The organism is Pseudomonas sp. TSRC2-2 (assembly GCF_049897785.1).
Classification (GTDB): Bacteria; Pseudomonadota; Gammaproteobacteria; order Pseudomonadales; family Pseudomonadaceae; genus Aquipseudomonas.
The window spans coordinates 171,925-229,352 of record NZ_JAFCWZ010000013.1; the positions used below are offsets into that span (position 1 = coordinate 171,925).

The following is a 57,428-nucleotide window of genomic DNA, read 5'->3' on the forward strand; positions in this document are numbered from 1 at the left end:
TGGATCTCAGCGATCTGCGCCTGCCAAGCCTGCCGGATCTAGACGCCGACTTCAGCCATGTCGGCTCGCTCAAACTGAGGAACATGAACCTGAGCACTTCGCCGGAAGGCTTCCTGGCGCGCTTTCGTCACATACGCTGGCTGGACTTGTCGCGTAATCGACTGCGCGAATTGCCACCCGCCGTAGGCGAAATGAACGGACTGACGCGTCTGTCCCTGGAAAGAAACTTCATCTCCCTGACCGCCGACACTGCCCGTGTTCTGGCGGGGCGCACGACCTTGCGTGCATTGGAGCTGCAGGAAAACCCGCAACTGGGTATCGTCCCGGATCTTAGCGGGATCGTCGACCTGCGCTCGATCAGTCTGGCCTATACGGGCATCGACACCTTCCCCACCGGTCTCATCCATCAGCCGCTGCTCGACACTATCAATCTCAACGACAATCGAATCGCGGAAATTCCCGACGCCGTCATCGCACCGCCGAATGATCAATTGGCGAACAGCGTGCGCATCAACAACATCACCGATATTTCGAACAACCCATTGTCGGGCGCGACGGCCAACCGCCTGATTCACTACCGCAGTCGCCTGAGGGCAGCCGGCACACCGCTGACAGGCGCGAGAAACCTGCTCGAAACAGCGCGCATCAGGCGCCCACAGCCTTTTCGCCTGGCCACGGCCGACCCGATGGTGCGCTGGACCGCAGGCCTGACCGAGAATCAGGTGGCCAAACGCACGCGACAGTGGCAGACCCTGCGCGACCAGCCGCGCTCGGACGGTTTGTTCAACACCCTGGAACGTCTGCTGGATACGGCCAGCGGCCACCAGGAGCTACAGGGGCGAGTCTGGAGGCTGATCGACAGCATCACCGAAAACACGCCGCAGTCCGAACGCTTGCGCAATGAAGTGTTCGATCGTGCAGGCGACGCGGCCTGCTGTGATCGGGCGGCATTCACCTTCGCCAACCTCGAAGTCCTGTCAATGATGCACAGTGCGGTGGCCCGGGCCGGCGACAAGACGCAGGGGCCGGAGCTGTTCAAGCTGTCCCGGGTCTTGTTCCGCTTGCATGAAGTCGACAAGATCGCCTCGGCGGATATCGCCCGACGCGAGGCGAGCATAGTCGCCGGCAGAACCCCGCAAGAGGCTGCCACCCTGCCACCGCCGCATGTGCCGGAAGAAGTCGAAATCAGGCTGTTTTATCGTCACGGCCTGAAGGACCGTCTGCAGTTGCCCGGGCAACCGGAAAAAATGGGCTTCGCCCGCCTGGCCGGCGTATCCAAAGCGCAACTGGAAAGCGCTTATCAAACCGTGATCGCACGGGATAATTCAGCCGAAGAGTTTCAGGCGCTGGTGTCGCGGGAGTTCTGGCAAAAATACCTGACGCATAAATTTCAGGAAAACTTCGAAACCCAACGCCAGCCATTCCAGGACCGTCAGGCAGCCCTCGACGAGTCATTTTCGGCGAATGAGTTGTCGTTCGCCGATTACGATGCGCAATCAAAAGCCATGCAGGCGGAGTGGATGATCGAGGAAGCGGCCCTGATCGAAACACTGAGCCGCCAGGAGCTGGCGCAATACAAGGCCAGCGGCAGTGACGAGGAAGCCGCCGGCACAAGTGCGAGCTGAATGAGGCGAGTGCTGGCCGACAGGTTTCGGCCAGCCTTTTACTCGTCGTCGTCGAAGTTGTAGCTGCCCGGCGCAAGGTTTTCGAAACGGGTGTATTTGCCGATGAACGCCAGGCGGATAAAGCCGATCGGGCCGTTACGCTGCTTGCCGATGATGATTTCGGCGATGCCCTTGTGCTCGGTTTCCGGGTGATACACCTCGTCGCGGTAAACGAACATGATCACGTCGGCGTCCTGCTCGATTGCGCCCGATTCACGCAAGTCGGAGTTCACCGGGCGCTTGTTGGGGCGCTGTTCGAGGGAACGGTTGAGCTGCGACAGGGCGACCACCGGGCAGTTGAATTCCTTGGCCAGGGCTTTCAGGGACCGCGAGATCTCGGAAATTTCGTTGGTGCGGTTGTCACCGCTGGAACCGGGGATCTGCATCAGTTGCAGATAGTCGATCATGATCAGACCGACGTCGCCATGTTCACGCACCAGACGGCGGGTCCGCGCGCGCATTTCCGACGGGCTGATACCGGCGGTGTCATCGATGAACAGTTTGCGATCGTTAAGCAGATTGACCGCCGAAGTCAGGCGCGGCCAGTCATCGTCTTCGAGCTGGCCGGAACGCACCTTGGTCTGGTCGATACGGCCGAGCGAGGACAGCATACGCATGATGAGCGATTCGCCTGGCATCTCGAGGGAATACACCAGCACCGCTTTTTCGCTGCGCAACACGGCATTTTCCACCAGGTTCATCGCGAAGGTGGTTTTACCCATCGACGGACGGCCGGCGACGATGATCAGGTCGGACGGCTGCAAGCCGCTGGTCTTCTCGTCGAGATCGGTGTAACCGGTGGAGAGGCCGGTGATCGCGTCTGCAGTGTTGAACAGGGTATCGATACGGTCGATGGCCTTGGTCAGCAGGTCGTTGACACCGACCGGCCCACCGGTTTTTGGCCGCGCTTCGGCGATCTGGAAGATCTGCCGTTCGGCTTCATCGAGGATTTCTTCGGCGGTGCGGCCTTCAGGGTTGAAAGCGCTGTCGGCAATCTCGGTGCTGATGCCAATCAGTTGGCGCAAGGTCGCACGTTGGCGGACGATCTGCGCATACGCCTTGATGTTGGCGACCGACGGCGTGTTTTTCGCCAGTTCACCGAGATAGCCAAGGCCGCCCACCTGCGACGTCTGACCTTCCTTGTCCAGTTGCTCGGCAAGGGTCACGACGTCGATGGGCGAGTTCTGGTCGGCCAGTTTGGCGATCGCGCGGAAAATCAGGCGGTGGTCATGTCGATAAAAATCGCCGTCGGAGACTTGATCAAGCACGCGTTCCCAGGCGTTGTTGTCCAGCATCAGACCACCGAGTACAGCCTGTTCGGCCTCGATGGAATGCGGCGGCACCTTCAGGGCAGCGGTTTGCAGATCGTATTGCTCGGGAGCGGAGATATCGTTCATGGCCACTTGAGTATTAGTGAAAAGCAGGGAATTCAGAAAGACAAAGGGCACGACCTGTAAACAGGATCGTGCCCGATGTTAACCGTCTGACGGACAAGCCGCCAGCCGATCGATGTTGCTTAAGCTGCTACCACGACAACGCGTACGGTGGCTTCAACTTCGGCGTGCAGGTGCACAGCCACGTCGAATTCACCCACGTTGCGGATGGTGCCGTTCGGCAGACGAACTTCGCTCTTCTGCACTTCAACGCCGGAAGCGGTCAGTGCATCAGCGATGTCGTGAGTACCGATCGAACCGAACAGCTTGCCTTCGTCGCCAGCGGTGGCAGTGATGGTCACTTCCAGCTCGGCCAGTTGGGCAGCACGGCTTTCAGCCGATGCCTTACGGTCTGCAGCGGCTTTTTCCAGCTCGGCGCGACGCTCTTCGAACGCAGCCAGGTTGGCAGCGGTCGCAGCGGTAGCCTTGCCGAAAGGCAGCAGGTAGTTACGGCCGTAACCGGCCTTAACGTTTACTTTGTCGCCCAGGTTGCCCAGGTTGGCGATTTTTTCCAGAAGGATCAGTTGCATGTGAAAATCCTCTAACTTTTAACCTTCACCGTTCGCGCTGTCGGTGTCTTTCGACACATGACGACCGCGAAAATCAATCAGGCTGTCAACAATGGCCAGAACCACGAGCAACGGATAGATCAGCTGCATGAACAACAGCAGCGTGACGTACAACCCCACCAGCCAGAAACCGGCCAGTCGCTTCTGCCCGACCAGCCCGTGAATCAGGGCCAGCCCGGCGAACACCAGCGGTACACTGCACAACGGCGTCAACATGGCCATCTGTGCACCGAGATTCGGGCCCAGAAGCATCAACGCCAGCAGTAACATCGCCGGCCCCAGCGGAATGCGGATGGCGCGAAACTCGCGACCAAAACCACCCGGGTTGTACAACAACGCCTGCCAATGCCGCCCGACAATCAGGCTCAGCACGCTGACGATCTGCAACAAGGCCGCAATCAGTCCGGTCAGGACCGGTGCAATCAGGGACGCAAAACGCGCTTGCTCATCGACCGACAATTGCTTGTAGGTCTCACCGAGGAGTGCCGGCATGACCTTTATAAGGGCCTGTGCGAGCATCTCGATCTGGGCCGCAAACGCGACCCCGAGCACCACTGAAAACACCACTCCGATCACTACGCTGACCAGCAGCGTGCGGACCCAGGATTCGCTTGCGCGCAAAACCAACGCAAGCCCCGAAGACCCCAGCAGCACCAGAAGTGCCCGTGGGTCGTCGGCATACAGCCACCAGATCAAGGCCGGCAGCAGTCCCAGTGACAGAACGCCAAGGGCGTCCGTCAATCCGCGCCGCAGCAGCACAAGGCTCCCGGCGGCAGCACCCAACCAATACAACAACGGCAATGTTGCACATCCGGCCACCACGAGAGTGGCCTGCATTCGGCCTCGCATGATGAACTCAGCTAAGGCGCGCATGCATTCAATCCTTTGCTACTTGTCGACTGCCCGGTCTCAGCGGCCGTGGCTGTCGGTGTAGGCCAGCAGGGCCAGGAAGCGGGCGCGCTTGATAGCGGTGGCCAGCTGACGCTGATAACGAGCTTTGGTACCGGTGATGCGGCTTGGAACGATTTTGCCGGTCTCGGATACGTAAGCTTTCAGAGTGTTGAGATCTTTGTAATCGATCTCTTTCACGTCTTCAGCGGTGAAGCGGCAGAATTTACGACGACGGAAGAAACGTGCCATTTGATAGGCTCCTTAATAAGGTCCGTGGATTACTCGTCAGCGTTATCGCTGTTGTCGCTGTCATCACTGTCGGTGCCTTCGGCGCCTTCGTGCTCAGGACGGTCGCGACGCTCACGGCGCTCACTGCGGTTTTCTTCAGCCTTGAGCATCTCGGACTGGCCGGTAACGGCTTCGTCGCGACGGATGACCAGGTTACGGATCACTGCATCGTTGTAGCGGAAGTTGTCTTCCAGCTCGGCCAGGGCCTTGCCAGTGCACTCAACGTTCAGCATCACGTAGTGAGCCTTGTGAACATTGTTGATTGCGTAGGCCAGTTGACGACGGCCCCAATCTTCCAGACGGTGGATTTTGCCGCCGTCTTCTTCGATCAGCTTGGTGTAACGCTCAACCATGCCGCCGACTTGCTCGCTCTGATCCGGGTGGACCAGAAAGATGATTTCGTAATGACGCATGAATGCTCCTTACGGGTTGTAGCCTGCCGCTCAAAAACGGTCAGACAAGGAGTGAATGACACTTATGGACTTGCTGGCGCGGGGCACATGCGTGCCTGCCGTCACAGCAAGGGGCGCAATTGTAGAGAAGGGACTGCGGGGGCGCAAGGCAATTGGTGATTATTTGAACAACCATCGGGCGACTTGTGTAGGAGCTGCCGAAGGCTGCGATCTTTTGACTTTGATTTTTTCAAAGCAAGATCAAAAGATCGCAGCCTTCGGCAGCTCCTACAGGGGATTTGCAGCAGGTCAGGACTTCTTCGCAGTAGCCTTGGCTTTTGCGCCGCGCTGGCGCTGGGCTTCGAACAGGCACACGCCAGTGGCGACCGAGACGTTGAGGCTGCTGACGCTGCCAGCCATCGGCAGGTTCACCAGATAGTCGCAATGCTCGCGGGTCAGGCGACGCATGCCTTTGCCTTCGGCGCCCATGATCAGGATGGTCGGGCCGGTCAGGTCCTGGTCATAAATGCTGACCTCGGCTTCCCCAGCGGTGCCGACTACCCACAAACCGCGCTGCTGGAGTTTTTCCAGAGTGCGCGCCAGGTTGGTCACAGCCACCAGCGGAATCACTTCCGCGGCGCCACAAGCGACTTTACGTACAACCGGGGTCAGCGTGGCTGACTTGTCCTTCGGCACGATCACCGCCAGCGCACCAGCCGCATCGGCCGAACGCAGGCAGGCGCCGAGGTTGTGCGGATCGGTTACGCCGTCGAGCACCAGCAGCAACGGCGCGCCTTCGGTGCGATCGAGCAACTCGTCGAGCATTGCTTCGCCCCAGACCTGGCTCGGACTGACTTCCGCAACCACGCCCTGATGCACGCCTTCAACCCAGGCATCCATTTCGCGACGCTCGGCCTGACCGACCTGAACACGGTTTTCGTTGGCCAGCTCGACCAGCGTCTGCACACGCGGATCGTTGCGGCTTTCCGCCAGCCAGATCTGCTTGACGCGCTTGGGGTGGTGACGCAATAACGCTTCTACCGCGTGAACGCCGTAGATTTTTTCCAACTGACTCATGACTTCGCCTTCGGTTTACACGCCCCGCCACTCTTGGCTGGAGCGGAACCCGCTTTTGGCGGGCCCTTACGGTGTTTGCTCGGTTTGGCCGGCTTGCCGTCGGTCGCCCTGTCAGGCGCCGACCGCCCGGTCTTTCCCCCGGACGCCGCTTTACCACCGTTTTTCGCATCGGCCAGCAAGGCCTTCTTCAATTCACGGCTTTTGCGCAGCTCGGCGTTTTTCGCCACGGCATCGCTCGGGCGATAGGCTTCGGCAACCTTTTCTTTGGCCGGGCGACGGCTGGCGGTTTTCGCTGGTGCTTTTTCTTCTGCAACCCTGGCAGCAGGTGCTGCGGTTTCGGCGCCACGTTTCTTGCGGCCGATCGGCGCGCTGATGGTTTTCTCCGCCATTTCGAAGTCGATCTTGCGCTCGTCGAGGTCGACGCGCATGACCCGCACTTCAACCGTGTCGCCAAGACGGAAGCTGCGACCGGTGCGCTCGCCCGCCAAGCGGTGATGCACAGGATCGAAGTGGTAGTAATCGCCCGGCAGCGCGGTGACATGCACCAAGCCTTCGACGTAGATATCGGTCAGCTCGACGAACAGGCCGAAACCGGTCACGGCGGTAATCACGCCCGGGAACGACTCGCCGACGCGATCTTTCATGAACTCGCACTTGAGCCAATTGACTACGTCGCGGGTCGCTTCGTCGGCGCGGCGTTCGCTCATCGAGCATTGCTCGCCGAGTTGCTCCAGCGCCGCTTCGTCGTACGGATAGATGCGCGCTTTCGGAATGGTCATCGCACCGGCACGACGAACGTGCGGGGTGTCCAGTTTGGAATGGATCACGCTGCGGATCGCGCGGTGCGTGAGCAGGTCCGGGTAACGACGAATCGGCGAGGTGAAGTGGGTATAGGCTTCGTAATTCAGGCCGAAGTGACCGTCATTTTCAGCGCTGTACACCGCTTGGCTCAACGAACGCAGCATCACGGTCTGGATCAGGTGGAAGTCCGGACGATCCTTGATGCTGGCGAGCAAAGCCTGATAATCCTTCGGCGACGGACCGTCCTTGCCTTTGTGCAGGGACAGGCCGAGCTCACCCAGGAAAGCCCGCAGTTTTTCCAGACGCTCTGGCGGCGGACCGGCGTGAACGCGATACAGCGCAGGAATTTCGTGCTTCTTGAGGAATTCGGCAGTGGCCACGTTGGCCGCCAGCATGCATTCCTCGATCAGCTTGTGCGCATCGTTGCGTACGGTCGGGCGGATTTCGGCGATCTTGCGCTCGGAACCGAAGATAATCCGGGTTTCCTGGGTTTCGAAATCGATCGCGCCACGGACGTGACGGGCGGCCAGTAACACCTTGTACAACGCGTAGAGCTGCTTGAGGTGCGGCACGACGTCGGTGTACTCGCCGCGTAATTTGCGCGCTTCGGTAGCCTTCGGCGTTTCCAGCATCGCGCTGACCTTGTTGTAGGTCAGCCGCGCGTGGGAATGGATCACCGCCTCATAGAAGCAGTAGTCGGTCATTTCGCCGGACTTGGAGATGGTCATCTCGCAGACCATGGCCAGACGATCGACTTGCGGGTTCAGCGAGCACAGGCCGTTGGACAACTGCTCGGGCAGCATCGGGATCACGCGCTCGGGGAAGTACACCGAGTTGCCGCGAACCTGAGCTTCGGTGTCCAGCGCCGAGCCGATCTTCACGTAGCTGGAAACGTCGGCAATTGCCACGTACAACTTCCAGCCACCGGAGAACAGACGCAGCTTGCCCGGTTTGGCTTCGCAGTAGACCGCATCGTCGAAGTCGCGGGCATCTTCGCCGTCGATGGTGACGAACGGCAAATGGCGCAGGTCGATGCGCTTCTCTTTGTCCTTTTCTTCAACTTCCGGCTTGAGCTTGGCGGCTTCTTTCACAACCGCTTCAGGCCAGACGTGCGGAATGTCGTAGGTGCGCAGGGCAACATCGATTTCCATGCCCGGCGCCATGTAATTGCCGACCACTTCGACCACATCGCCTTGCGGCTGGAAGCGCGGCGTTGGCCAGTGGGTGATTTTCACTTCGACGAACTGACCGATCTGTGCGTTGGCGTTGCGGCCCGGCGTAACCAGTACTTCCTGCTGGATTTTCGGATTGTCGGCAACCACGAAACCGATTCCGCCTTCTTCGAAGTAGCGGCCAACAATGGTTTCGTGCGCGCGGGACACTACTTCGACGATCACGCCTTCGCGGCGACCACGACGATCGAGCCCGGAAACCCGAGCCAGCGCACGGTCACCATCGAATACCAGACGCATTTGCGCCGGGCTCATGAACAGGTCGTCGCTGCCATCGTCCGGCACCAGGAAGCCGAAACCGTCACGGTGACCACTGATGCGGCCGAGAATCAGGTCGAGCTTGTCCACCGGCGCATAAGTGCCACGGCGGGTGTAGATCAATTGAGCGTCGCGCTCCATGGCGCGCAAGCGGCGGCGCAGGGCCTCGATCTGGTCTTCAGTGGTCAGACCAAACTCTTCGACCAGTTGCTCGCGGGCAGCAGGCGAACCCCGATCGGCGAGGTGCGCCAGGATCAGTTCGCGGCTGGGAATAGGGTTTTCGTATTTTTCCGCTTCACGAGCGGCCTCGGGATCGAGGGACTGCCAATCGGCCATTAGAGAATTTTCACCTTGTCTATATGCGGGTTAGTTTGGCATAGGCGCCGGGAAACGGGAAATTTCCGCTTCTATAAGGCTTTGCAAGGCCCTGTATCGACGCTCCGATACCGTTTTGAACGCCGCTGGTAAAAAAATTCAGTTTTTTCTGCGGCAGGGGTTTACAGTTAAAAAGACGCTCCGTATAGTGCGCGCCATCGACGACGCACAAGCGCTTTCGATGATGCCCAGGTGGTGAAATTGGTAGACACGCCAGCTTCAGGTGCTGGTGACCTTACGGTCGTGGAAGTTCGAGTCTTCTCCTGGGCACCAATTTCGAGTTTGAGACTAGATCAGTTTCAAGACTCACACAAAACCCGCGAAAGCGGGTTTTGTGCATGTGCGGGAAAGCTTTTGTTCACGCTGATTTATTAAAACCAAATCAGGGGTTTACAGATCAAAAACGCCTCCGTATAGTGCGCCACATCAACAGCGGCAACGCTTGCGATGATTGCCCAGATGGTGAAATTGGTAGACACGCCAGCTTCAGGTGCTGGTGACCTTACGGTCGTGGAAGTTCGAGTCTTCTTCTGGGCACCAATTCAAATTCAAGGTTCAGGCCTTGGATTTCACAGAAACCCGCGAAAGCGGGTTTTTGCGTTTCTGGCTTCCTGAATTTCGCCATCCCTACAGGATCACCAGTCGCCCCACAAGGCGCACTTGAGAAACAATATCGTTTATCATTGTTGCAAGTTTTTGCAATGCGACAGTGAGGAACCCTGCGAATGACGTTTCGAAATACCCTGCGCCGAGGCCTGACCTTCACCCTCCTCGGCCTGGCGCTCGCCACGCCCCTCACCCAGGCTGCCGATGCGGTTTCCCTGACTCTCTACAACGGCCAGCACAAAGAAGTCGGCGATGCCATTGCCAAGGCTTTCGAAGCCAAGACCGGCATTCACGTCAACGTGCGCAAAGGCAGCAGCAACCAGCTCGCCAGCCAGATCGTCGAAGAAGGCGATCGCTCCCCCGCCGACGTGATCTACACCGAAGAATCGCCGCCACTGAACAACCTCGGCGAACAGGGCCTGTTGGCCAAGGCCGATGACGCCACACTGGCGGTTCTGCCGGAAAAATATGTCGCCGCCAACGGCACGTGGATAGGCGTAACCGCTCGCGTACGCGTGGTCGCGTTCAACCCGAAACTGATCGATGAAAAAGACCTGCCGAAATCGGTGATGGAATTCTCCGAGCCGCAGTGGCAAGGCAAGGTCGGCTTCGTCCCGACCAGTGGTGCCTTCCAGGAACAGGCCGTTGCGATCATCAAACTGCACGGTCGTGACGCGGCCGAAGAATGGCTGACCGGCCTGCGCGCATTCGGCAAAACCTACAGCAACAACATGGTCGCGCTCAAAGCCGTGGAAAATGGCGAAGTCGCCACCGTGCTGGTGAACAACTACTACTGGTTCGCCCTGCAGCGAGAGAAAGGCAAGCTCGATTCCAAGCTGCATTATTTCACCGGCGGCGACGCTGGCGGTCTGATCACTGTATCCAGCGCAGCCGTGCTGAAATCCAGTAAACACCCAAAAGAAGCCCAGCAATTCCTCGCCTTCATGGCCAGCGAAGAAGGACAGCGCGTGATCACTCAGACCACCGCCGAATATCCGCTGCACAAAGGCATGGAATCGGATCGCGGCCTCAAGCCGTTCAGCGAACTGGAAGCGCCGAACGTCACCCCGGCGGATCTGGGCAATGCTGAAGAAGCCTTGGAACTGGAACGCGAAGTTGGCCTGAACTGATGGCAGCATCGTTATCGGCCCACGCCGCGCGCGGGGGTTACGTACCAAGACGCAAACGGCCGTCGATCTGGCTGGTGCTGCCGGTATTGCTACTGGTGGTACTAAGTCTGTTGCCACTGGCCTACGTCGGGGTGAAAGCCTGGCAGGCGGGCTGGGCGGAGGCGCTGCATCTGTTGTGGCGCCCGTATGTGTTTGGCCTGTTGCGCAACACGCTGGCACTGATGGTCGGCGTGACTGTCACCTGCGCGGTGGTTGGCCTGTCGCTGGCATGGCTGCTGGAACGCAGCAATCTGCCGGGCCGTCGGTTATGGGGCGTGGTTCTGTGCCTGCCGTTTGCGGTGCCGGCGTTTGTCAGCAGCTTTACCTGGGTGTCGCTGAGTGCGCAGTTCGAAGGCCTCGGCGGGGCGATTCTGGTGATGAGCCTGTCGAAGTACCCACTGATTTTTCTGCCGGTCGCGGCAACCCTGCGCAATCTCGATCCCTCTCTCGAAGAGTCCGCGCGCACGCTGGGGCAGAATCGCTGGGGCGTGTTTTTCCGCGTCACCCTGCCACTGCTGTGGCCATCCCTGCTGGCCGGTTCACTGTTGATTGCGCTACACATGCTGGTGGAATTCGGCGCACTGTCGATCATCGGCCTGCAGACCTTTACCACGGCCATTTATCAGCAATTCGAGCTGGAATTCAGCAACGCCAACGCGGCAATGCTTTCGGCAGTATTGCTGGCGCTGTGTCTGCTGCTGTTGTGGCTGGAGTTGCGCGTGCGCGGCAAGGGCCGGCATGTGCGCACCGGCCAGGGCGCGGCGCGGCGAGCTGAGCAGGTCAAGCTTGGGCCGTGGGCAGCGCTCGGTCAGTTGTATTGCCTGGTGCTGGCGATTATCGGCAGCGGCGTTCCGCTGGGAATGCTGGCCTACTGGCTGGCGGTCGGCTCATCGGCGGCGTTCCCGGTAGCGGCGATCACCGAAGCGCTGCTGTCATCGCTGGCATTGTCGCTGGGTGGCGCGGCGTTGTGCCTGGTGCTGGCCGTGCCGGTCGGCCTGCTGGTGGTGCGCTATAAAGGGCAGTTGGCGATCTGGGCCGAACGTTTGCCGTATCTGCTGCACGCGCTGCCGGGGTTGGTGATTGCGCTGACGCTGGTGTATTTCGCCCTGCACTACGTGCCAGTGCTGTATCAGACCTCGGGACTGCTGCTGATCGCCTATGCGCTGCTGTTTCTGCCATTGGCGCAAGCGCCGATTCGTACGGCGCTGAACAAGGCTGCACCGCAGCTCGAAGAAGCGGCGCGGACGCTGGGCGCGTCGTCATTCACGGCATTTTGCCGGATAACCCTGCCGATTATTTTCCCGGCACTGGGCGCGGCGTTTGCGCTGGTGTTCCTTGATGCGATGAAAGAATTGACCGCGACATTGCTACTCAGCCCGACCGGACTGAATACGCTGGCGACTGAGGTCTGGGCGCATACGGCGAATGTCGAGTTTGCGGCGGCGGCGCCTTATGCGGCGTTGTTGATTCTGGTTTCCGGGTTGCCGGTGTATCTGTTGACGACGCGGATGTATCTGAGCCGCTAAAAGATCGCAGCCTGCGGCAGCCCCTACAGGATGATGCATTTCCCTGTAGGGGCTGCCGCAGGCTGCGATCTTCTGATCTTAAGCCCTGAACTGTCCCAAGCTCGCCTTGAGCTGCGCAGCCAGACCATCCAGCACCTTGCCACTGGCCGTCGTCTCCACCACTGCCTGCGCCGCTTTCTCGGCCTGCGCATGAATCGTCTCGACTCGCCCACGCACAGCCTGCGCCCCCTGCGCCTGATGCGCTGCCGCCTGCGTTGCCAGGCCGATCGCCGCGTGCACTTGCTCAACCGAGGCCTGTACCGATTGCTGCAGTCGTGCGCTGTCACGCAGCACCAGCAATCCTTCACTGGCCTGCCGTCCCGCCTGGCCAATCGCTTCGACCGCCTCCCGTGCACCCTGCTGCAACGCGACGATGTGCGCCTGAATATCGCCCGTCGAGCTTTGTGTCTTGCTCGCCAATGCACGCACTTCGTCGGCGACCACGGCGAACCCACGCCCGGTCTCTCCCGCGCGCGCCGCCTCAATCGCTGCGTTCAAGGCCAGCAGGTTGGTTTGCTCGGCGATACCGTGGATCACCGTCAGCACCACTTCGATCTGCTCACTCTGCTGTGCCAGCCGCTCGATGACTTTCGCCCCGGTATCGACCTGCCCGGCCAGCGCTTCGATCAGGCCGCCGACCCTGGCCGAGGTGCGGGTGTTTTCATCGGTTGCTTGACGGATTTCCACCACTTGCTTGAGTGCGGCCTGCATCGCATGGCTTTCCGATTGCGCCTCGTCGGCCATTTGCGACAACGCACGCAGGCTCTCGGCAACTTCATCGCGCTGCATACCGGCTGCCGCATCAGCGCCGGCATTGCGCAGCGTCATTGCGCCAATCTCGACGCCGGTGCGCTGAGCGACATCGCCCGCCTCGCGCACGATCGGCTGCAACTTGTCCACAAAGCGGTTGACCGCCGAAGCCATGTCGCCGATTTCGTCTTTGCTGTTGATCTGCACGCGCTTCGTCAGATCGCCCTCGCCCGCCGCCAGATCGTCCATCGCCGCGTTGAGCATTTTCAGGCGATTGACTACCCGATGACCGAGCACCACGGCCAGCAACAGCAGCACGCCGCAACCGACCAGTGCCAGGCCCAGGCCGATGCGCCAGCGCAATGTCGCAGCTGCCTCCTGAACGGTTTGCGCGGTGTTGGCTTTCATTTCGCCGGCGGTGGCTTGCGCCGATTGCAGGCGCGCCTGCATCGCTTTGGCGCTGTCCGCCGCCGCACCTTTGAGGCTGTCGCCGACCAGTTGATCGCTGCTGGCAATCAGCGCCAGGAAGCGTTTGTCGAGTTCGGCCAGATCAGTTTCCACCGAGGCCGTGGAAACACCCATCAGCACCTTGCCGATTTCCACGCCATTGGGATTGATCGAGGCTTCGAGGTAGTAGACCGATGGATCGTTTTTCGCCGCATCCAGCACTTTGTCCAGCGCACGCTCGCCCTGACCTTTTTCCAGCAAGGCCTTGTTGATCGGGTTTTCACGATTGAGGTAACGGGTCAGGTGCTGGCCAGTGGCGTCGTCATAGACGACGAACAGCACGTTGGGGTTGCGCTGGGCGCGGCGAGCGAACTCCGACAGCGTTGGTACGTCACTGTCCCACATGGCACGTGGCGCTACGGACGCAAGCAACTGCGCCATGTCGTTAGCCGAATCCTTCAGATCCTTTTCCAGCGTGGCACGCAGTTGCACCTGCTCTTCTTTGAGGCGCGCAGACAAACCGGCGGTCAGACGCTGACGAGTGCTGGCCGACAAAGCATCAAGACTGGAAGTGACTTCACGCCCGGCCTGCTCCAGCTCACCGGAGAGCTTTTGACTGTCGGCTCCCAGGCGCACGGCCAGATCGGCTTCCAGCGCCGTGACGGTGCTCCGCGTCAGGGCAACGGCCACCAACACCTGCACCAAAAGGGCTATACCAAGGGTAACGAACACCGGTCGCAGCAAACGGCTTTGTAACAGTGAGAGAACGGCTGACACTTTAAATCCCTCTACGTTGACGCCATTAATTTGATGGCACTCTTGTAGCCAGATTTACAGCAAAGGTCATGCCGTCCAACAGGCATAAACGACAAAGGCCCCGATTAAGGGGCCTTTGTTTTCTACATCAACGACTTATCAAGCAAACGGATGACGCAGAACGATGGTTTCGTTGCGGTCCGGGCCCGTCGAAATAATGTCGATCGGTGCGCCGATCAACTCTTCGACGCGCTTGATGTAGGCGCGAGCATTGGCCGGCAGCTCTTCCAGGGTCTTGGCACCCACGGTCGACTCGCTCCAGCCCGGCACTTCTTCGTACACCGGCTGCAGGCCGACGTAGCTGTCTGCGTCAGTCGGAGCAACAGCGTTGCCCTGCGCGTCTTTGTAGCCAACGCAGATGTTGATGGTTTGCAGACCGTCGAGTACGTCCAGCTTGGTCAGGCAGATGCCCGAGATGCTATTCACGTCGATCGCGCGACGCAGGATGACGGCGTCGAACCAGCCACAACGACGGGCACGGCCGGTGGTGGCGCCGAACTCGTGGCCTTGCTTGGCCAGGTGCGCACCCACGTCATCGAACAGTTCGGTCGGGAACGGGCCGGAACCGACGCGGGTGGTGTACGCCTTGGTGATGCCCAGGATGTAATCGAGGAACATCGGACCAACGCCCGAACCGGTCGCTACGCCACCAGCGGTGGTGTTGGAGCTGGTCACGTACGGGTAGGTGCCGTGGTCGATGTCGAGCAACGAACCTTGTGCGCCTTCGAACATGATGTCCTTGCCGGCGCGACGCAGGTCGTGCAGCTCGGCAGTCACGTCGAGCATCAGCGGCTTGAGCAGCTCAGCGTATTCCTTGCACTCGGCCAGAGTTTTTTCGAACTCGATGGCTGGCTCTTTGTAGTAACCGACCAGCATGAAGTTGTGGTAATCCACCAGCTCACGCAGCTTGTCTTCGAAGCGCGGCATGTTCAGCAGGTCGCCGACACGCAGGCCACGACGGGCAACTTTATCTTCGTAAGCAGGGCCGATGCCGCGACCGGTGGTGCCGATCTTCAGCTCGCCACGGGCCTTTTCACGGGCCTGGTCCAGCGCGACGTGGAAGGACAGGATCAGCGGGCAGGACGGGCTGATGCGCAGGCGCTCGCGCACCGGTACGCCTTTCTCTTCCAGCTTGGTGATCTCGCGCAGCAGGGCGTCAGGTGCGACGACCACGCCGTTGCCGATCAGGCATTGCACGCCTTCGCGCAGCACGCCCGACGGAATCAGGTGCAAAACGGTTTTCTCGCCGTCGATCACCAGCGTGTGGCCCGCGTTGTGGCCACCCTGGTAGCGCACCACGGCGGCAGCATGTTCGGTCAGCAGATCAACGATCTTGCCTTTGCCCTCATCACCCCACTGGGTGCCCAGGACTACGACATTCTTACCCATAACACTTGTCCTCATTCGCGCAAACTTGGTGCCGGCGATGGCCGGCAGGAAAACTCAAGAAGCCAGTGGCGATACTTGCCAAAGCCCGTTCTGCTGAATCAATTGCCGGTCGCAGTCCGCATCACGGGCGGCGGCCAAAGGTTGTCCAGGCAAGGCCTGAACGACACGCTGACCCTCACTGCGCAACTGGCAAACCTGCTGCCAGAGTGCCGCATCCGTACTGTCAGGCATCCAGATACCGCCAGACGGTAGCTCGATCTCAGCACGCCCCAGGGTCACCAGGGTTTTCAAATCGGTAGAGAAACCAGTTGCCGGACGGGCGCGACCGAAGTCGGCGCCGATGTCATCGTAACGACCGCCCTGAGCGATGGACTGGCCAACGCCGGGCACGAACACCGCGAACACCACACCGGTGTGGTAGTGATAGCCACGCAGTTCGCCGAGGTCGAAATACAGCGGCAGCTGCGGGAAGCGCACGGACAGACGCTCGGCGATCGCCAGCAAGTCTTCCAGCGCCGCCAGAACCGGCGCGGGCGCATTGGCCAGACGCTCGCGGGCAGCGCTCAACACTTCCCGGCCACCGCACAGATCAACCAGTGCGCGCAGCATGCCGGACAGATCGGCCGGCAGGCCTTCGGTCAGGGTAATCACTTCATCGATGGCCTTGCGTTGCAGGGCGTCGAACAGCTGCTGCTCGACTTCACCGGACAGACCCGCGGCGCGCGCCAGACCACGGTAGATGCCAACATGTCCGAGGTCCATGTGCACGTCCGGTACATCGGCCAGTTGCAGCATGGCCAGCATCAGACTGATGACTTCGACGTCGCTGCTCGGGCTGGCGTCGCCGTACAACTCGGCGCCCAACTGGATCGGGCTGCGCGAGGAGGACAATGCACGTGGCTGGGCGTGCAGTACGCTGCCGGCGTAGCACAGACGGCTAGGGCCTTCGCGGCGCAGAGTGTGCGCATCGATGCGCGCAACCTGCGGCGTGATATCGGCACGGAAACCCATCTGCCGGCCCGATTGCGGGTCGATGACCTTGAAGGTACGCAGATCCAGGTCCTGGCCCGCGCCGGTCAGCAGGGATTCCAGGTACTCGATATGGGGAGTCACGACGAATTCGTAACCCCAGCTCTGGAACAGATCCAACACCTGACGACGCGCGACTTCAATGCGCGCCGCCTCCGGTGGCAGTACTTCTTCGATGCCATCTGGCAGCAGCCAGCGGTCTACCGTTGCCATTACGCCATTCCCCTTTGATCCGGGCGGCCAGCACGAGGGCGAGCCTTGAGTGAAGCAGAAAATGACCGGGGCGTTCAAAACGCACGCGCATGAACGACGCAGCGAAAGGCCTGTTACTGGCTTCGCCCATCACTTTCCTCGAAAAACGCTCGGGCCGTTCAAACCCGATGCCTGCAACAAAAACAGCAATCAAACGTGCAGACGCAAAAAAGCCGGGAATTTCCCGGCTGCCGCATCATACACACGTTTTCCGAAAGGATCACCCCGCCCGAGGTTTTAGCCGCCGGGCGGAATGATTCAGGTCAACGCCGTGTCAAGGTTTGGCTTTTTCCAGGTAGCGGAAGAAGTCGCTGCTTGGGTCGAGGACCAGGACGTCGGATTTGTTCGCGAAGCTTTCACGGTAGGCACGCAGGCTACGGTAGAAACCGTAGAATTCCTGATCCTGGCCGTAGGCCTTGGAGTAGATCGCAGCAGCCTGGGCGTCACCGTCACCGCGAACCTCTTCGGATTCACGATAGGCTTCAGCCAGCAGCACGCGGCGCTGACGATCAGCGTCGGCTCGGATGCCTTCGGCCAGCTCGTTACCCTTGGCGCGGTGCTCGCGAGCTTCACGCTCACGCTCGGTGCTCATACGCTCGAACACACTGCGGTTCACTTCTTTCGGCAGATCGATCGCCTTGACCCGGACATCGACCACTTCGATACCCAGCTCTTTTTCGGCCATCTTGTTCAGCGATGCAGTGATGTCAGCCATCAGCGCATCACGCTCACCCGACACCACTTCGTGCAGGGTGCGCTTACCGAACTGGTCACGCAGGCCGGATTCCAGACGACGGGACAGACGCTCGTCGGCGATCTGCTTCAGACCCGAAGTCGCGGTGTAGAAGCGCTCGGCATCTTTCACCCGCCACTTGGCGTAGGCATCGACCATCACGGCTTTCTTTTCCAGGGTCAGGAAGCGCTGCGTCGGTGCATCCAGCGTCAACAGACGCGCATCGAATTTGCGCACCTGGTTAACGTAAGGCACCTTCACATGCAAACCCGGCTGGACATCGGCCTGAACCACACGACCGAATTGCAGCAGCACCGCGCGCTCGGTCTGAGCGACGATGTAGAAGCAATTCCAGCCCACCAGTACCACGACGACGCCAACGATCAGGGCGATCAGCGATTTATTGCTCATCAGCGGGTCTCCCTTGTACGCGTCTGCGGCACGTCAGTGACATGCGGCGTGACGTCCGTGTTGTTGCTGGCGGCCGAACCGGTCACCGGTGCATTACCCGAACTGTTCTGGATCATTTTGTCCAACGGCAGGTAGAGCAGATTGCTCTGGCCGTTCTTGTTACCGGTCACAAGCACCTTGCTGGTGTTGCTGAAGACTTCCTGCATGGTGTCCAGGTACAGACGCTCGCGGGTGACTTCAGGTGCCTTGCGATATTCGGCTACCAGCTTGGTGAAGCGATCAGCCTCACCCTTGGCGCGCGAGATCGTTTCGTCGCGGTAACCGTTGGCATCTTCGATGATGCGCTGGGCCTGACCACGGGCTTCCGGCACCACGCCGTTGGCGTAGGTTTCGGCCTGGTTGCGCGAACGCTGCTCGTCTTCACGGGCGCGGATCACGTCGTCGAAGGCTTCCTGTACTTCACGCGGTGCCGCTGCGCTCTGCACGTTGACCTGGGTAACGGTGATACCGGTGCGATAGGTATCGAGGAAACGTTGCAGACGCTCCTTGATCTCGCTGGCCATCAATTCACGACCTTCGGTGAGCACCTGGTCCATGGCGGTGGAACCGACCACGTGACGCAGGGCACTTTCAGTCGCGTGCTGCAGGCTGATTTCCGGCTGATCGACGTTCAGCACGAAGTCCTGCAGGTTGCTGATCTTGTACTGCACGGTCAGCGGCACTTCGACGATGTTTTCGTCTTCAGTCAGCATCTGGCCCTGCTTGGAGTACGCACGCTCGCGCGTCACGTTTTCCATGTACTTCTTGTCGATCGGCGGGAAGTAGATGTTCAGGCCCGGGCCAACAGTCTCGTAGTACTTGCCGAAGCGCAGCACCACGGCTTGCTCCTGCTCGTCCACCACGTAGACCGCGCTGTACAGCCAGACAGCCGCCAGCACCACCAGGCCGATGCCGAGCAGGCCGCCGAAGCCGCCACTGCTCCTGCCCGACCCGCCGCCATCATCACCGCGTTTCTTACCACCACCGAACAACCCGTTCAGGCTTTCCTGCAGCTTTCGGAAGGCCTCGTCGAGATCCGGTGGTCCCTTGCGGTCGCCGTTATTGCGGCGCTTGCCACCCCAGGGATCCTGATTATTCGAGTTGCCACCCGGCTCATTCCAAGCCATAGCGCTCTCCATCTGATAAAGCAAAGACGCACCCACGGCGCGCCGACCAATGCTACAGAATGCCTGCCGTTGCGGCACAACCGCTTTTTCAGGCTTTTATTGCAAAGTGTGTTGCTCGATGAATTCCATCGGCTGCAATCCTTCGCGGCTTACCAATCGATTCAGCTCGATCCGGGGCAAACGAACGGCCAGCAGGCTGACACCTTCTTCATCGTATTCTTCTTTCTGCACCGCCCCGAGTTCGAAGAACTGCGCACGCAGTCGAGCGAATCGTTGCGGCAGACGCAAGGTACCAACGAACAAATCACTGCCGAGCAACTCGGCGATGGCCTGTTCAAGCAGTTCCAGACCGCTGCCATCACGCGCCGAAAGCCAGACCCGTTGCGGCTTGCCATCGGCATCGCGCTGGATCTGCGGCTCGACACCTTCGAGCAAATCGAGTTTGTTATAGACCTCGAGGATCGGCAAGTCCTGCGCGCCAATCTCGCCCAGCACCACCATCACCTGCTCGATCTGCAACATGCGATCCGGTTCGGCCGCATCGATCACGTGCAGCAGCAGGTTGGAATTGCTCGACTCTTCGAGCGTAGACCGAAATGCCTCGACGAGCTTGTGCGGCAGGTGACGAATGAAACCCACGGTGTCGGCCAGAACAATCGGACCGAGGTCGTCAAGCTCCAGACGGCGCAGGGTCGGGTCGAGCGTGGCGAACAGTTGATCGGCCGCGTAGACGTCGGACTTCGTCACGTTGTTGAAGAGTGTCGATTTGCCGGCGTTGGTGTAGCCCACCAGCGAAACGGTAGGAATGTCCGCACGGGATCGGCCGCGGCGCGATTGCTCGCGCTGGCTGCGCACTTTTTCCAGCCGGCCCTTGATCTGACGCAGACGAACCCGCAACAGACGGCGGTCGGTTTCGAGTTGGGTTTCACCCGGGCCGCGCATACCGATGCCGCCACCCTGGCGTTCAAGGTGAGTCCAGCCGCGAACCAGCCGCGTGCTCATGTGGTCAAGCTGGGCCAGTTCGACTTGCAGCTTGCCCTCATGGGTGCGCGCGCGTTGGGCAAAAATATCGAGAATCAGCCCGGTGCGGTCGATCACGCGGCACTCGAAAACACGTTCGAGGTTGCGCTCCTGACTGGGCGTGAGAATGTGATTGAAAATCACCAGATCAGCTTCTTCAGCCTTGACCAGGTCGCGTAGCTCTTCGACCTTGCCGCTGCCGATCAGATATTTGGCGGTTGGCCGATGACGCGGCACGTTAAAAAACGCAACGGCCTCGGCGCCGGCCGAATTAGCCAACTCCTGAAACTCCTGCGGATCTTCGCGCGCCTCAGGGTCCTGTCCATCCAAGTGAACGAGGATGACTCGCTCACCACCACCGTGGCGCTCAAAGAACAAAGGAGACTCCTATCAGGCGTTACCTGGAGCTGGCTCTGCGTCGCCCTGTTCGTTTTCGGTTGCGCTAGGCAGACGAATTGGACGAACCGGTACGACAGTCGAGATAGCGTGCTTGTAGACCATCTGGCTGACGGTGTTTTTCAGCAGGATCACGAACTGGTCGAACGACTCGATCGTCCCTTGCAGTTTGATACCGTTGACCAGGTAAATGGAAACCCCGACTTTCTCTTTACGTAAAGTGTTCAGGTAAGGGTCTTGTAGCGAATGCCCTTTTGACATGTGCCGCACTCCTTTAAGGATTCAATAATAAAAAATAGGTAATTCAGATGGCTTTGGCCGTCACACCCCCAAGGATAGACGGCAATTGCAAGGACTCAGCTCAATATGGAGATGGTCCCAAGGTATTTCAAGGCGCGTGGCAGATTGTCGCAATCAAGACTGTCCAGCCAGTGCAAATCGTCCCAGCTGCGCAGCCAGGTAAACTGGCGCTTGGCCAATTGGCGCGTGGCGATGATGCCGCGCTCCTGCATCTGGGCCAACGTCAGCTTGCCGTCCAGGTAATCCCAGACTTGGCGGTAGCCTACCGCACGTATAGACGGCAACCCCGAATGCAGGTCACTTCTTTTACGCAGGGCTACGACCTCGTCGATGAACCCCTGTTCCAACATATTTGTGAATCTTTGTTCAATTCGCTGGTGCAGAACCTGGCGATTTGCCGGAGCAATGGCCAGGTTCGCGACAGTATAGGGTAATTGTTGGCGTCCAGAAGCGGCTGCTTCAGTACTTTGCGCAGATTGTTGCTCGCGCAGGGCAGTCATGCTCTGCCCGCTGACTCGGTACACTTCCAGCGCCCGACTCAAGCGCTGCGGATCATTTGGATGAATGCGCGCTGCCGACACCGGATCGATTTGCGCCAACTGCTCGTGCAGCACCTGCCAGCCGAGGCGTGCCGCTTCTTCCTCTATTTGCGCGCGCACCTGGGCATCGGCCGCCGGCATGTCCGCCAGACCTTCGACCAACGCCTTGTAATAAAGCATCGTGCCGCCGACCAACAGCGGGATCTTTCCCCGCGCAGTGATTTCGGCCATGGCCTGCAGGGCGTCGCGACGGAAATCGGCAGCGGAATACGCCTCGGCAGGGTCGAGAATATCGATCAACCGGTGCGGGTATTCGTTTAGCAGTGCTTTCGAAGGCTTGGCCGTGCCGATGTCCATGCCGCGATAAACAAGCGCCGAGTCGACACTGATCAATTCGCACGGCAGCACCTTGGTCAGCTCGATGGCCAGATCTGTCTTGCCCGCAGCGGTCGGGCCCATCAGGAAAATCGCTGGAGGCAGCTGGCTCATCAACGACCGCGCAGGAACAGTTTGTCCAGATCGTCCAGGCCCAATTGGGTCCAGGTCGGTCGGCCATGGTTGCATTGACCACTGCGCTCGGTGTTCTCCATGTCACGCAGCAGGCCGTTCATTTCCGGCAGGGCCAGGCGCCGGTTGGCGCGGATCGCCCCGTGGCAGGCCATGGTGCCGAGCAGTTCGTTGAGGTGCGCCTGAATGCGATCGCTGGTGCCGTATTCCATCAGATCCGAAAGCACGTCGCCGACCAGTCGATTGGCTTCCGCCTGCTTGAGCAATGCTGGAATCTGCCGGATCGCCAAAGTTTCCGGGCCCAGCCGCTGCAATTCGAAGCCCAGCCGCTGGAACCACGCGGCGTGTTCTTCAGCGCAATCGGCCTCGCGCTGACTCACCGCCAGCGACTCCGGCACCAGCAACGGCTGACCACTGAGGCCTTCGCTGGCCATGGCGATTTTCAGGCGCTCGTACATGATGCGTTCGTGGGCGGCATGCATATCCACCAGCACCAGGCCATGGGCGTTCTCGGACAGAATATAGATGCCCTTGAGCTGCGCCAGTGCATAGCCGAGCGGCGGGATATCTTCCTGGCCGGTCGGCAGTGCGCTGGCATTGGCTTCCGGCAGCGGCGCGAAGAACTCTTTGTAGGCAGCTTGCGCCTCGGCGACAGGCACCGTCGATTGCGGACGCGGCGTGTATTGATACTGATAAGCGCCGCCAGCGCTGGCGCCGGACGCAGTGTTGAATGCCGGTTGCGCCTGCGGCTGCTCGAGCAGCGCATTGGCGGCCAGACGCATCTCGCCTTGCGGGCCGAATTCGCCCGCCTCGATTCCGCTGGGCCGAACGATTGCCGTGGTGACCGAGCCGGCCAACTGGTCTTCCGGACGCACATCGCCCAGCGCACGGTGCAACGTGCCATACAGGAAATCGTGAACCATGCGCCCGTCACGAAAGCGCACTTCATGCTTGGTCGGGTGCACGTTGACGTCGACCGCTGCAGGGTCTACCTCGAAAAACAGCGCGAAGGTCGGATGCCGGCCGTTGAACAGCACGTCGCGATAAGCCTGGCGCACGGCGTGGGCCACCAATTTGTCGCGCACCGCCCGACCGTTCACAAAGAAATACTGCAAGTCCGCCTGACTGCGGTTGAAAGTCGGCAAACCGACCCAACCCCACAGGTGCAAACCATTGCGCTCGATCTCGATCGGCAACGCCTGCTCAAGGAAACCCGAACCGCAGATCGCCGCCACGCGCCGCGCACGGGCCGCGTCATCGTGGGCCTCGTGCAGGCTGAGAATGGTTTTGCCGTTGTGGCGCAAATGAAACGCTACGTCGAAACGCGCCAGCGCGAGACGCTTGATCACTTCTTGCAGGTGATCGAATTCGGTTTTTTCGGTCTTGAGAAATTTGCGCCGTGCCGGGGTGTTGAAAAACAGGTCGCGGACTTCCACCGAGGTGCCAACCGGGTGTGCAGCCGGCTGCACGCGCGGTGCCATGTCACGCCCTTCGGTTTCCACCTGCCAGGCCTGATCGGCATCGCGGGTGCGCGAGGTCAGGGTCAGACGCGCCACAGAGCTGATCGACGCCAGCGCTTCGCCCCGAAACCCGAGGCTCATCACCTGTTCCAGATCTTCGAGATTGCGAATCTTGCTGGTGGCGTGCCGGGCCAGCGCCAGCGGCAGGTCATCGGCAGAAATACCGCTGCCGTCATCACGCACCCGCAGCAGCTTGACGCCGCCCTGTTCGACATCGACATCGATACGCTTGGCACCGGAATCGAGGCTGTTTTCCAGCAGCTCCTTGATCACCGAAGCCGGGCGCTCGACCACTTCACCGGCGGCGATCTGGTTCGCCAGCCGTGGGCTGAGCAGTTCGATGCGCGCCGTGTTCAATACCTGGTTCATTCTTTCGACGCCAGTTCGGTGCCTGGAATAGTCAGGTGCTGACCCACTTTCAGCTCGTCACTCTTCAGATTGTTGGCGGCACGCAAGGTGGCCGGCGAAACCTGATAGCGCACGCCAATCATCGCCAGGGTTTCCCCCGGGCCGACGCGGTGGTCGCGCGGGCCTTGGGCAATCTTGCCGGAATCACGCAGCCAGGCGATGTAAGTGCCCGGCGGTGGATTCTGCTGGAAGAACTGGCGCACACCGCTGCTGATCGAGCGGGCCAGCGCTTGCTGATGGCTCGAGGCCGACAGTTTGTTGGCTTCGTTGGCGTTGGAGATGAAACCGGTTTCGACCAGGATCGACGGGATATCCGGCGACTTCAGCACCATGAACCCGGCCTGTTCCACGCGCTGTTTGTGCAGCGGTGTGACGCGGCCAATATTGGTCAGAACCTTCTGACCGACGTTGAGGCTGGAGGTCAGCGACGCGGTCATCGACAGGTCGAGCAGCACGCCGGCGAGCATGCGGTCCTTGTCGTCGAGGCTGACGTTGCCGGCACCGCCGATCAGGTCGGAACGGTTTTCACTGTCGGCCAGCCAACGGGCGGTCTCGGACGTAGCGCCACGATCAGACAGGGCGAACACCGAAGCACCGAAAGCGGCTGCGGACGGCGCGGCGTCGGCGTGGATCGAGACGAACAGGTCGGCGCCCTTCTTGCGAGCGATTTCGGTACGCCCGCGCAATGGAATGAAGTAGTCGCCAGTACGGGTCAGTTCAGCGCGGAAGCCTTTCATGCCGTTGACCTGACGCTGCAATTCGCGAGCGATCTGCAGCACCACGTCTTTTTCACGCTGGCCGCGCGAGCCGGACGCGCCCGGGTCTTCGCCACCGTGGCCGGCGTCGATCACAACGATAATGTCGCGTTTGCCGGCCGGGGCAGGCGGCAGTTTGATCGCCGGTTCAGTCGGGGTCACCGGCACTGCCGGCACGGTCGCCACCGATGGCGTTGGCGCAGGCGGCGGCGCGGCATCGGCCGGGTTGTCGAACAGATCGACCACCAGACGGTTGCCATACTGCGCGTTCGGCGCCAGCGAGAAGCTTTTCGGAGTGACGGCTTTTTTCAGGTCGATGACCACCCGCAGGTCGGTCGGCGTGCGCTGGGCCGAGCGCATCGCGGTGATCGGCGTGTTCGCGGTCTGCACGTTCAACGGCGCGCCAAGGGAGGCGCCATTGATGTCGATCACCAGCCGGTCCGGCGCGGTCAGGGTGAAGACGCTGTGCTGCACCGGGCCGCTCAGGTCGAAGACCAGTCGCGTGTTGTCCGGCGCCCGCCACAGGCGCACGCTGTTGACCTTTGAGTCGGCCACAGCGTTGACGGTTACTGCCATCAACATCAGTCCAGCGGCAGCCACCAACGCGCGAAAGCGCATACCAAACCCCATCATTTAATTGGATTCCAATGCCAAAGCGGCACACCAGGCCTCGCCACGCGAGCCCTGGGACAAAATTTTCAGCGAACGCCCGCTGTCTTGCGGGGTAATGGTAATGGTCAGGTCAGGCTTTGGCAAAAAGCCTGCACCTTTATCGGGCCATTCGATCAGGCACAGGGCATCGTCTTCGAAGTAGTCGCGGATGCCGAGAAACTCCAGCTCCTCCGGATCGACCAGGCGATACAGGTCGAAATGGAAGGCGCGAATGTCACCGATCTCGTAAGGCTCGACCAACGTGAAGGTCGGACTTTTCACCGCGCCGACATGCCCCAGCCCGCGAATGATGCCGCGCGACAGGGTGGTTTTGCCCATGCCCAGGTTGCCCTCGAGAAAAATCAGGCCATGGCCCTGGGTGACGCGGGCGATCCGTGCGCCAAAGTCGCTCATCGCCTGTTCATCGGCCAGGTACAGGGTTACTTCAGACACGGTGCTTGCTCCTCGAACAACTGACGAATGGCTGAAATCAGATCACTGGCCGCCAGCCCACGGCCGAATTTGCCTTGTTGCATACCCGCGTTGGCGTGCAGCCAGACGGCCAGGCATGCCGCGTCGAACGCATCCATGCCTTGGGCCAGCAGGGCGCCGATCAATCCGGCCAGCACATCGCCGAGGCCGCCCGTAGCCATCGCCGGATGTCCTTGATGACACAGCGAAAGACGCCCGTCGGGATGGGCGATCAGGCTACCCGAACCTTTGAGCACGACCACCGCTGAGTATTTTTTGCTCAGCGCCAGCGCTGCCGCCGGGCGATCCGCCTGCACCTCGGCGGTGCCGATAGCCAACAACCGCGCCGCTTCGCCCGGATGCGGGGTAATCACACAACCCTTGGGTAATTGAACGAAGCCGCTGGCCAGCAGGTTCAACGCATCGGCGTCCCATACCTGCTGCAAGGATGCGTTGGCTGCGGCGGACAACAATGCGCGCCCCCAACTGGCCTGCCCCAACCCGGGACCGACGACCAGCGTCGAGACCTTTTCCAGCAAACCTACCAACTGATTGGCCGACGAGGTGCCGAGGGCCATGGCTTCCGGCACCCGGGTCAGCGCCGCCGGGACGTGTTCGGGACGCGTCGCCAGCGACACCATGCCCGCGCCGCTGCGCAGGGCCATTTGCGTACTGAGTAAAATCGCCCCGCCAAAGCCGTGATCGCCGCCGATCAGCAGCACATGACCAAAGCGACCCTTGTGCGCCGTCGGTGCGCGCGGCGCTGGTCGCGGAAGATTAGCCTGGCTAAGGCGCCGGGCGCGGACAGCAATGTCACTATAAATGTCGGCGCTGGCCTGCAGATCATTGAATACCAGTTCACCGATGTGATCGGCGGCGTCGCCAGTGAACAGGCCAACTTTCAGGCCGATAAAAGTCACCGTGAGATCAGCATGCACCGCGACGCCCAAGATTCTTCCGGTGTCGGCGCAAAGCCCGGAAGGAATGTCGACTGCCGTTACGGGCAGACCGCTGGCATTGATCGCGTTGATCACAGCCGCATAGGGCTTGCGTACCTCGCCGCTCAAGCCTGTGCCAAGCAAGGCATCGACGAGGACGCCGCGCAGCTCGCTGTCATCTGTCCAGTGCTGCGAGGCAACGCCTGCGGCCAGTGCCTTTGCATGAGCAAGCGCCGCATCCCCTTGCAAGCGCTGTGGATCGCCCACCGCCAGCAGGCGTACAGCCCAACCGGCGCGAAGCGCCAGTACGGCGATGAGATAACCGTCGCCAGCATTGTTGCCATGCCCGACGAGCACCGTCAGTTCGTTCGCGTCCGGCCATTGCCGCACCAGCGCGCGCCAGGTCGCCCGGGCCGCCCGCTGCATCAATTCGAAGCCCGGCGTGCCGGCGGCAATCAGCCGGGCGTCGAGCTCGCGCACCTGGGCGGCGCCGTACAGTGCGTCGGGTAATTCATCTTTCGTCTGCGGCATGCGTCTTCGAGCTCCGATGTCTGGCAGAATTATACGCACCTCAGCTCCGGTTTCTCTCGCCTCATGTCCGCCATCACCACAGACCTGCCCGCCCTCGCCCAATCAATCAAGGAGTGGGGCCGCGAGCTGGGCTTTCAGCAAGTCGGCATCAGCGGCCTGCACCTCGCCGAGCACGAGCAGCACCTGGAGCGCTGGCTCGCGGCCGGCTACCACGGCGAAATGGACTACATGAGCGCCCATGGCAGCAAACGCTCGCACCCCGAGGAACTGGTGCCGGGCACTTTGCGGGTGGTCTCGCTGCGCATGGACTACCTGCCAGGCGATACCGAAATGGCCAAACGTCTGGCGCAACCGGAAAAAGTTTACGTGTCGCGTTATGCCTTGGGCCGCGATTACCACAAATTGATCCGTAAACGTGTGCAGCAATTGGCCGACAAAATTCAGGCCGAGATCGGCCCGTTCGGTTTCCGTGCTTTCGTCGACAGCGCCCCGGTGCTGGAAAAGGCCATCGCCGAACAGGCAGGGCTGGGCTGGATTGGCAAGAACACCCTGGTGCTGAATCGCAAGGCCGGGAGTTATTTCTTTCTAAGCGAGCTATTCGTCGACCTGCCGTTGCCGATGGACCAACCACACAGCATCGAACATTGCGGGCGCTGCACTGCGTGCCTGGATATCTGCCCGACCAATGCCTTCGTCGGCCCGTATGTGCTGGACGCGCGGCGCTGCATTTCCTATCTGACCATCGAACTGAAAACCGCCATCCCTGAAGAGCTGCGCCCGCTGATCGGCAATCGCGTGTTCGGCTGCGATGACTGCCAGATCGTCTGCCCGTGGAACCGTTTCGCCAAACCTTCACAGGAAGGCGATTTCAAGCCACGGCACAACCTCGACAACGCCGAACTGGCCGAGCTGTTTATGTGGGATGAAGACAAGTTCTTGAGCAGCACGGAAGGCTCGCCGTTGCGGCGCGCCGGTTATGAGCGCTGGTTGAGGAATCTGGCGGTGGGACTGGGTAATGCGCCTTCAACGATCCCGGTGCTAGAAGCCTTGAAGGCGCGCCGCGATTTTCCTTCAGATCTGGTGCAGGAACACGTCGAGTGGGCGCTCAGGCAACATGCCGAGCGTCAGGGCGCGTCGTTGTAAACGAACTTGGGCATTTCCCAGTGAAAACGGATCGCCAGCAGGCGTAGCAGAAACCCACCGAACAGCGTAATCAGAATCGCCTGCTCGCCTGGCACGTTCAGGTACAGACAAAGCATGTAGCACCATGCAGCGGCAAACGAGACGCTGGCATAGAGTTCGCGCCGAAAGATCAGCGGAATGTCGTTACAGAAAATGTCGCGCAGGATGCCGCCGAACACCCCGGTAATGACGCCGCTGACCGATGCCACCAGCATGCCGTGGCCCATCTCCAGAGCGGTCATGCAACCGATCAAAGTGAATGCCACCAGCCCTACCGCGTCGAGCACCAGAAACAGTGAGCGCAGATGGCGCATCCAGCGGGCCGTGAATACGGTGAACATCGCGGCCACCGACGTCAGCACCAGATACTCCGGGTGTTTGACCCAGGTCAGCGGGTAATGTCCGAGCAACACGTCGCGCACCGAACCGCCACCCAGCGCGGTGATGCAGGCGATCAGCACCACGCCAAACCAGTCCATGCCGCGTCGTCCGGCGGACAGTGCGCCGGTCATGGCTTCGGCGGTGATGGCGATGAGATAGAGCATCAGCAACATGATGGCAGCCCAGGCAGAAAGGCGCGCAGTCTAGCCACTTCAGCGCCGCACCAGAAGAGGGCGCCTCAGCAAACACAACTCCCTGTAGGAGCCGCCGAAGGCTGCGATCTTCTGATTCTGCTTTTTCAGATTCAAAACAGAGATCAAAAGATCGCAGCCTGCGGCAGCTCCTACACAGGGATCGCGTCAGAACTTGATGAAATGCTTGCGGTAGTGCTGCAGCTCGGCGATCGATTCGCGGATGTCATCCAGCGCCAGGTGCGTGCTGCCCTTCTTGAAGCTGTCGCGCACATCCGGAGCCCAGCGCGCGGCCAGTTCCTTGAGTGTGGAGACGTCGAGGTTGCGGTAGTGGAAGTAGCTTTCCAGCGCTTTCATGTGGGTATAAAGGAAGCGGCGATCCTGGCAGATGCTGTTGCCGCAGATCGGCGACTTGCCCTTCGGCACCCATTGTTCCAGGAAAGCGATGGTTTCGGCCTCGGCCTCGGCCATGCTGATGCGGCTTTCGCGTACACGCTGGGTCAGGCCGGAATTGCCGTGGGTGCGGGTGTTCCACTCATCCATGCGCGCCAGGACTTCGTCGCCGTGATGGATGGCGATCACCGGGCCTTCGGCCAATGTGTTGAGCTCACTGTCGGTGACGATGGTGGCCATTTCGATGATCACATCGTTGTCCGGGTCCAGACCGGTCATTTCCAGGTCGATCCAGATCAGGTTTTGCGGGTTTTGCATATTCGGGCTCCTAGGCAATGCTGCGCAGTTTAGCCTAGGCCGCTGGCCGGGCGTGCTAAACTCGCGGCCGTTTTACCTAATCGCTGCATTCTTCAGACGGAACACCCATGGCCAAACGCCAACTCAATCGTCGTCAAAACTGGCGCATCGAAAAGATTCAGGGCGAGCGCGCCGCCCGCGCCGCCAAACGCGAGTCCTCGGCGGTCGAGGCCCTAGAGGGCGGCGATCTTGGCCCTGAGCAACACGGCCTGGTCATCGCGCACTTCGGCGTGCAGGTTGAAGTCGAGGCCGCTGAAGGCGAACTCGCCGGGCAAGTGTTCCGCTGCCACCTGCGCGCCAACCTGCCGGCACTGGTAACCGGCGACAAAGTCGTCTGGCGCGCCGGCAACCAGGGCATCGGCGTGATCGTCGCGCAATTGCCGCGCAGCACCGAACTGTGCCGCCCCGACAGCCGCGGCCAGCTCAAACCGGTTGCCGCCAACGTCGACATGATCGTCATCGTCTTCGCCCCGCTGCCCGAGCCGCACGCCAACCTGATCGACCGCTACCTGGTCGCCGCCGAACACGCCGGCATCCGCCCTCTGCTGCTGCTGAACAAATTCGACCTGATCGACGAGCAGAACGCCCCGGCGCTGAACGCGCTGCTGGCGGTGTACCGCACGCTGGGTTATCCGGTGCTGGAAGTTTCCGCGCACCACGGCGACGGCATGGAGCAGTTGCAAAAGCAGCTCGACGGACGCATCAGCGTGTTCGTCGGCCAGTCCGGCGTTGGCAAGTCATCGCTGGTCAACAGCTTGCTGCCGGAAGTCGAAACTCGCGTCGGGCCGTTGTCCGAGCTGTCCGGCCAGGGCACGCACACCACGACCACCGCGCGCCTGTTCCACTTCCCGGGCGGCGGCGAACTGATCGACTCCCCGGGCATCCGCGAATTCGGTCTGGGCCACGTCAGCCGCGCCGACGTTGAAGCCGGTTTCATCGAGTTCGACGACCTGCTCGGCACCTGCCGCTTCCGCGACTGCAAGCACGACCGCGAACCAGGTTGCGCGCTGCTCAAGGCGCTCGAAGACGGGCGCATCCAGCAGCAACGCATGAACAGCTACCGCTCGATCATCGCCAGCCTGCCTGAAAACGGCTACTGACCGTCGCGCCGGCAGCACCTCGCCCGAGGGCTGCCGGATGTCAGACCGCGCCTGACAAATCCCCCATCCCGTTAAACGTCAGACCTTTCTGACAGGTCCGCCCACGCCTGCCTGCAGGACATTTCTCTTTCTCCACCCAGCCCTTGTAGGCTCGCGTCAGATGCCTAGATTGAGGTCCTCCTTCGCACCTTTGCGACCTTCGAGGTACCCCATGCAGACCTATCACCTGTTCATCAGCCATTCGTGGAACTACTCCCACGCCCACGACAACCTGGTGCGACTACTGGGCGCGCAACCGGATTTCACCTTCAAGAATTTTTCCGTGCCGCCGCACAACCCGATCATGGGCGCGCAAACCGACAAGCAACTGGAAGCAGCCATCGAAAACAAGATTCGCCCCTGTTCGGCAGTACTGATCATGGCCGGCATGTATTCGACGTACAGCAAGTGGATCAACAAGGAAATAGAGATCGCCCAGCGCATGGGCAAGGTGATCATCGCCGTCAAACCGTTTGGCGCCGAGCGCATTTCCACTGTGGTGCGTAATGCCGCGCACGCCGAATGCGCGTGGAGCACTAAAAGCATTGTCAGCGCCATTCGCCTGCATACGGCGGTGTAACCATGCGCAAGGGACTGTTTATCGGCATCAACCACTACGCCCATGTCGCCCCTTTGAGCGGCTGCAACAACGATGCAATGGCCATGGCATCCGTTCTCGAGCGCCACGCCAGCGGGCGCCCGAATTTCAGCAGTAAAGTGCTGACCTCGTCCGAGGAGAACCTGACGCTCAATGTCATGAAGCAACAGATCCAGAGCCTGTTTTCCGGCGACTGCGATGTAGCGCTGCTTTACTTCGCTGGCCACGGGCAGTTCGACACCAGCATCGACGAAGGGCTGCTGATTCCGCAGGACTTCAAACACGGTGGGGAAGGCATCCGCATCAGCGACATCCTGCTGTGGGCTGATCAGGCGTCGCAGATCAAAAACAAGATCATCATTCTCGATTGCTGCCAGGCCGGCGCAGCGGGGGCCATGCGTAATTTACGCGGCGGCAGCAGCGTGATCGGCGAAGGCATGACCATTCTCACTGCCTGCAAAAAAGAACAGTCAGCCCTTGAAAGTCGCGGCCACGGCGTGTTCACCGACCTGCTGTTACAGGCTCTGCACGGTGGCGCCGCCAATGTGCTCGGCAAGGTCACTCCGGGCAGCGTTTACTCGTTCGTCGACAACGCGCTGGGGGCCTGGGAGCAGCGCCCGGTGTTCAAGACCAACGTGTCGCAGTTCGTGCCATTGCGCGAAGTGGCTCCACTGATCGCCGAAGAAACCCTGCGCAAACTCAAGGACTGGTTCCCCGAGCCGAGCTTCGTCTTCAGGCTCGACCCAAGCTATGAGCCCACCGAGCCCTCATTCGAAGTCGACCACGGTGAAGTCTTCAAACAACTGCAAACCTGCAACCGCCATAGCCTGATCGAACCGGTGGACGCCGAGCACATGTACTACGCCGCCCTCAACTCGACCGGCTGCCGCCTCACCGCCCTTGGCGCCTACTACCGCGAACTCGCCATTAAAGGACACTTCTGATGCCTGTCTTCATCAGCTACCGCCACGTGGATCGTATGCAGGCCATGGCGATCAACAGTCGCCTGAAACAGGCCAACATCAAAACCTACCTGGATGTGCTCGACCCGGAATCGCAGACCACCGATGACATCACCGGCGTCATCACCCGCAATATCACCGAATGCACGCACTTGCTCGCGGTGGTGTCGGAGCGGACCGCGTCGTCGTGGTGGGTGCCGTTCGAGATTGGTGAGGCGACGATCAGCAACCGCCGGATCTGCTCGTTCAAGACCGGCCCTGCGGAATTGCCGTTGTACCTGGACAAGTGGCCGAAGCTGAGCACGGACAGTGATCTGAATTTCTTTATCGACGCGTATCGTGAAGAGGCGTCGAGCAAGCGCTCGATGACGCTGGATTCGAGTAACGAATCCTTCAGTGGCACCTATAAACGCAATGCCGAAATGTTCCACGAGCAACTGAAGAATCGTATCCGGCGCGGGTTCTGACAGATGTAAAAAAGCCGCGACACAATCGCGGCTTTTTACTTTCAAAGTCCGGGCGCGACTCTAGGTTTATGAATATTCCATCTTGTTTCGACCGACTAAGATCGGTCATCGATTGGTCGGTGACGGGGCGAACCATAGGCAAACAACCGGGTGAAGTAATCCGATTTATACGTCCAGGCACCGTCCTACATAAGTCAGGGAAACGTACTAATAAAAGTACTATTTTTTGAGAGAACCCTACCCCCGCCTGAAAAACCACCGCATGCTGATATGCTTTAACGCGTGGCTTTCCTCGCGCGACTGAGGTAATAACGTTTGATTCAGTATCCCGAAAAATGAGAAGCAAGGAAACTAACTCATTTAACAATACGAGCACGCGCTTGCGCAACAAACTCATCGGGCAACATCACGTTACTTAAAGAGAATTTTTGGTTCTGCTCTTTTAGATCAACAATAAGCGTTTTGAAAAATGGATTACGCCGCAATCGCACTGACTTTATATCTTCATTACGAATCAAGTCCTCACGCTTGTACCCCACAGCGTCGTCACGAAATACAAGGCCTTCGGGCACTATTGTAATACTGACTTTTTGGTCGCGTCTTGCGAACACTGAGATAACAAAAAAAATAATGCTCAGTAAAATCGACATCGCGAACGGCCACCCCGCCAAATAGGGTTCCAGCGGAAAAAGCGGAAAAAGCAAATGCAGCGTCACAGTCAAGATGAAGGTCGCAATCGCCCACAACATGACCCCTAGCCCAACACCTAAATTCCAGACAGCCTTCATTACTACTCCCGATTTATTACGCAGATCACAATATTTGGCTTCTCAACGGCTGCTCCGAATTCTAGTTACCAACCGTAAGCATCCCTTGCTTCCCGACTATTCAGTCAGTATTACCTGCAACTCCAAATCCGCTAGCCGTGTGGTTGGCCCGCAGGCTTTCAGCCGCTCAGTGACCACTTTTGGCCACAGATTTCGGGAACGGCGCTTAGCAACGCTGTAGGTAAACTCTTTAATCCGATCGGTGGGATAGAGCATGGGCTCGAAGATCAGTTTCGCCATATCGCTGCCGCTTAAATAATTCTTCCCCCCCGCGTCTTTTCTGGCTTGTTTGATGTCTGCCAGTGTTTGTTTGAAGCTGTCGCTCATTTTAAATCGGGCCGCGAGTTGGCTTTTTACAAAAGCATCAGACTCACTGTGATTACCGTGTTCATCAAAGTAAGGACCGTTGTTCATGTAGGAGCGGATGTACTCCCAAAAGCCTTTTTGCATCTCCAGGTTTTTACCGAAGGGTGACCCAAGGCTGACCATCAGGGCCGTTTGCGGTTCTTCAAATTTCCACATCCGGATTTCCAGCGAAGCGCTTTGCATAGCACCGATATGGGTGCCGACGAGTTGGAACTCGCTAGCTACAGCTGAGATGTCATCCCATGGTGCGTGGAATAGGTCACCGTCATGATCGAAATAGACTTCGCGGGTGCGGCGATTAAACAGAATGGGGAGCGGAAGCGGGCGCAGAGTTTCCCATAGGAAAGGAACCAAAAAAAGTGGAACGCATATAGAAAGCATGATGAAGATCCCTTCTAAATCACCACTCTGTATAAGGCTAATAAGTCCGAGCCCCAATCCGGTAACTGCCCCCATTCCACCAAACACCCCCGTCCACAGACCTCGATCCGAATCACCTCCTGATTGCAGCGCCAGGTAATACTCAGTGTGTTCATCGGTAATGAACAACTCCATTGGCTGCTCGCCCGTGGATTTATTAGCTTCAAGGATTACGGTGGATGAAGCACTGCCTTTTGGCTGATCCAGTTTGTTCATATCCATGCTCGTTCCATGATGGTGACCGCTGGTAACGTCAGTCCTTCTTGCGGGGAATAAACCAACTCGCCCTCGATTCGCATCAAGTCCCGCACGCCGTCCTCATGGTACACACGGCGATACGCAGTCGTGCCCTGTGATACAGGAATGCGGCTGCCGATATGCAGAGCAAAGTCGTTACCCGTCCATTCGACCTTTTTGGTTTTCTCTGGATGGCAACCAAGGGTATCGCCCCAGACTTCGATGCCCTTGAAATGAATCATTCGTTCAGTCAGCGATACATTTTCCCCGGGCAGTCTCAGCAACAGGTACGTGGATGTGGCTTGCCCTTGATATGGGTTCATTTCCGACAGCCGCCGAGCTTCAAAACTGATGGGGAAGAGAATCGGATACAACTTGTCCATGGACTGGGCATAGCTGCTCGACCAGGTCTCGTCCGGGCGGATGCCAAAACGACTGTGTTTTACCCACTGCTCCAAGGGCGTGTCTGTTGTGTAGAGTCGGGCCAAGACACCTGCGACAACTACTACAGTAAAGCCAAGTATTTTTATGGCGATATGCGGTGCAACATTCATCCCCGCTGCAATGGCTGACATCTCGCCGGCCAACACGGCCGCTTGGGCGGCACGGTAAATTCGGAAAAGCTGTACATGGAGCACAACGTTTGCCACCTCGGCACCGATAATTGTCAGATTCGCCACCATGGTGTCGAAATCGCCTTTTTGGTAAGCCTCAAAGGCTTCTATTCCGTAGAAAATGACGTCAAAAGCGAGTACGGCAACTTGAAATCCAGAAGCAATGGCTGCACGCCCCAACGCGTTGACCAAAAGCAGACGAGACGAAATTGAGGTGCTACCACTCTGTCGAACCGCCGAAGCCCAATTGACTTCAGCGACTCGCTGAACGATAGCAGCACCTGCCGCCGCCACCCCGAAACCTGCCCCGATTGCAACGAGGCCATTTTTGATCGTTTTTTTGTCGAGAAACGTACTTCCCGTCCAAACAAAATTCCCCCCCGCCACCAACGTCACCAAAACTTTCAGCGGCGCCTTAATCAACGCCCCCTTCAAATCAAACACACCACTCAACTCCCCCCCAGCCGCCAGATTCACCGGCAACGGCGCCAATTTGGTACTGGCCGGCACCAGATGCATGAACGGAATCCCCGCCGACACGCCACTGGCCAGCGACGCAACATTCAGATGCGCGGGCGATGTCTGCCGAGTGCCCATCAAGTCGCTGTACCACTCACCCAATTGACGCGACGTAACAGCCAACGTCTGAATGCGTTGATCGCTGCGGGCCAATGCTGCCGCCATGTACAGGCGCCCGGCGTTGCTGGCGGCATTGTCGGCTTGATGCAGTTGCAGCGCGGCGACGGGGGCGAGGGACAAGAACAATGCTTCGAGACTGGCTGCAGGGTTGTGTTGTTTGAGTTTGTCGGCGGCTTTGTTCAGCCCTTCGGCATGGGCAAAGGCTCTGGCCAGTTTGTCGGCGCTCTCTTGAACAGCCGCTTTGTTGTCGCGCGTCAGGTCGCCGAAGTCCACGATGTATTTGATTTCGCCAATGCTCAGCCGCGACGGTAGTCCGAGTAACGCCCAGAGCAGCCATGGCTTGCCGGCCTTGTCACCTTCCAGCTGGCGGGTGATGGCCTCAGCGCCAATGCTAGTGCTAGCCGGCCCGAGACAGGCTTCGGCGAAATGCAGCTCGAAGGCTTCTCGGGCAATCGCCTGGGTAATGTCGAAGTGGCCGCAAGCTGTGTTTATGCTCGACGGGCCGGTCGCTTGCAGGGTGTTGAACCATGCCACCCAGAGTTGAGCCAGATGCCGAACATCAGCGGTATATCGCTCGTTTTGTACCTCTTGATCCTTCCATGTCCGCTGGAGTTCGTCGTAGCGAGTAATGGACGGCAGTTGCGCATTCAACTGACGGTCGCTTTCGCTCAGGGACTTGAGAACACCGGCTATCGCCCATTCTTCGGCGTGATGCTCCTGATAGCTGTCGAACGCGGTTTTGCGTGCACGGATCAGTGCAGCGAGGTCAAACAGCACGCCCCACGGATCATCGATGACGGCAAAGGTCTGTTGCTCGCATGCCGACATCTGTCGCTGCATGTTCAACCAGTCAGGCGCGTGCTCCGTTTCAGGCTGAGCGCTCCAGCCGTACCGTGTTGCATCGACATATTCGCCGATCTGTTTGGCGATGGTTTCGACCGGGCCGCTGAACGGTGCCACGCCCGGGACAAGACTGCGCATGATGCGCTTACGCACGGCGGCATCGGTTTTGGCTGAAAGATATTGCGGCTCGCTCCAGCGCACGGGCGACCACACCAATGCGGCAAGATCACCGGCCCGCAACAGTAGATGCGGTTTGACCCGCGTGTCGATCACGGTGCCCGCGCGCGGGGTTTGGGTGAGCAATGCCTTTTCGACTTGATACTCCACCAGTTGGGCTGGCTTGCATTCCCAGACGTAAAGCCAGCCATCACGCAACAAACGGGCGGTGTAGTTGAGTGGATGTTCAGTCAGGTCAGGCTGGCGTGGCCCAAGCTCGGGGAATTGCCCAGCCAGCGCAGGCAAACCATGAGCATCGATGGCAACAGAGGCCGTCGGGCCAATTGCGTAACGCAATGGCAGAACGGCGGCGAACAGCGGGCAAGTGCCAAAGCGTTTCTTGTGGCCGGCGCTCATGGGTTTGTCTCCGGATTGGCCGGCAGACTGAGCGCCAGCAGCAGTGACTCAGACAAGGTTATTTGCGCGACCAGCGCTTTTTCCTCTGGTGCTGAATCGTATTCAGGATGCTGGTTTTCCCATGCGCAGACAGGCCCGTTTCCGTGCCTCAGCCAGACACTGTCGACACCAAACCAGAAGCCTTTCGGCCATTGCGCACTTGCCATCCAAGCGCGGGTCAGCGCCGGGCCGTCGGCCAGGCGCAACCAGAATTCTTGTTGTTGCTCGTCAACGATCCGTAAGCGGCGCTGCATAATCGACAGCAACTGCCGGGTGGTTTTAGACGTTGCCAGCCATACGCCGTGTTGCAGATCCGCGCCGCTCCACCACGCGGTATGGGTCGCACTGCCGATTGAGGCGTTAAGCAAAAACGGCCCGCAAGCGCTGATTGGCTCGTAAGCGGTGCGGTTGAGCAGCGACTGCGGGTGGTCAGAACCGTAGTGCTCGTGAAGCCAACCCGTGCCGTCCTTATATTGAGATCCGTCGATCAGGAGCAATCCCTTTTTCGGGCTATCTGACTTCATGCTTCAGCCCTCTCGGCGGCATCGCATACCGGACAAATGCCGGTATCCGCCTCACGAAAGACGATGGCTTGTTTGAGCAGGGCCTCCATTGGGATGGATTCAACGACAACATCCTCGGCTGCTGCCGCCAACGCCGTCTGCGCCGCCACACCGGCCAATGGCGCCCCGCCCTCGACGATGGCGACACTGCTGAAGATCCCGCCAGAATTGATGACTATGTGATGGCCACCAGCAGTCAGCGTCAGGCTCGTGCCGGCATCAATCACCACCTGGCTGGCCGTAACACGCGCATGCGGGCCGGCCTGAATCACCAGCGTGCCTTCCGCCGTGACGCTGCTGTTGCCGCTGATGCTGAGCAGGTCGTCGGTGCCGATCACGGTGTTGCGCGTACCGTCGGTGGTGTGTCGTTCGTCAGCCTTGATCAGGCTGGTGCTGTGGTTGTCGACTTGTTCGAAGCGGTCGTGACGGATCAGGCTGTGGCTGTCATTGAGGATCAGTTGCACGAAATCACGCTCGGCGCGCAGGTAGATTTTTTCCTGGCCGGCGCGGTCTTCGATCATCAGCTCGTTGTAGCCGCCGGTGTGCGGTGAACTGTGGCTGCGCAGCACGGTTCTGGTCTTGTGCTCGGGCAAGGCGTAGGGCGGGGACTTGACCTTGTTGGGCACGCACCCGGTGATCAACGGTTTGTCCGGGTCGCCCTCAAGAAAGGTCACCACCACTTCCATGCCAATGCGCGGCACGGTCACCGAACCGAAACCTTCCCCGGCCCAACTCGACGACACCCGAATCCAGCAACTGCTGCGTTCACTGCTGAGTTCGGCGCGGTCCCAATTGAACTCGCACTTAATGCGACCGAATTCATCACAATGCGTCTCTTCATGGACCGGCCCGGTGACCCGTGCGGTCTGGCTGACCAGCGGGCGGCGAAGTGCGGGCAACGGTGGGCGAAACACCACCTCGGCGGGTATCACGGTGAAAGTGTTGCGATAGCCTTGGGTGAAGCCATCGGCGGCTTGCGTGTCGCTGATGACTGACTCTTCAAGTACTTGCGGCTGGCGACCGAGGTGCCGAACGCTGAGCAATAACCACAGGTCGTTGCAGCTTTTGCGCGGGTGTCCGGTGAGTTCGAACAGATGGCCACAGCGCAGATTTGCCTGATCGCTTTGCCCTTCGCCCAATTCATAGTCGGCGCGATGGCGCTCCAGTGCCTGCCGAGCCATTCGCTTGCCGGACTTTTCATTCTCGATCAACAGCGGGTAGCGATAGTCCTCCAGCACCGGCGTGAACTCGGCGGTGAAGTGGCTTTCGAGCAGCAGACTTGGGCGCTCCAGGTCATAGTCGCGGCGGGTGACGGTGCTGGTGCGGGTGCTGGTTCGCACACTGAAGCGGCTGACCACCGAGTGCTCGGCGACCATGCCGGAGTCTTGTTGATAGGGCGTGGCACCGAGTGTGGGCAGGAACACCTGATCATCGGTGAACACCAACAGGTGCCCGTCCGCCGAGTGCTGGTGATGCCAGGCAATACCGTCCTCGGCGCATAACCTCTGGATGAATTCAAAATCTGATTCCGCGTACTGAGTGCAGTAATCACGAGGCGGGTTCGCAGTAACGTGAAAGGTGAATGCATCACCTTGAATGCCATGCTTCTTGAGCACCTGCGCAATGATCTGCGGCACCGTGTGCTGCTGAAAAATCCGCTGATCGTGGCTGAACTGCAAGTAATGCAGTGCTGGCACCAGTGTCAGGTGATAACGGGTCAGGCGTTTGCCGGCCTCACCGACCAGAACGTCTTCGATACGCCCATGAATGCCTTCGCCGTTGTGGCCAAACTGCAAAAATGCGGGCTGGCTGAGCAAACTCTCCAGATCGAAATCCGGGTGCTCGCTGACCAGTTCGACATGGATACCGTAGAGGGTGCTGATCGCTTCGGTGCCGCTGAAGGCCAGCACCTTGAAGTCGTGACGGATAGCAGGAATCTGCAACGCAAAATGCGCCGCATTGGCCGACCGGAACATACGCTTATCCTTAAGCAAAGAGGAAAAGAGCGCGATGTCCAAACCGTCCGTGGTTTGTGCTCGCGAAGACTGGCGGGCACGCTAACAAAGCAAAAAAAAGATAGATGTAAGGAGATTCTTCAAAGCAGGAAGGATGTTTCCTATACAGCAACCTGTTGTTCTACAGGCACAAAAAAACCGACATCACTGTCGGCTTTTTTGTCGGTCACTGCTTCGGCGCTGGGGCCGGGGCAGTGGCTGGCGGAGTGGCTGGCGCTGGCGCCGCACTCCCCGGTTCCGCCGGTTTCGGTGCGGCGTCGTCGAACAGGTTCAAGCGTTCGCGCAACTCGTGTGCAGGCACCGGTTGCTGATCCGCCGGCAGTGCGTTCGGGTCAACCGGCGTCGCCGGAGCGGCACCGTTCTGGCCTTGATCCGCCGGCTTCGCAGCATCTGCGCCTTGCGCACCTTCGATCGCCGCCTGGGCCTTTTTGGTCAGTACGACAATGTCGATCCGCCGGTTGACCGGGTTGAACGGGTTTTTCCGGTCGAACAGTGCCGACGAGGCATAACCGACCACCCGCGCCACCTGCGCATCCGGATAACTGCCAGCGACCAAGGCACGGCGAGCCGCGTTGGCACGGTTGGCCGAGAGCTCCCAGTTACCGTAATCGCCGGTGCCGATGTACGGCTTGGCGTCAGTGTGACCGCTGATGCTGATCTTGTTCGGCACCGCTTTGATGGTGTCGGCCATGGCCAGCAGGATGTCTTCGAAGTACGGTTTCAGGCGCGCGGAACCTGAGTCGAACATCGGCCGGTTCTCGGCGTCCATGATCTGAATGCGCAAGCCGTTCGGCGTGATTTCGAAGAGGATCTGATCCTTGAATTTCTGCAGTTGCGGGTTTTCGTCGACCTTGTTCTGCAGTTCCTGCAGCAGCAGCTCAAGACGCTCCTTCTCGACCTGCTCGGCCATGCCCTCAACCTGATCGGTGTCGACCGTGACCTTGTCCGGCTGCGGCTGCGACTTCACTTCCGGATTAAGAGTGTTTTCCGGCGCCAGAGTCGGCGTGCCACCGAGATCGATGATGTACGGCGTGCCGCTTTCGGAGAAGCCGACCGGATCCTTGAAATAACCGGCGATGGCGATCTTCTGTTCCGGCGTGGCGGTGGACAGCAGCCACAGCACCAGGAAGAACGCCATCATCGCCGTGGCAAAGTCGGCGAAGGCGATTTTCCACGCCCCGCCATGGTGCCCGGCGGCAATGCGCTTGACGCGCTTGACGATGATCGGCTGATTATTTTCCATGACTTAACGACCGCGAACCGCTTGTTCCAGCTCGGCGAAGCTCGGACGGTGCGCCGGGTACAGAACCTTGCGCCCGAACTCGACCGCCAGCGACGGCGGCATGCCGGACGCCGAAGCCACCAGCGAGGCCTTGATGGCTTCGTAGACGTTCAGCTCTTCCTTGGCGTCGTGAGCAAGAGAATGCGCCAGCGGGCCGAAGAAACCATACGCCGCGAGAATACCGAAGAAGGTACCGACCAGTGCCGCGCCCACGTGCAGACCGATCGATGCCTGGTCGCCCTCGCCCAGCGAGGCCATGGTCACCACGATACCGAGTACCGCCGCGACGATACCGAAACCAGGCATGCCGTCGGCAATGCCATTGACCGCGTGCGATGGGTGCTCGAGGTCTTCCTTGAGGCTGTACAGCTCCATGTCGAACAGGCCTTCGAGTTCGTGCGGAGCCATGTTGCCGGAGGACATGATGCGCAGATAGTCGCAGACAAACGCAGTCATGCGTTCATCCTTGAGCACGGCCGGGTACTTGGCAAAAATCGGGCTCGCGGCGGCATCTTCAATGTCGCCCTCGATAGCCATCATGCCTTCGCGGCGGCTCTTGTTGAGGATCTCGTAGATCAGCCCGAGCACTTCCAGATAGAACGTGTGGGTGAAACGCGAACCGAACATGCTCAAGGACTTCTTGAGCACGTGCATCGTCATGTAACCGGGGTTGGCCTGGAGGAAAGCGCCGAGGGCCGCACCGCCGATGATCATCACCTCGAAGGGCTGGATCAGGGCGGCAATCTTGCCGTGGGAGAGCACGTATCCGCCGAGCACGCTCGCGAATACGACGATGATGCCGATAATTTTAGCCATAGGTAGAAAGTACTTACTGAGTCGGGTTCAAGGTCATATTCGGAAGTTAAAAAATCTCTTCTTCTACTTATCGGCAAAACTGCGCCAGACTATAGCCAGTTCAGGCGAAAAGCCAATTTAGCCCATGCCGGGCGCGTCTACAGTCAGTGAAGATCTCGTCCAGACATGGCTAATGAAACGAACATTCCATCGGTAAAACCGAGCACCCTCCAGGCTTGGGTCAAGCTGCTCGACAGCGTCCCCCTGCCCGTACCGCAAGAGGCTCACGACAAAGTCTGCCGGGCGATCCGCGACAATCGCAGCTCGCTGCGCGACATCGCCGATCTGATGCAGGACAGCCCGGCGCTGGCCTTGAGCATCATCCGTGAGGCGAATCGTCACACCCACGGCACCATGGCCGCGCCAGCGGAAAATCTTGAGGTGGCAATCAATCGCCTGGGCCTTGCGCGTACCGAAGAATTGCTCGCGCGCCTGCCTGCGCAACCGCACCGGCAGATCCCCAGGGCCTTGCGCCAATTGCAACTGATCAGCCAACACGCGACACAGCAGGCGAACGGTTTTTTTGCCAGTCGCCTGGCGCGGTTGTGGCAGGACATCCATTGGGGCAGCCTGCTGTTCCTGTCGCCGCTGTGGCCGTTGGCACTGACCTATCCGCAGTTGCTCGAAGAGTGGGAGCTGCGGGTGATTCACAAGGGCGAATCGGCGCGTGTGGTCGAAAAGCAATTGTTCGGCGTGCGCCTGTTGAAGATTGCCGAAGCACTGGTCCAGGCCTGGCACCTGCCGATCTGGGTCGAGCAAGGCTACAAATTGCTGCTCAGCGAGCAACGCGAACTGGTCAAGGTATTGCGCATCGCCCGCGACAGCGAACACCCTTTGCGGCAGCAAAACCGCCTCGACGACGACCCGACGCTACGGCGTTGGCTCAACCAGCCGGCCAACACTGTGCTGCTGGCCAACGGCCTGGCACTGTCGGCGCAACAGGCCTGGGACAGTCCGCACAGCAACCGCTGGCAGTACCTGACGAGCCTGTATCTGCAGATTTCCATGGATCAAGTGCAGCAGCAGTTGCACCAGCAAGCGGCGAGCAGCGCACGTCAGCACGCAATGCCTGATTTGTGGCACCCGGCGGTTTCGCTGATCTGGCCGTGGGGCACTCGTCGCTTGCCGGCCGGTATGCTCCCGGCAGCAGCGCCGAATGCAGATGATCTGGGCCAATGGCGTCGGCAATGTGCCGAGCTGCTCGCCGAGCCCAGCCGTTTCACCAATGCCATGAGCCTGACCGTCGCCGCCCGCGAGGCTCTGGTAGCGAGCGGCATGCGCCGGGTGATGATTCTGATGGCTGACCGCACGCACACGACCCTGCGTGTCCATCAAACTGCCGGCCTGCCGAAGGATGCAGCGGCGTTGAGCTTTGTCGTCAGCCAAAGCAAGGTCCTGCAGCGCCTGCTCGCTCAGCAGGCGCAGGTGCGCATCACGCCAGAAAACAACGCCCAATTCTCTGCCTTGTTGCCCGCGAGCCTGCGCACGCTGTTTCGCGGTGAACACCTGTTTCTGCGTTCATTGGTCAACAATGGCCGGGTGATCATGATCGTCGTCGCCGATCAGGGCGGCGGGCCGTTCGCCGACATCACCGTGCAGGCCTTCGGCAAAACCGCGCAGTGCGTCGAAAAAGCCCTGCACAGCTTTAGCAGCCGCGGCCAATGAGCCTGCGCTACAATCCTCCCCTTTGTGCTCTGGAGACCTCACATGTCTGACTTCTCTGGCTTGCCGCTCGTCATTGAGCCGAGCGATCTGCTGCCGCGCCTGGAGTCGCCGGAACTGATTCTGGTGGATCTGACCAGCCCTGCCCGGTATGCCGAAGGTCACTTGCCCGGCGCACGTTTTGTCGACCCGAAACGCACCCAGCTCGGCCAGCCGCCGGCGCCCGGGCTGATGCCGGCGAAGGCCGATCTGGAAGCATTGTTCGGCGAGCTCGGTCATCGCAAAGACGCGGTCTACGTGTTGTATGACGATGAAGGCGGCGGTTGGGCCGGACGGTTCATCTGGCTGCTCGATGTCATCGGCCACAATAAATACCACTATATAGATGGTGGCCTGCCGGCCTGGCTGGCGGACGGTATGCCCATGTCGATTCAGGTGCCCGCCGCGGTCGGTGGCCCGGTTTCGCTGACCCTGCACGATGAACCGACCGCCACCCGCGAATACCTGCAAAGCCGTCTCGGCGCCGCCGATCTGGCGATCTGGGACGCGCGCGGGCCGCTGGAATACTCCGGCGAGAAAGTCCTTGCAGCCAAGGGCGGCCACATCCCCGGCGCGGTCAATTTCGAATGGACCGCCGGCATGGACCAGACTCGTCAGCTGCGTATCCGCAGCGACATGCCGCAGATCCTCGAAAACCTCGGGATCACCAAGGACAAAGAAATCATTACCCACTGCCAGACCCATCACCGGTCGGGCTTCACTTATCTGGTGGCCAAATCCCTCGGTTATCCGCGGGTCAAGGGCTACGCCGGTTCCTGGGGCGAATGGGGCAACCACCCCGACACGCCTGTCGAGATTCAAGCTTCCAAGGAAAATCAATGAAAGAGCGTCTGTTTATCCTCAGCCAGTACCTGCTGCCGCATCACCTGCTGTCGCGTCTGGCTGGCTGCATTGCCGAGTGCCGCGTGCGCTGGTTCAAGAATGCTTTCACCCAGTGGTTCGCCAAACGTTATCAAGTGGACATGTCCCAGGCACTGGTCGAAGACCTGACCGCTTACGAGCACTTCAACGCGTTTTTCACTCGCGCCCTGAAAGACGGCGCGCGGCCGCTGGACGAAACCCCGGGCGCAATCCTCAGCCCGGCCGACGGTGCGGTCAGCCAGCTTGGCCCGATCGAACATGGTCGGGTGTTCCAGGCCAAGGGCCACAGCTTCAGCGTGCTCGAATTGCTCGGCGGTGATGCAGCCAACGCGGCGCCGTTCATGGGCGGCGACTTCGCCACCATTTACCTGTCGCCGAAGGATTACCACCGCGTGCACATGCCGCTGGCCGGCACCCTGCGCGAAATGGTCTACATTCCGGGCCGTATTTTTTCGGTGAACCAGACCACTGCCGAAAACGTCCCGGAGCTGTTCGCCCGCAACGAGCGCGTGGCGTGCATTTTCGATACAGAGCGCGGGCCGATGGCCGTGGTGCTGGTTGGCGCGATGATTGTCGCTTCGATTGAAACCGTGTGGGCCGGCTTGGTGACCCCACCGAAGCGTGAGCTGAAAACCTTCCGCTACGACGAAGCCGCACGCGCACCGATTCACTTGGAAAAAGGCGCTGAACTGGGACGCTTCAAGCTCGGTTCAACGGCGATCGTGCTGTTTGGCCCGGACCAGGTGAAGTGGGCCGAAGAGCTGGTGGCCGGTTCGCCAGTGCAGATGGGCCAAGGCCTGGCACTACCAAAAGCGTGACCCTGTTCGCGGAAGCAGCCGACGCTGCTTCCGCAAACTGCGGCATTTGCTGCTATGGTTTTGCTCATGAGCCAGACCAACTTTTCTCCCAAGCTGCGCGCTCCGACTCCCACGCAAACGCGCCTGTCGTTCTGCGACGCCAGCCCGCGTGATCTCAAGCGCTGGATCGCCGGCCTGCCCAAGGCCAACATCGGCGAAACCGCCCGCCTGCTCTATCAAGGCCTCGGCGAACTGAACCTGTTGCTCACTCCCAGCGACAATCGCCTGCAACTCTTGGAACTGCTGCGGCCCGAGGTGTATTTCGTCTGCCAGCATCTGGAACGGCACTTTCTCCATCAGGCGATCATGCTCGACGAGCGCTCGCGCAAGGTCAGCAACCTGTGTCAGGCGCTGCAAGGTCAGTTGGCCATCGGCTATAAACAGATCGTTCTGCGCATCCTGCCCAAATACAGCAAGGACCGCGCGACGCTGATCAGTACCGCCTTGCAACGCGCGGCGCATGCCCTCAAGGCGCAACTGGTGCGCGCCACGCAGTTGTACAGTTCACCGCCGGAACACGTGTGGTTTGAGTTGCATCAGTTGTATCGCAGCGCTGCGCAATTGCAGTTGCAACAACGGCGGCTGCGCGATGATCTCGCCTTTTTGACCAGCGAATTGAGCGTCGAACAGACCTACATCGCCGCAGTGCTATTGGGCAGCGCCCGTTGCAATCAATTGCGTCAGAGCCAGATTGCCCGGCTGGCCGAGGTGATCGAGCCGTGGAGCGCCCTGCTCAAGCCGCATCCGGGCCGCGCCGACGAGGGTTTGTTCGCCATCAGCCCGGAACTGGATGTTGGTCCACGCTATCGCAAAATGTTTCGCAGCGAACAACAAAACGCACTGCTGGGCTTCGACCCGCAAGCACTGGTCAAACAGCTCGAAACGCATTTGCTGCAGCAGCCGACGTCGACACCACTGCCTGTCTCTGCGGGTCTTAGCCTCGATACCCTGCAGCATCTGCATGCGACCTGGGGCCAAGCGGCGGAACGCAGCTTTCAGCGTATCGCCGGTCAAGGCACATTGACTGTGTGCGTCGGCATGAGCGCCCTGCACTTCCACCTCGGCGGCGAGCGCACCTTCAGCGAACTGCTCAAACATCCCGAGGCCCGCGCGGCGAATTTCAGCAGCGTGGTCGACCGAGGTGAAAAAGACAGCTGGAGCCAGGCCTTCGACGCCGCGCCGCAAGGCAACGAAGAGCTGTTGCCGTACGAGGAAATCCAGTACGACCAGTTGCCCGCAGACGAAGGCCCCGGCGAGGCGCCGAACTACCCGACTTACGCCTTGCCGGTGATCAACCATAGCCCCGGCGGTTATTGCCTGGCTTGGCCGAGCGAGGTGCCGGCCCAATTGCAGGCCGGCGAAATGCTCGGCATTCAGGACAGCGAGAATAAAGGCTGGAGCATTGCGGTGATTCGCTGGATCCGCCAGGTGCGCGGCAGCGGCACGCAGATGGGCATTGAACTGGTCGCGCCCCACGCGCAGCCGTGCGGACTGCAACTGGTTCGTAGCAAAGACGATCACAGCCAATATCTGCGCGGTTTACTACTGCCGGAAATCAGCGCGATCGACTTGCCGGCGACCGTGCTTGCGCCGCGCCTGCCGTTTCAGGAAGGCAACAAGGTGTTGATCAACACCCAGGGCGAGGAACACCGCGCCGGGCTGGATCGGCGGGTGGCGAGTACGCACAGTTTCAACCAGTTCGCCTATCGCTCGCTGGATCCTGCGCAGAATGGCGGGGGTGAAGAGGATTTCGATTCGTTGTGGAATTCGCTTTAAAGCAAAAGATCGCAGCCTTCGGCAGCTCCTACATTTGGAATGCATTTCCCTGTAGGAGCTGCCGAAGGCTGCGATCTTTGTGCTTTGTCAGTTACAACTGCCCGTCACGATCCCGGAAGCCCAGCAGATACAGCACACCATCCAGCCCAAGGGTGGAAATCGCCTGCTTCGCCGACTGCTTGACCAACGGCTTGGCGCGGAACGCCACGCCCAGCCCGGCGATCGCCAGCATCGGCAGATCATTGGCACCGTCGCCAACGGCAATGGTCTGTTCCAGGCGCAGACCTTCCTTGTGCGCCAGCTCCTTGAGCAAGTCAGCCTTGCGCTGTGCATCGACAATCGGCTCGATCGCCACGCCGGTGCATTTGCCGTCGACCACTTCCAGCTCGTTGGCAAACACGTAGTCGATACCGAGCCTGGCTTGCAGTTGCTTGGCGAAATAAGTGAAGCCGCCGGACAGAATCGCGGTTTTGTAGCCCAGGCGCTTGAGTTCGGCGAACAGGGTTTCGGCGCCTTCGGTCAGGCGCAGCGAAGCGCCGATCGAGTCGAGCACGTTGACGTCGAGACCCTTGAGCAGCGCCAGACGCTCCTTGAAGCTGGCGCGGAAATCCAGTTCACCGGCCATGGCGCGCTCGGTGATTTCGGAGACTCGATCACCCACGCCGGCCGCTTTCGCCAACTCGTCGATGACTTCTGCTTCGATCAGCGTCGAGTCCATGTCGAACACGGCCAGACGCCGGTTACGGCGGAACAGCGAGTCTTCCTGAAAGGCGATGTCGACGTTCAGTTCCTGCGCAACGCTGAGGAATTCGGCGCGCAGGGCCTGCGGATCGGCAGCTTCGCCGCGCACGGAAAACTCGATGCAGCCCTTGCCCTTGTCGGCCGGCGTATCCAGCGGCATGCGCCCTGACAGACGGTCGATATGGTCGATATTCAGGCCATATTTAGCGGTAATCGCGCTGACAGCTTGCAATTGGCCGGCGGTGACTTTGCGCGTCAGCAGGGTGACGATATGGCGTTTCTTGCCCTGATTGTCCACCCACTGCTGATAATCCTCTTCGGACACCGGGGTGAAACGCACTTGCTGATCCAGTTCGTAACCCTTGAACAGGATGTCCTTGAGCACCGACTTGCCTTGTTCGGAATCGGGAATTTCAACCAGGATGCCGAACGACAGGGTGTCGTGGATCACCGCCTGACCGATGTCGAGAATGTTCACACCACCTTGTGCCAGAACACCGGTGATGGCCGCCGTCAGACCCGGACGGTCGACTCCCGTGATGTTAATCAGGACGATTTCGCGCAACGCGCACCCCCGCAACTGGAAAAAAACCGCATTCTACCCACTTTCAGTGACCATCGGGCACCGCGAGCGCTTTGCCGGTCTGGGGCCTGTCGCTATACTGCGCGTCAACTTCACGGACAAAGAGCCGAGCTCAAGTGAACCGGCCCACGCCAGTCAAAACCGATAACTTCTTCCTGCTGATCTTTCGTGCACTGCGCCATCGCCGTGTACCGATTGCATTGCGCATTGCCAGCCACAACGTGATCCTGGTCGCTCTGGCCCTGGTGATCTATGCCGGGGTGATGGGGCTGCAATTCAAGCAGGCCATGCACGAGCAGGCCGATGCGCTGGGCGAAAGCCTGACCACGCAGACCGCCACCTCCGCCACCGAGCTGCTGGTGTCCAACGACATCCTCAGCCTCAACGTGCTGCTCAACAACCTGACCAAGAACAAACTGGTCGCCCACGCGGCGATCTACAGCGTGGACAACCGCATCCTCGCAGAGTCCGGTCAGCGCCCCAAGCACAGCCTGCTGGGCGAAGCCGAGGGCATGTACGAGAGCAAGATCACTTTCCAGGACGTGACCGCCGGGCAACTGCGCATCAGCCTCGATATGGATCAGTTCCAGCAACCGATGACCATCAGCCTGCAGAGCATGGGCATTTTGAGCGCGATTCTGCTGGCGCTGTCACTGGCCCTGAGCCTGCGCATGGGTCGTCATCTGTCGACACCGCTGCTTCAACTGCGCGTGTGGCTGCGCCGGATCGACGCCTACACCCCGGGCATTGATCGTCAGGATGAAATTGGCGATCTGGCGCGCCAGCTGCACGCCAGCTACGCCCCGGAACCTGAGCCTGAACCTGAACCCGAGCCGGAATTTGTCGAGGAAGAAGACGAACCGGAATTCGAGGTGCGTAACCTGCGCGATCCAAGCTTCGACGAAAGCCGCCCGCTGGCCGCGAAGAAACCGGCACCGCGCCACTTGGTCAGCACCGTCGAAGACGATGATGACGATGACGCCTTCGCCGACCTTCGCGACGAATCGCTCAACGACGCCGCACAACCGCTCACGCGCAAACCGACTCCTGACGTGCCACAGCACACCGCCGTACTGGCCGTGCAACTCGGCTCGCAAGAGCAACTGCGACGTCTGCCTCGCGCACGCCTGGAAGAATTGCAGGAACGCTATCGCGACTGCCTCGAGCAGGCCGCTTCGCTGTATCAGGGCGAAATCGAAACCCTCAACGATGGCAGCACGCTGCTGCTGTTCCACACCGAAGACTGCGGCGACGATTACCTGACCAATGCCATCTGCTGCGGCGAACTGCTGCGCGCACTCGGTCACCAGTTGCAGATCGAAGTCGCGGACAGCGGCATCACCCTGCAATTGCAGCTGGGCCTGACACTGGGCGATGAGTTGTTTGGTTTGAGCCAGATCGACCTGCTGCTGACCGATTCGGCTCAGGATGCACTGGCCTTGTCGCAGCACAGCCGCAATCTGCTGCTGGTCGAGCGCAAGATCAGTGATGACGCGCTGATTCGCCAACGTGCGCGGATCCGGCCGATCGCCAGCCCCGAGGGCGCCTGCTGTGTGGAGCGGTTGATGGAGCCTTATCCATCGATGCTGGAGCGGCAATTGGCGCGGATGCATGAGCGCCGGGCGTAAGGCTTAGGCCCGATACGCAAAAGCCCGCAGACGAGTAATTGTCTGCGGGCTTTTTATTGCCTGTGCGGCCCCCTTCGCGAGCAAGCTCGCTCCCACATGTAATCGGCAGCGTGCAGACTCTGGAGCGAACCTGCTCGCGAAGGAGTCAGCGCTGACGACGAATAATCTGTGCCCCAGACACAACAAAGCCCGCACAAGGCGGGCTCTGTTCTGACTCGTTCCAGACTTAGAAGCGGAACACTTCCATGTCCGTACGAATCGGCGAGGCCATCGGGATCTTCGGTTGTTTCTCGGCTTCGGCCGCCGGTGCTGCCGGTTTGGCGTCCCGTTTACGCGGAGCCTCAGCCACAGGAGGCTGATTGGCCAACGGCTTGAGCGCGACCGACAACTGCTCGGCCAGACGCTGCAGCAGCATTCCCTGTGCCTGCACTTGCGAAGCGGTGCTGCCGGCGTGCAATTCCTGCAGATGAATGATGCGGTTATCGCGCACCTTGCCGCGGCGATCAATCAAGCGCCATTGCGCATCGAGAATCGCCGGTTGTTTCGCTCCGGAATCCAGACGGGTGATGGTCAGCAGCACCTGCACATCCGGAGTGAACCCGGCGGTAGCGGGCGCCAGCACCACACGCTGGCTGTCGAGGTGACCGGCGACCTGACGCATCAGCAATTGATCGATATCCGACGAAAGGCTGCCGGCCCAACGACCGTCGGTCGCCGCTTGCAGGCTGCCGTCCGGTTGACGTTGCAGCAGGGTTTCACGCTGAAGGTAATCGGCAACCACTACCGGCCCCAGCAAAACCGCCATGCCCGCGCTTTGCGCAGGCTGAACCGGACTTCCGCTGTCCAGTTGGTACAGCGACACCGGCTGGTGAACGCTGCAACCCGCCAGGCCAAGAACGCCGGCGAGCAACAAAATAAGGGGGCGTAGCGCAGTCATCATCCCGTCCAGGTGGCCGCCACAAGGCTGACCACAGTGAAAATACTCAATAAATATGAAGAACGCTCGGCCACGCCGGCGCTTGAAAGGCCATATCATCCGTGAATATGCGTTCCGACTCCAGCGCCAAAGCGTCGATCTACGTGTTTAATCGCAGATCGAGCGCTCTAGGAAGGCGTTCTCGTCTAATTGAGGTTTTCGACGAGCAGCGCATCGACCCGCTGAAAGCCCCTCGGAAGTTTATTTCCGCGACGACCACGCTCACCTTTGTAGTGTTCGAGGTCGTCGGCCTTCAGTGACAGGGTGCGCTTTCCGGCCTGCAATACCAGGGTGGCGCCCTCCGGCAAGACGGCAATGTCCGTCACGTATTCCTCGCGGCTGGCGACGCGTTCACCGGAAATACCGATGATCTTGTTGCCTTTGCCCTTACCCAATTGTGGCAGATCGCTGATCTTGAAGATCAGCAGGCGACCTTCGGTCGTGACCGAGGCCAGCCAGTTTTGCTCGCGATCGGCGACCGGACGCGGCGCGATGACCTTGGCATTGTTCGGCAAGCTCAGCAGCGCCTTGCCGGCCTTGTTCTTGGCTTGCAGGTCTTCGCCCTTGACCACGAAGCCGTAACCGGCATCGGATGCGATCACGTACAGCGAATCGTCTTCGGGCATCAGCACGCATTCAAACGTAGCGCCTGGCGGCGGCGTCAGACGCCCGGTCAACGGTTCGCCCTGGCCACGGGCCGACGGCAAGGTGTGCGCGGCGACCGAATAACTGCGGCCGGTGGAGTCGATGAACACGGCAAACTGGTTGGAGCGCCCCGCCGCCGAGGTCTTGAAGCCGTCACCCGCCTTGTACGACAGACCAGTGGCGTCGATGTCATGGCCCTTGGCCGAACGCACCCAGCCTTTTTCCGACAGCACTACGGTAACCTTTTCGTTCGGCAGCAGGTCGTGCTCGGTCAGCGCCTTGGCTTCAGCGCGCTCGACGATCGGCGAGCGACGGTCGTCGCCGTAGGTTTCGGCGTCTTTGAGCAGCTCGGTGCGCACCAGTTTCTTCAACTTCGCTTCGCTGCCCAGCAGGGCCTGCAGCCTGGCTTGCTCCTTGAGCAGCTCGTCCTGCTCGTCGCGCAGCTTCATCTCTTCCAGTCGCGCCAACTGACGCAGGCGGGTGTCGAGAATGTAGTCGGCCTGAATCTCGCTGAGGGCGAAACGCTCGATCAGTTTGGCTTTCGGGTGCTCCTCGGTGCGGATGATGTGGATCACTTCATCCAGATTGAGGTAGGCGATCAGCAAACCGTCCAACAGGTGCAGGCGACGCTCGACCTTGTCGAGGCGAAATTGCAGGCGACGACGCACGGTCTGAACGCGGAATTCCAGCCATTCGACCAGCAGCGCACGGAGGTTTTTCAGCTGCGGCTTGCCGTCCAGCCCGATGATGTTGACGTTGACCCGGTAGGTCGACTCCAGCTCGGTGCTGGCGAACAGATGCTGCATCAGCGCTTCATGATCGACGCGGCTGTTGACCGGGATGATCACGATGCGGCACGGGTTTTCGTGGTCGGATTCGTCGCGCAGATCAGCGATCTGCGGCGCTTTCGACGGTTTGGCCTGCATCAGCGCGGCGATCTGCTCCAGCACCTTGGCCCCGGAGACCTGATGCGGCAGCGCGGTGACGATGATGTCGCCATCCTCGACATGGTACACGGCGCGCATGCGCACCGAGCCCTTGCCGGTTTCGTACATTTTCAGCAGGTCGGCACGCGGCGTGATGATTTCCGCTTCGGTCGGATAATCCGGCCCTTGAATATGCTCGCAGAGCTGCTCGACCGTGGCTTTCGGCTCATCGAGCAGGCGCACGCAGGCGGTGGCGACTTCGCGCAGGTTATGCGGCGGTACGTCGGTGGCCATGCCCACGGCGATACCGGTGGTGCCGTTGAGCAGAATGTTCGGCAGGCGCGCCGGCAGTACCAGCGGCTCCTGCAGGGTGCCGTCGAAGTTCGGGCCCCAGTCGGCAGTGCCCTGGCCCAGTTCGCTGAGCAGCACTTCGGAATAACGCGACAAACGCGCTTCGGTGTAACGCATGGCGGCAAAAGACTTCGGATCGTCCGGCGCACCCCAGTTGCCCTGGCCATCGACCAGCGTGTAGCGATAGCTGAACGGCTGCGCCATCAGCACCATCGCTTCGTAGCACGCCGAGTCGCCGTGCGGGTGGAACTTGCCGAGCACGTCACCGACGGTACGCGCCGATTTCTTGTGCTTGGAATCGGCGTCCAGCCCCAGTTCGCTCATGGCGTAGACAATACGCCGCTGTACCGGTTTCAGGCCGTCGCCAATATGTGGCAAGGCGCGGTCCATGATCACGTACATGGAGTAGTTGAGGTAGGCATTTTCGGTGAAGTCAGCCAGCGAGCGGCGTTCTACACCGTCCAGGCTGAGATCAAGGGAGTCGCTCATGCGGGCCTCATCGGTTCGTTGTCTGGCGCAGCAGCATGGTGCCACCGCGCTGGGTAAATTCAAGTTTGTTCAGGGCGCTCATGCCGAGCAGCACCTGATCGCCATGCAGCCCCGGCGCCACCAGTGCGCGAACGTCACGCAAAACAATGTCGCCCAGTTGCAGACGGGCAATCTTTGTTCGGTAGCCCTGGCTCAGGCCATTGGCCGTGCTCAGGGTCACGCCGAAACCTTCTTGCAGCTTCAAACGCTTGGCCAGATCCGCCGGTATCGCCACATCGGTCGCGCCGGTGTCGAGCATGAACTCCACCGGTTCGCCGTTGATCTGGCCGCTGGCGACAAAATGTCCCTGAGCATTGCTCGCCAGTCTCACCTCGATAAACCCTTCGCCCTGCTCCGAGGTGACGACAATGTTCGGATTCTGCTGACGCTGCTCCCACTGACCGAAAAATCGCGTCGCGAGAAACAGCGCCGCGCACCAGGCGAGAATCATCAACACCCGACCGGCACGTTTGCCCGGCGGTTGCTGGCTCATGGCCTGGCGCTCCAGCCACCGTCCGGTGCGGCAAAGCGCCAGACCACCGGGCGGACCTCACCGTCGGCACGCGGGCCGAAATTGTTGTCGACGCCGATCCAGGCACCCTCGGCATCAATGATCAGCGCTTCTTCCAGCCCATAGTTCTGCGCGTAACGGCGATTTTCCTGCAACAGCTCGCTGGCATACGACCAGCAAAGCTCGACTTTGGCCGTCTGCGCATCGCGACGACAAATCTCGAAAGCGTTGCGTTCAAGGGTGAACAGCTTGCCGTTGAACAATGAAATGTCGGAAAAGTCGCGATGAACCGCTTTCGCCTTCGGAAACTGCGCTGGCTGCATCTCTTTGCCGCCCTCACTGAGCAGCACGCAGCGACCATCGCAATCCCACACCGTCTGCTGGCGCTTGATCAGCAGCAGGCCGCGCTTCTGCCGTTCGGCGGCCAGCCACATCTGATCGCCCGCCGGGTTGATTGCCAAGCCCTCGAAGATCGAATTGAACTTCAGCAGCATGCCGCTCGCCCGCGCTTCGCGAACCAGCAGCGGCGAAATCTTCAGCCAGTACGGCGGGCCACTGACCGGCACCTGCAACACCGCCGCATGGGCCTCACTGACGATGTAGCGATTGCCAGCGCTGTCGCAACTGATGCCTTCGAAATCCAGATCGCCGCCGCGAATGAACGACGCCGCCCAGGTGCGCGAACTCAAGCCCCACGGCAAGCCGCTCTCGGGCACGGGCGGCACGTCGATGTGCACGGTTTGCGCCTGCCAGACCGGATCGCGGGTATCGAGGCGGTAGATCTGCTCGTCATCGCGATCGGAAACCGTCCACAGCTCATTGCCGCACATGGCCAGCCCCGACAGGTTGCCGCCGCGCATGCCTTCGACCGGGTGTTCGGAAAGCAGCCGCAATTGTTGCAGCGGCTCGGCCGACACGCTCAGCGCACTCAGCAGCAACGCACCCGCCAGGGCCCAGCCAAACTGCATCAGGCCAGCACCTCGGCGAGGTTGCCTTTGGATTCCAGCCAGGATTTGCGGTCGCCGGCGCGTTTCTTCGCCAGCAGCATGTCCATCATTTCCGAGGTTTCGGCGAAGTCTTCGCCCAGCGTCAACTGCACCAGACGCCGGGTGTTCGGGTCCATGGTGGTTTCGCGCAGTTGCGGCGGGTTCATTTCGCCCAGACCCTTGAATCGGGTGACCTGCGGCTTGCCGCGTTTTTTCTCGGCCACCAGGCGATCGAGAATACCGTCGCGCTCGGCTTCGTCGAGGGCGTAGTAGATCTCTTTGCCGAGGTCGATGCGATACAGCGGCGGCATCGCCACGTAGACGTGACCGGCATCCACCAGCGGACGGAAGTGCTGGACGAACAGTGCGCACAGCAGCGTGGCGATGTGCAGACCGTCGGAGTCGGCGTCGGCGAGGATGCAGATCTTGCCGTAGCGCAGCTGGCTCATGTCCGCCGCGCCCGGATCGACGCCGATGGCCACGGCGATGTTGTGCACTTCCTGGCTGGCGAGCACTTCGCTGCCGTCGACTTCCCAAGTGTTGAGGATCTTGCCGCGTAACGGCAGGATCGCCTGGAATTCCTTGTCCCGCGCTTGCTTGGCCGAGCCGCCGGCAGAGTCACCCTCGACCAGGAACAGCTCGGAGCGCATCGGGTCCTGCCCGGCGCAGTCAGCCAGTTTGCCCGGCAATGCCGGGCCTTGGGTGACGCGTTTGCGCTCGACTTTCTTGCTCGCCTTGAGACGACGGCCGGCGTTATTGATAGCCAGCTCGGCCAGGGCCAGACCGGTCTCCGGGTTGGCATTGAGCCACAGGCTGAACGCATCCTTGACCACACCGGAGACAAACGCCGCCGCTTCACGCGATGACAGACGTTCTTTGGTCTGACCGGAGAATTGCGGTTCCTGCATTTTCATCGACAGGACGAAAGCGATGCGCTCCCAGACGTCTTCCGGCGCCAGCTTCACGCCGCGCGGCAGCAGACTGCGGAATTCGCAGAATTCGCGCATGGCATCAAGCAGGCCCTGACGCAAACCGTTGACGTGAGTGCCGCCCTGCGCGGTCGGGATCAGGTTGACGTAGCTTTCCTGCACCGCGTCGCCACCTTCCGGCAGCCACAGCAGTGCCCAGTCGACCGCTTCTTTATTACCGGCGAAGGCGCCGCAGAACGGCTCGTCCGGCAGGCGTTCGAACTCGCTGACCGCGTCAACCAGATACGAGCGCAGGCCGTCTTCGTAATGCCACTCGACCTTCTCGCCGGTGCCTTTGTCTTCGAAGCTGACCAACAAGCCCGGGCACAACACAGCCTTGGCCTTGAGCACATGCTTGAGGCGGCTGATGGAGAATTTCGGTGAATCGAAGTATTTCGGGTCCGGCGCGAAGTACACGCTGGTACCGGTGTTGCGCTTACCGACGGTGCCGACGATTTCCAGCTCGGAGGCCTTAAAGCCATCCTTGAAGGTCATTTGGTATTCGTTGCCGTCACGTTTGACCCGCACGCGCACTTCGGTCGACAGCGCGTTGACCACGGAAATACCCACGCCGTGCAAACCGCCGGAGAACTGGTAGTTCTTGTTGGAAAACTTGCCGCCCGCGTGCAGTTTGGTAAGGATCAGTTCGACGCCGGACACACCCTCTTCCGGGTGAATGTCTACCGGCATGCCACGGCCGTCGTCGCTGACTTCCAACGAATGGTCGGCGTGCAGGATGACCTGCACCGATCTGGCGTGGCCGGCCAGGGCTTCGTCGACGCTGTTGTCGATGACTTCCTGGGCGAGGTGGTTCGGCCGACTGGTGTCGGTGTACATGCCGGGGCGTTTGCGCACCGGGTCGAGGCCCGAGAGGACTTCGATGGCGTCGGCGTTATAAGAACTAGCGCTGGGAGTGGCCATAAGGTCTCGTCGTCAGTCATTCATGAAAGAGGGGCAAGACTTCACAGCGTGGTGAAATCGATTGCCTGATACATATCGGCAGCCATGCCGGCAAAACTCAGCAACGCCGGCAATTGCCCGGCAAAGCCCTGAAAACTGTGGTCGCCGCCAGCCTGA

Annotated in this window: 49 protein-coding genes and 2 tRNA genes (2 of these 51 only partly in view); 16 read left to right on the top strand and 35 right to left on the bottom strand. The window is 60.2% G+C overall.

Annotated features, from left to right (window positions below; genetic code table 11):
• Positions 1–1,625 carry the 3' end of an NEL-type E3 ubiquitin ligase domain-containing protein gene (locus ACP7D9_RS24785; protein WP_426159892.1) on the top strand. The gene continues 3,016 nt to the left of window position 1, outside the view, so 1,625 of the gene's 4,641 nt are visible here — the last part of the coding sequence; its start codon lies beyond the left edge, outside the window; the stop codon is at positions 1,623–1,625.
• A gap of 38 nt (positions 1,626–1,663) precedes the next feature.
• Here the strand turns inward: ACP7D9_RS24785 and dnaB are convergent, their stop codons facing one another.
• From dnaB to rnr, 7 genes are all read right to left on the bottom strand, one after another.
• Positions 1,664–3,061: a replicative DNA helicase gene (dnaB, locus tag ACP7D9_RS24790; RefSeq protein ID WP_101157733.1), complete on the bottom strand. Its 1,398-nt coding sequence runs from the start codon at positions 3,059–3,061 to the stop codon at positions 1,664–1,666.
• Positions 3,062–3,180: 119 nt separating this feature from the next.
• The gene (rplI, locus tag ACP7D9_RS24795; protein WP_003221136.1) at positions 3,181–3,627 is read right to left on the bottom strand and encodes a 50S ribosomal protein L9; all 447 of its coding nucleotides are present in this window, start codon (positions 3,625–3,627) and stop codon (positions 3,181–3,183) included.
• Positions 3,628–3,645: 18 nt separating this feature from the next.
• Positions 3,646–4,539, bottom strand: coding sequence for a hypothetical protein (locus tag ACP7D9_RS24800; RefSeq protein WP_016771937.1), 894 nt, complete (start codon positions 4,537–4,539; stop codon positions 3,646–3,648).
• Positions 4,540–4,575: 36 nt separating this feature from the next.
• A complete protein-coding gene (gene rpsR, locus ACP7D9_RS24805) occupies positions 4,576–4,806 on the bottom strand; it encodes a 30S ribosomal protein S18 (RefSeq protein ID WP_002551829.1) in 231 nt (76 codons plus the stop codon).
• Positions 4,807–4,835: 29 nt separating this feature from the next.
• Positions 4,836–5,258 (bottom strand): 30S ribosomal protein S6, encoded by a 423-nt coding sequence (rpsF, locus tag ACP7D9_RS24810; RefSeq protein ID WP_016771938.1) that lies wholly within the window; start codon positions 5,256–5,258, stop codon positions 4,836–4,838.
• Positions 5,259–5,546: 288 nt separating this feature from the next.
• Positions 5,547–6,314: a 23S rRNA (guanosine(2251)-2'-O)-methyltransferase RlmB gene (gene rlmB / locus ACP7D9_RS24815; RefSeq protein ID WP_095180954.1), complete on the bottom strand. Its 768-nt coding sequence runs from the start codon at positions 6,312–6,314 to the stop codon at positions 5,547–5,549.
• Positions 6,311–8,941: a ribonuclease R gene (gene rnr / locus ACP7D9_RS24820; RefSeq protein ID WP_426159893.1), complete on the bottom strand. Its 2,631-nt coding sequence runs from the start codon at positions 8,939–8,941 to the stop codon at positions 6,311–6,313. The genes rlmB and rnr overlap by 4 nt, the downstream gene beginning before the upstream one ends.
• A gap of 225 nt (positions 8,942–9,166) precedes the next feature.
• Here rnr and ACP7D9_RS24825 point away from each other — a divergent pair.
• The 4 genes from ACP7D9_RS24825 (at position 9,167) to ACP7D9_RS24840 (ending at position 12,281) form a co-directional block, all read left to right on the top strand.
• Positions 9,167–9,253, top strand: a tRNA-Leu gene (locus ACP7D9_RS24825).
• Between the two features lie 180 nt (positions 9,254–9,433).
• Positions 9,434–9,520, top strand: a tRNA-Leu gene (locus ACP7D9_RS24830).
• A 185-nt stretch (positions 9,521–9,705) separates the two neighbouring features.
• Positions 9,706–10,716 (top strand): extracellular solute-binding protein, encoded by a 1,011-nt coding sequence (locus tag ACP7D9_RS24835; RefSeq protein ID WP_426159894.1) that lies wholly within the window; start codon positions 9,706–9,708, stop codon positions 10,714–10,716.
• Positions 10,716–12,281 carry an ABC transporter permease gene (locus ACP7D9_RS24840; RefSeq protein ID WP_426159895.1) on the top strand — a complete coding sequence of 522 codons (1,566 nt, stop codon included), beginning with the start codon at positions 10,716–10,718 and terminating at the stop codon, positions 12,279–12,281. The genes ACP7D9_RS24835 and ACP7D9_RS24840 overlap by 1 nt, the downstream gene beginning before the upstream one ends.
• A gap of 78 nt (positions 12,282–12,359) precedes the next feature.
• On the opposite strand, the gene ACP7D9_RS24845 is transcribed toward ACP7D9_RS24840, so the two are convergent.
• From ACP7D9_RS24845 to ACP7D9_RS24855, 3 genes are all read right to left on the bottom strand, one after another.
• Complete coding sequence (locus ACP7D9_RS24845) at positions 12,360–14,294, bottom strand: methyl-accepting chemotaxis protein (protein ID WP_426159896.1); 1,935 nt, start codon at positions 14,292–14,294, stop codon at positions 12,360–12,362.
• A gap of 138 nt (positions 14,295–14,432) precedes the next feature.
• A complete protein-coding gene (locus tag ACP7D9_RS24850; RefSeq protein WP_101157743.1) occupies positions 14,433–15,722 on the bottom strand; it encodes an adenylosuccinate synthase in 1,290 nt (429 codons plus the stop codon).
• 54 nt (positions 15,723–15,776) lie between these two features.
• Positions 15,777–16,964, bottom strand: a complete 1,188-nt coding sequence (locus tag ACP7D9_RS24855; RefSeq protein ID WP_016771944.1) for an ATP phosphoribosyltransferase regulatory subunit — start codon at positions 16,962–16,964, stop codon at positions 15,777–15,779.
• 89 nt (positions 16,965–17,053) lie between these two features.
• Here ACP7D9_RS24855 and ACP7D9_RS24860 point away from each other — a divergent pair, with 89 nt between their 5' ends.
• Positions 17,054–17,260: a hypothetical protein gene (locus ACP7D9_RS24860; RefSeq protein ID WP_397504581.1), complete on the top strand. Its 207-nt coding sequence runs from the start codon at positions 17,054–17,056 to the stop codon at positions 17,258–17,260.
• A 17-nt stretch (positions 17,261–17,277) separates the two neighbouring features.
• On the opposite strand, the gene hflC is transcribed toward ACP7D9_RS24860, so the two are convergent.
• From hflC to ACP7D9_RS24905, 9 genes are all read right to left on the bottom strand, one after another.
• Positions 17,278–18,147 carry a protease modulator HflC gene (gene hflC / locus ACP7D9_RS24865; protein WP_016771945.1) on the bottom strand — a complete coding sequence of 290 codons (870 nt, stop codon included), beginning with the start codon at positions 18,145–18,147 and terminating at the stop codon, positions 17,278–17,280.
• A complete protein-coding gene (gene hflK / locus ACP7D9_RS24870) occupies positions 18,147–19,313 on the bottom strand; it encodes an FtsH protease activity modulator HflK (RefSeq protein ID WP_076565403.1) in 1,167 nt (388 codons plus the stop codon). Before hflK ends, hflC begins: the two co-directional genes overlap by 1 nt.
• Positions 19,314–19,409: 96 nt before the next feature.
• Positions 19,410–20,711, bottom strand: coding sequence for a ribosome rescue GTPase HflX (gene hflX, locus ACP7D9_RS24875; protein ID WP_426159897.1), 1,302 nt, complete (start codon positions 20,709–20,711; stop codon positions 19,410–19,412).
• A 12-nt stretch (positions 20,712–20,723) separates the two neighbouring features.
• Complete coding sequence (gene hfq / locus ACP7D9_RS24880) at positions 20,724–20,990, bottom strand: RNA chaperone Hfq (RefSeq protein WP_090280768.1); 267 nt, start codon at positions 20,988–20,990, stop codon at positions 20,724–20,726.
• Between the two features lie 95 nt (positions 20,991–21,085).
• Positions 21,086–22,057, bottom strand: a complete 972-nt coding sequence (miaA, locus tag ACP7D9_RS24885) for a tRNA (adenosine(37)-N6)-dimethylallyltransferase MiaA (RefSeq protein WP_101157745.1) — start codon at positions 22,055–22,057, stop codon at positions 21,086–21,088.
• Positions 22,057–23,964 (bottom strand): DNA mismatch repair endonuclease MutL, encoded by a 1,908-nt coding sequence (mutL, locus tag ACP7D9_RS24890; protein ID WP_101157747.1) that lies wholly within the window; start codon positions 23,962–23,964, stop codon positions 22,057–22,059. The genes miaA and mutL overlap by 1 nt, the downstream gene beginning before the upstream one ends.
• Positions 23,961–25,340 (bottom strand): N-acetylmuramoyl-L-alanine amidase, encoded by a 1,380-nt coding sequence (locus ACP7D9_RS24895; RefSeq protein ID WP_371918374.1) that lies wholly within the window; start codon positions 25,338–25,340, stop codon positions 23,961–23,963. Before ACP7D9_RS24895 ends, mutL begins: the two co-directional genes overlap by 4 nt.
• Positions 25,341–25,391: 51 nt before the next feature.
• Positions 25,392–25,862 carry a tRNA (adenosine(37)-N6)-threonylcarbamoyltransferase complex ATPase subunit type 1 TsaE gene (gene tsaE, locus ACP7D9_RS24900; protein ID WP_426159898.1) on the bottom strand — a complete coding sequence of 157 codons (471 nt, stop codon included), beginning with the start codon at positions 25,860–25,862 and terminating at the stop codon, positions 25,392–25,394.
• Complete coding sequence (locus ACP7D9_RS24905) at positions 25,850–27,349, bottom strand: NAD(P)H-hydrate dehydratase (RefSeq protein WP_426159899.1); 1,500 nt, start codon at positions 27,347–27,349, stop codon at positions 25,850–25,852. Before ACP7D9_RS24905 ends, tsaE begins: the two co-directional genes overlap by 13 nt.
• 63 nt (positions 27,350–27,412) lie before the next feature.
• On the opposite strand from ACP7D9_RS24905, the gene queG reads away from it, so the two are divergent.
• Positions 27,413–28,492: a tRNA epoxyqueuosine(34) reductase QueG gene (gene queG / locus ACP7D9_RS24910; protein WP_426159900.1), complete on the top strand. Its 1,080-nt coding sequence runs from the start codon at positions 27,413–27,415 to the stop codon at positions 28,490–28,492.
• On the opposite strand, the gene ACP7D9_RS24915 is transcribed toward queG, so the two are convergent.
• Positions 28,474–29,088: a trimeric intracellular cation channel family protein gene (locus tag ACP7D9_RS24915; RefSeq protein WP_178081165.1), complete on the bottom strand. Its 615-nt coding sequence runs from the start codon at positions 29,086–29,088 to the stop codon at positions 28,474–28,476. The two genes, queG and ACP7D9_RS24915, sit on opposite strands and share 19 nt — an antisense overlap.
• Positions 29,089–29,271: 183 nt before the next feature.
• The gene (orn, locus tag ACP7D9_RS24920; protein ID WP_426159901.1) at positions 29,272–29,814 is read right to left on the bottom strand and encodes an oligoribonuclease; all 543 of its coding nucleotides are present in this window, start codon (positions 29,812–29,814) and stop codon (positions 29,272–29,274) included.
• Positions 29,815–29,921: 107 nt separating this feature from the next.
• On the opposite strand from orn, the gene rsgA reads away from it, so the two are divergent.
• The 4 genes from rsgA (at position 29,922) to ACP7D9_RS24940 (ending at position 33,019) form a co-directional block, all read left to right on the top strand.
• Positions 29,922–30,953 (top strand): small ribosomal subunit biogenesis GTPase RsgA, encoded by a 1,032-nt coding sequence (gene rsgA, locus ACP7D9_RS24925; RefSeq protein ID WP_101157757.1) that lies wholly within the window; start codon positions 29,922–29,924, stop codon positions 30,951–30,953.
• A 211-nt stretch (positions 30,954–31,164) separates the two neighbouring features.
• Positions 31,165–31,572, top strand: a complete 408-nt coding sequence (locus ACP7D9_RS24930; RefSeq protein ID WP_101157759.1) for a TIR domain-containing protein — start codon at positions 31,165–31,167, stop codon at positions 31,570–31,572.
• 2 nt (positions 31,573–31,574) lie between these two features.
• Positions 31,575–32,534, top strand: a complete 960-nt coding sequence (locus ACP7D9_RS24935) for a caspase family protein (RefSeq protein WP_101157761.1) — start codon at positions 31,575–31,577, stop codon at positions 32,532–32,534.
• Positions 32,534–33,019: a toll/interleukin-1 receptor domain-containing protein gene (locus ACP7D9_RS24940; RefSeq protein WP_426159902.1), complete on the top strand. Its 486-nt coding sequence runs from the start codon at positions 32,534–32,536 to the stop codon at positions 33,017–33,019. Before ACP7D9_RS24935 ends, ACP7D9_RS24940 begins: the two co-directional genes overlap by 1 nt.
• A gap of 356 nt (positions 33,020–33,375) precedes the next feature.
• Here the strand turns inward: ACP7D9_RS24940 and ACP7D9_RS24945 are convergent, their stop codons facing one another.
• From ACP7D9_RS24945 to motA, 7 genes are all read right to left on the bottom strand, one after another.
• Positions 33,376–33,807: a hypothetical protein gene (locus ACP7D9_RS24945; RefSeq protein WP_426159903.1), complete on the bottom strand. Its 432-nt coding sequence runs from the start codon at positions 33,805–33,807 to the stop codon at positions 33,376–33,378.
• Positions 33,808–33,903: 96 nt separating this feature from the next.
• Positions 33,904–34,854, bottom strand: a complete 951-nt coding sequence (locus ACP7D9_RS24950; RefSeq protein WP_426159904.1) for a hypothetical protein — start codon at positions 34,852–34,854, stop codon at positions 33,904–33,906.
• Positions 34,845–37,538, bottom strand: coding sequence for a toxin VasX (locus ACP7D9_RS24955; RefSeq protein ID WP_426159905.1), 2,694 nt, complete (start codon positions 37,536–37,538; stop codon positions 34,845–34,847). Before ACP7D9_RS24955 ends, ACP7D9_RS24950 begins: the two co-directional genes overlap by 10 nt.
• Positions 37,535–38,101, bottom strand: a complete 567-nt coding sequence (locus ACP7D9_RS24960) for a DUF4123 domain-containing protein (protein WP_426159906.1) — start codon at positions 38,099–38,101, stop codon at positions 37,535–37,537. Before ACP7D9_RS24960 ends, ACP7D9_RS24955 begins: the two co-directional genes overlap by 4 nt.
• Positions 38,098–40,116, bottom strand: a complete 2,019-nt coding sequence (tssI, locus tag ACP7D9_RS24965; protein WP_426159907.1) for a type VI secretion system tip protein TssI/VgrG — start codon at positions 40,114–40,116, stop codon at positions 38,098–38,100. Before tssI ends, ACP7D9_RS24960 begins: the two co-directional genes overlap by 4 nt.
• A 205-nt stretch (positions 40,117–40,321) precedes the next feature.
• Complete coding sequence (gene motB, locus ACP7D9_RS24970) at positions 40,322–41,398, bottom strand: flagellar motor protein MotB (protein ID WP_426159908.1); 1,077 nt, start codon at positions 41,396–41,398, stop codon at positions 40,322–40,324.
• A gap of 3 nt (positions 41,399–41,401) precedes the next feature.
• Positions 41,402–42,253, bottom strand: coding sequence for a flagellar motor stator protein MotA (motA, locus tag ACP7D9_RS24975; RefSeq protein WP_024011357.1), 852 nt, complete (start codon positions 42,251–42,253; stop codon positions 41,402–41,404).
• Positions 42,254–42,418: 165 nt separating this feature from the next.
• Between motA and ACP7D9_RS24980 the strand changes: the two genes are divergently transcribed.
• The 4 genes from ACP7D9_RS24980 to ACP7D9_RS24995 all read left to right on the top strand — a co-directional run bounded on the left by ACP7D9_RS24980 (position 42,419) and on the right by ACP7D9_RS24995 (position 47,508).
• A complete protein-coding gene (locus tag ACP7D9_RS24980) occupies positions 42,419–43,957 on the top strand; it encodes an HDOD domain-containing protein (protein ID WP_426159909.1) in 1,539 nt (512 codons plus the stop codon).
• A gap of 42 nt (positions 43,958–43,999) precedes the next feature.
• Positions 44,000–44,836: a thiosulfate sulfurtransferase gene (rhdA, locus tag ACP7D9_RS24985; protein ID WP_426159910.1), complete on the top strand. Its 837-nt coding sequence runs from the start codon at positions 44,000–44,002 to the stop codon at positions 44,834–44,836.
• A complete protein-coding gene (gene asd / locus ACP7D9_RS24990) occupies positions 44,833–45,693 on the top strand; it encodes an archaetidylserine decarboxylase (RefSeq protein WP_024011354.1) in 861 nt (286 codons plus the stop codon). Before rhdA ends, asd begins: the two co-directional genes overlap by 4 nt.
• A 66-nt stretch (positions 45,694–45,759) precedes the next feature.
• Positions 45,760–47,508: a molecular chaperone gene (locus tag ACP7D9_RS24995; RefSeq protein ID WP_426159911.1), complete on the top strand. Its 1,749-nt coding sequence runs from the start codon at positions 45,760–45,762 to the stop codon at positions 47,506–47,508.
• Positions 47,509–47,599: 91 nt separating this feature from the next.
• Here ACP7D9_RS24995 and serB read toward each other — a convergent pair whose 3' ends face one another.
• The gene (serB, locus tag ACP7D9_RS25000; RefSeq protein WP_426159912.1) at positions 47,600–48,814 is read right to left on the bottom strand and encodes a phosphoserine phosphatase SerB; all 1,215 of its coding nucleotides are present in this window, start codon (positions 48,812–48,814) and stop codon (positions 47,600–47,602) included.
• Between the two features lie 134 nt (positions 48,815–48,948).
• Between serB and ACP7D9_RS25005 the strand changes: the two genes are divergently transcribed.
• On the top strand, positions 48,949–50,460 hold the full coding sequence (locus ACP7D9_RS25005) for an AhpA/YtjB family protein (protein WP_426159913.1): 1,512 nt from the start codon (positions 48,949–48,951) through the stop codon (positions 50,458–50,460).
• Positions 50,461–50,686: 226 nt separating this feature from the next.
• Here the strand turns inward: ACP7D9_RS25005 and ACP7D9_RS25010 are convergent, their stop codons facing one another.
• The 6 genes from ACP7D9_RS25010 to ACP7D9_RS25035 form a co-directional block, all read right to left on the bottom strand.
• Positions 50,687–51,397: a PqiC family protein gene (locus tag ACP7D9_RS25010; protein ID WP_101158966.1), complete on the bottom strand. Its 711-nt coding sequence runs from the start codon at positions 51,395–51,397 to the stop codon at positions 50,687–50,689.
• A 185-nt stretch (positions 51,398–51,582) separates the two neighbouring features.
• Entirely contained in the window at positions 51,583–53,847 is a 2,265-nt protein-coding gene (gene parC / locus ACP7D9_RS25015) for a DNA topoisomerase IV subunit A (protein WP_426159914.1), read from the bottom strand.
• 7 nt (positions 53,848–53,854) lie between these two features.
• Positions 53,855–54,379, bottom strand: a complete 525-nt coding sequence (locus tag ACP7D9_RS25020) for a retropepsin-like aspartic protease family protein (protein ID WP_426159915.1) — start codon at positions 54,377–54,379, stop codon at positions 53,855–53,857.
• On the bottom strand, positions 54,376–55,365 hold the full coding sequence (locus ACP7D9_RS25025) for an esterase-like activity of phytase family protein (RefSeq protein WP_426159916.1): 990 nt from the start codon (positions 55,363–55,365) through the stop codon (positions 54,376–54,378). The genes ACP7D9_RS25020 and ACP7D9_RS25025 overlap by 4 nt, the downstream gene beginning before the upstream one ends.
• Complete coding sequence (gene parE / locus ACP7D9_RS25030; RefSeq protein WP_101158962.1) at positions 55,365–57,272, bottom strand: DNA topoisomerase IV subunit B; 1,908 nt, start codon at positions 57,270–57,272, stop codon at positions 55,365–55,367. The genes ACP7D9_RS25025 and parE overlap by 1 nt, the downstream gene beginning before the upstream one ends.
• Before the next feature lie 41 nt (positions 57,273–57,313).
• On the bottom strand, positions 57,314–57,428 hold the 3' end of the coding sequence (locus ACP7D9_RS25035; protein WP_076565352.1) for a YqiA/YcfP family alpha/beta fold hydrolase. It continues 494 nt past the right edge of the window; the window shows 115 of its 609 coding nt (coding positions 495–609); its start codon lies off the right edge, out of view; it ends in the stop codon at positions 57,314–57,316.

Excerpts from the sequence above, each read along its gene's own strand:
- dnaB (WP_101157733.1), bottom strand. The coding sequence starts at position 3,061 with ATGAACGATATCTCCGCTCCCGAGCAATACGATCTGCAAACCGCTGCC.
- rplI (WP_003221136.1), bottom strand. The coding sequence starts at position 3,627 with ATGCAACTGATCCTTCTGGAAAAAATCGCCAACCTGGGCAACCTGGGC.
- ACP7D9_RS24800 (WP_016771937.1), bottom strand. The coding sequence starts at position 4,539 with ATGCGCGCCTTAGCTGAGTTCATCATGCGAGGCCGAATGCAGGCCACT.
- rpsR (WP_002551829.1), bottom strand. The coding sequence starts at position 4,806 with ATGGCACGTTTCTTCCGTCGTCGTAAATTCTGCCGCTTCACCGCTGAA.
- rpsF (WP_016771938.1), bottom strand. The coding sequence starts at position 5,258 with ATGCGTCATTACGAAATCATCTTTCTGGTCCACCCGGATCAGAGCGAG.
- rlmB (WP_095180954.1), bottom strand. The coding sequence starts at position 6,314 with ATGAGTCAGTTGGAAAAAATCTACGGCGTTCACGCGGTAGAAGCGTTA.
- rnr (WP_426159893.1), bottom strand. The coding sequence starts at position 8,941 with ATGGCCGATTGGCAGTCCCTCGATCCCGAGGCCGCTCGTGAAGCGGAA.
- ACP7D9_RS24835 (WP_426159894.1), top strand. The coding sequence starts at position 9,706 with ATGACGTTTCGAAATACCCTGCGCCGAGGCCTGACCTTCACCCTCCTC.
- ACP7D9_RS24840 (WP_426159895.1), top strand. The coding sequence starts at position 10,716 with ATGGCAGCATCGTTATCGGCCCACGCCGCGCGCGGGGGTTACGTACCA.
- ACP7D9_RS24850 (WP_101157743.1), bottom strand. The coding sequence starts at position 15,722 with ATGGGTAAGAATGTCGTAGTCCTGGGCACCCAGTGGGGTGATGAGGGC.
- ACP7D9_RS24855 (WP_016771944.1), bottom strand. The coding sequence starts at position 16,964 with ATGGCAACGGTAGACCGCTGGCTGCTGCCAGATGGCATCGAAGAAGTA.
- ACP7D9_RS24860 (WP_397504581.1), top strand. The coding sequence starts at position 17,054 with ATGAACGACGCAGCGAAAGGCCTGTTACTGGCTTCGCCCATCACTTTC.
- hflC (WP_016771945.1), bottom strand. The coding sequence starts at position 18,147 with ATGAGCAATAAATCGCTGATCGCCCTGATCGTTGGCGTCGTCGTGGTA.
- hflK (WP_076565403.1), bottom strand. The coding sequence starts at position 19,313 with ATGGCTTGGAATGAGCCGGGTGGCAACTCGAATAATCAGGATCCCTGG.
- hfq (WP_090280768.1), bottom strand. The coding sequence starts at position 20,990 with ATGTCAAAAGGGCATTCGCTACAAGACCCTTACCTGAACACTTTACGT.
- miaA (WP_101157745.1), bottom strand. The coding sequence starts at position 22,057 with ATGAGCCAGCTGCCTCCAGCGATTTTCCTGATGGGCCCGACCGCTGCG.
- mutL (WP_101157747.1), bottom strand. The coding sequence starts at position 23,964 with ATGAACCAGGTATTGAACACGGCGCGCATCGAACTGCTCAGCCCACGG.
- ACP7D9_RS24895 (WP_371918374.1), bottom strand. The coding sequence starts at position 25,340 with ATGTTGATGGCAGTAACCGTCAACGCTGTGGCCGACTCAAAGGTCAAC.
- ACP7D9_RS24905 (WP_426159899.1), bottom strand. The coding sequence starts at position 27,349 with ATGCCGCAGACGAAAGATGAATTACCCGACGCACTGTACGGCGCCGCC.
- queG (WP_426159900.1), top strand. The coding sequence starts at position 27,413 with ATGTCCGCCATCACCACAGACCTGCCCGCCCTCGCCCAATCAATCAAG.
- orn (WP_426159901.1), bottom strand. The coding sequence starts at position 29,814 with ATGCAAAACCCGCAAAACCTGATCTGGATCGACCTGGAAATGACCGGT.
- rsgA (WP_101157757.1), top strand. The coding sequence starts at position 29,922 with ATGGCCAAACGCCAACTCAATCGTCGTCAAAACTGGCGCATCGAAAAG.
- ACP7D9_RS24930 (WP_101157759.1), top strand. The coding sequence starts at position 31,165 with ATGCAGACCTATCACCTGTTCATCAGCCATTCGTGGAACTACTCCCAC.
- ACP7D9_RS24935 (WP_101157761.1), top strand. The coding sequence starts at position 31,575 with ATGCGCAAGGGACTGTTTATCGGCATCAACCACTACGCCCATGTCGCC.
- ACP7D9_RS24940 (WP_426159902.1), top strand. The coding sequence starts at position 32,534 with ATGCCTGTCTTCATCAGCTACCGCCACGTGGATCGTATGCAGGCCATG.
- ACP7D9_RS24945 (WP_426159903.1), bottom strand. The coding sequence starts at position 33,807 with ATGAAGGCTGTCTGGAATTTAGGTGTTGGGCTAGGGGTCATGTTGTGG.
- ACP7D9_RS24950 (WP_426159904.1), bottom strand. The coding sequence starts at position 34,854 with ATGGATATGAACAAACTGGATCAGCCAAAAGGCAGTGCTTCATCCACC.
- ACP7D9_RS24955 (WP_426159905.1), bottom strand. The coding sequence starts at position 37,538 with ATGAGCGCCGGCCACAAGAAACGCTTTGGCACTTGCCCGCTGTTCGCC.
- ACP7D9_RS24960 (WP_426159906.1), bottom strand. The coding sequence starts at position 38,101 with ATGAAGTCAGATAGCCCGAAAAAGGGATTGCTCCTGATCGACGGATCT.
- tssI (WP_426159907.1), bottom strand. The coding sequence starts at position 40,116 with ATGTTCCGGTCGGCCAATGCGGCGCATTTTGCGTTGCAGATTCCTGCT.
- motB (WP_426159908.1), bottom strand. The coding sequence starts at position 41,398 with ATGGAAAATAATCAGCCGATCATCGTCAAGCGCGTCAAGCGCATTGCC.
- motA (WP_024011357.1), bottom strand. The coding sequence starts at position 42,253 with ATGGCTAAAATTATCGGCATCATCGTCGTATTCGCGAGCGTGCTCGGC.
- ACP7D9_RS24980 (WP_426159909.1), top strand. The coding sequence starts at position 42,419 with ATGGCTAATGAAACGAACATTCCATCGGTAAAACCGAGCACCCTCCAG.
- rhdA (WP_426159910.1), top strand. The coding sequence starts at position 44,000 with ATGTCTGACTTCTCTGGCTTGCCGCTCGTCATTGAGCCGAGCGATCTG.
- asd (WP_024011354.1), top strand. The coding sequence starts at position 44,833 with ATGAAAGAGCGTCTGTTTATCCTCAGCCAGTACCTGCTGCCGCATCAC.
- ACP7D9_RS24995 (WP_426159911.1), top strand. The coding sequence starts at position 45,760 with ATGAGCCAGACCAACTTTTCTCCCAAGCTGCGCGCTCCGACTCCCACG.
- ACP7D9_RS25010 (WP_101158966.1), bottom strand. The coding sequence starts at position 51,397 with ATGACTGCGCTACGCCCCCTTATTTTGTTGCTCGCCGGCGTTCTTGGC.
- parC (WP_426159914.1), bottom strand. The coding sequence starts at position 53,847 with ATGAGCGACTCCCTTGATCTCAGCCTGGACGGTGTAGAACGCCGCTCG.
- ACP7D9_RS25020 (WP_426159915.1), bottom strand. The coding sequence starts at position 54,379 with ATGAGCCAGCAACCGCCGGGCAAACGTGCCGGTCGGGTGTTGATGATT.
- ACP7D9_RS25025 (WP_426159916.1), bottom strand. The coding sequence starts at position 55,365 with ATGCAGTTTGGCTGGGCCCTGGCGGGTGCGTTGCTGCTGAGTGCGCTG.
- parE (WP_101158962.1), bottom strand. The coding sequence starts at position 57,272 with ATGGCCACTCCCAGCGCTAGTTCTTATAACGCCGACGCCATCGAAGTC.